We start from the raw sequence: 53,872 nt of genomic DNA, 5'->3' as shown, positions 1-53,872 counted from the left end.
GATGGCGACCGAGCTGCTGTTCTTCCTGGCCAAGGTGCTGGAAAACACCATCCGCGCCTGGCTCGACCTGCCCGAGTGAGCATCAGCCTCGCGGGCGCGCGCGAGGCCTGGCGCGACTGGCTGCGCAGCGAACGCCGGCTGTCCGGCCATACCCTCACCGCCTACGAGCACGACGTCGCCGAGTTCGTCGCGTTCATGACCAAGTATCTCGGCGCCCCGCCGACGCTCGCCCAGCTCGACAAGCTCAAGCCTGCCGAGTTCCGGGCCTGGCTGGCCGACCGCGCCCATCAAGGCCTGGCCCGCACCTCGACCGCCCGCGCCTTCTCTTCGGTGCGCTCCTTCTTCCGCTTCCTCGGCAAGCGCGGGCTGGCGCACAACGCCAGCATCGCCGCCATCCAGACGCCCAAGCTGCCGCGCTCCGTTCCCAAGGCGCTCTCCGAGCGCGACATGGAGGACCTCCTCGAGCAGTCGGCCGCCCCCGAGCGCGAGACCTGGATCGAGCGGCGCGACGCCGCCGTCCTGCTGCTGCTCTACGGCGCGGGCCTGCGCATCGGCGAGGCGCTCGGCCTCACCAAGGGCACGGTCGGCGGCCTGCTCGACGCGGGCCAGGACACGCTCGCCATCACCGGCAAGGGCAACAAGACCCGGCTGGTGCCGCTGCTGCCCGCGGCGCTCGAGGCGCTGGCGGCCTATCGCGAAGCCTGCCCGTTCATGAAGGCACTAGGCCCGCGCGACGCCTTCTTCCTCGGCGCCCGCGGCGCGCCGCTCGATCCGGCGATCGTGCAGAAGCGGGTGCGCGACCTGCGCCGCGTGCTCGGCCTCACCGACTCGGTGACGCCACATGCGCTCAGGCACTCCTTCGCCACCCATCTGCTGGCGGCCGGCGGCGACCTGCGCACCATCCAGGAGCTGCTGGGCCATGCCAGCCTGTCGACCACCCAGCGCTACACCGACGTCGACGCCGCGCGGCTGAGCGCGGTCTACCGGGCTGCCCATCCCCGGGCGAAGGTCCGCGGCTAGACCAGCCGGACTTCCCACCGGTTTCCACCCGCGTGGAAGCCGAAAACATTGACCCGCCTGCATTTCAAGCGATTCTTCCCACTTTCCCCACGACCCCCAAAGCGGTCCGCTAAGGGCGCTCGTAGACGACGTGCAAGGCGCCGCCGGTCTTGGGCTCGCACCTGGCGAGCCTGAGCGAGAGCTCCCGGATGCCGGCCGGAAAGAGCGGGATGCCGTCGCCCAGCACCAGCGGCACGATCGCCATCTCCAGCACGTCCAACCGGCCGATCTCGACGAGGCCGCGGATGAGCTGGCCGCCGCCTTCGATGCCGATCCGACCGAGGCCGCTGCCGTCGAGCGTGCGCGCCAGCTCTTCGAGCGAGCCCTGCCAGGCCTCCACCAGCGGCGGCGGATCGGCGAGCGGCTTCGATGTCACCACGAAAACCCGGCGACCGGCATGGAGCCAAGGCTCCAGGGCGCGCTCTGTCTCGTAGGTGGCGCGGCCCATCACCAGGCAGCCGATCGCGGCATGATAGGCGTCGATGCCGAAGTCCTGCGGCGGATAGGCGTAGAGCCAGTCGAACGATCCATCGCGGCGCGCGATCTTGCCGTCGAGCGAGATGGCGACATGGCAGTGCCAGAGCGGACGGGTCATGGGCTGGCCGGCAAAGCCTTGGCGAGGAAGGCCTTCACGTCGACCACGAAAGCCTTCCAGGTCGCCTCGTTGGCGCCGTAGTGGGCGCCGCAGCAGCCGCCGGGCTTGCTGCGGTTGCCGACGCCGTCGAGATAGCGGACCGGCAAGCCGAGCGCGTCGAAGCTGTGATGGGCGTTGGGATAGACGTGCGTCTCCAGGAGGTCCCGACCGGCCACGACCCGGTCGAACAGGGCCTTGCACTGCGCGACCGGAGTCCAGTCGTCCAGCGCGCCCATGGCGACCATCGTCGGCTGGCGCACGTCGATCTTCGGGCCGAGCGGTTCGACCAGGGCGCAATCGGGATAGACCAGGATGGCGACGCGGGCCGGCACGCGCGGCGCGAAGGCGCGCAGCGCAGCGACGCCGCCGCCGTAGGAGTAGCCCATGAAGCCGACCAGGCCGGCGCGGACGAACGACTGCGCGTCCAGCCAGCGCAGCGACGCGTCGATGTCGACCGCCCGCTTCTCGGCATCGGCCTGGGTCGGCCAGTTGCGGCCGCAGACGTCCTTCAGGCCGCGCGAGGAGAAGCTGTCGACCACCAGCGCGACGTAGCCCCAGCTCTTGAGCAGCTCGGCCATCCGCGTGTTGTTCTGGCCGACGCCGCCGCAGCCATGGAACAGCGCGATCGCCGGCGCCTTCGCCGTGCCCGGACGATAGAGCTGCGCAGGAATGTCGATGCCGTCGCTCTTCACCCGCACGGCTTGCTGCGCGCCGGCGGGCGGCGCGGCGACGAGCGCCGTCAGAAGAGCGAGCGCGGCAAGGCGCAGGAGCAGCCTTGCCAATGCCGACCGCTACTTGGCGGGTGCCGGCTGCCTGAAGGTCGGCACGCCCTCGACGCGGTCCTCGAGCGCCTCGGCGCCTTCGGTCGGCAGCACCTTGACGTAGTTCAGCGCGCCTTCGATGTCGTCCTGCCAGACCTCGCGCGGCAGGTCGTAGACGAACTCCACGCCGTAGCCGTTGGGATCGTGGATGTAGAGGCTGTGCGTCATGCCGTGCTCGACGCGGCGATCGAACTTCACGCCCTTCTTCTGCAGGTAGGCGAGATGCTCCATCCAGGCCTCGCGGCTGGGCATGGTGATGGCAATATGGTTGACCGCAACAGGCACGCCGAACATCGACCATTCCTTGGGCGGCTCCGGCAGGTTCTTGTTCTCGACCAGCGCCACGTCGTGATGGTGATGGCTGCCGTCGGAGCGCGTGCCCGAATAGAAGCGCATCTTCGGCGGATTGGGTCGCTCCGGCCGCGGCGTCAACTGCCCGACCATCTCGAAGCCCACGATCTCGGTCCAGAACTTGTGCGATTCCTCGATATCGCGGACGTTGAGCACGAGGTGATTGATGCCACGCGGCTTGACCGGCTTGTCCATGGCTTCCTCCGTTTGGAGTCATTCTAACCCGGCCCGGGCGGCCAAAAAAGACCGGAGCGCGGGAATAAAGGCCGTCCGGCGGCGTCTCCCTCCCCGTGCACTTTCGCACGTGTCAGGGAGATTCCATGCTGAAAACGCTCGCTTTCATCGCCGCCGCGACCCTTTTTGCCGGCGCCGCCTTCGCTGCCGAGCCAGCCGGCCCCGCCCCCAAGGCGAGCAACGGCGCATTCGTCACCGCCAAAGGCATGACGCTCTACACCTTCGACAAGGACACTGCCGGCAAGTCGGTCTGCAACGGCCCGTGCGCCACCAACTGGCCGCCGGCGCTGGCCTCCGATGACGCCAAGCCCGCGGGCCCGTGGACCATCGTGGTGCGCGACGACGGCCTCAAGCAGTGGGCCCTCAACGGCAAGCCGGTCTATGCCTTCGCCAAGGACGCCAAGCCCGGCGACAAGACCGGCGACGGCTTCCTCAACGGCGCCTGGCACGTCGCCAAGCCCTGACATGAATCGGAGTCGGCGCCGGGTCTCCGGCGCCGATATTCTTTAGATTGAGCCGATGGCCGATCCCGGGCCCCTGATCGAACCGCACATCCCGGCGCTGCGCCGCTACGCCTTCGCGCTGCTGCGCGACCGCGACCGCGCCGACGACCTGGTGCAGGACACGCTGGAGCGCGCCCTGTCGCGCTGGCTGCTGCGCCGGCCCGACGGCGACGTGCGGGCCTGGCTGTTCGCCATCCTGCGCAACCTGCATGTCAGCCGCTGGCGCCGCGATCGCCGGCACGGCGCCAGCGTCGATATCGACGAGGCAGCGCCCAGCGTCGCCGCGCGGCAGGAGGCGGCGCTCGAGGTGCACGACGTGCTGGCCGCGCTCGACCAGCTGCCAGAGGAGCAGAAGTCGCTGCTGCTGCTGGTCGGGGTCGAGGACTTTTCCTACGACGATGCCGCGCGCATCCTCGGCATGCCGATCGGGACGGTGATGTCGCGCCTGTCCCGGGCGCGGCAGAGGCTTCGCGCGCTGGTGGAGACCGGCAAGGTCACGCTGCTTCGGAGAGTGAAATGACGATCAACGATGGCCCCATCGTTGAGGACGATCTGCAGGCCTATGTCGACGGCCGCCTGCCCGAGGTGCGTCACGCCGCGGTCGAGGCCTACCTGGCGCAGAACCCCGACGTGCGCGAGCGGATCACTCTCGACATCCGCCAGCGCAACGCCTTGCGCGGCCAGCTCGAGGGCAAGTTCGCCGAGCCGGTGCCGCCGCGGCTGTGGCTCGCCAACATCCGTGCCGCGCGGCGCAACACGATGATGTGGCGGCTGAAGGCGGTGGCGGCGAGCCTGCTGGTCTTCACCGTCGGCGCCGGCGCGGGCTGGTTCGCGGCCAATCACGAAGCGCTGGCGCCGCCCGTGACGACCGCCGTCGCCCAGAACGCCAACGCGGCCTATCGCACTTACGTCGTCGAGGTCGCCCATCCGGTGGAAGTCGCCTCGGCGCAGGAGGCGCATCTGATTCAGTGGCTGTCGCGCCGGCTCGGCAAGCCGCTGGCTGCGCCCGATCTCATGCCGTTCGGCTACAGGCTGATGGGCGGGCGGCTGCTGCCGGGCAACGGCTCGGCGGCGGCGCAGCTGATGTACGACGATGCCAGCGGCAAGCGGCTAACGCTCTATGTCCGCGCCGCCGAAGGCAGCGAGACCGCCTTCCGCTTCCAGCGCGACGGCGAGGCCGCGACCTTCGCCTGGATCGACCAGGGCTTCGGCTTCGCCGTGACCGCGCCGGCGACGCGCGAGGAGCTGCTGCCGATCGCCGAAGCGGTCTATCGCCGCTTCAACTGAAGTGTCACCGGCTGGGGTCGGTCAGCTCGTCGAATTCCTGAAGATGGCGCGGTGCCCAGCGATGGCTGCGGGCGGCGGCGATCCAGCGCGACAGGACGGGCCAGCGCCGGCGGGCGCGCTTGACCCAGACGCGCCCGGTGTCGAACTCGGTGGCGAACAGGTAGAGGGCCAGCACGAAGAAGATCCAGCCCTGCAGGATCGGCAGCAGGCCGCCCACCACCGTGAGGACCAGCAGCACCCCGACCAGAACGATCATCAGCGGCTTGCGCATAGGGGCTGGAATGGCGACGACGGCGGCGTTCCGCCAGAGCGATTTCCTATCTGATCGGAAATGCGCGCACAGACGATGCTGGCCCAACAGGGCACATTCCGTCCGGCTGTTTCCAGCCGGACGGAATGTGCTCCAGTGGCCAATCCCCTACTCGGCGGCGGCCAGCTCCTCGCGCTCCTGACGCAGGTGGCGGCGCGGCGGCTTGCCGTAGCGGGCGCGGTAGGCGTGGATGAAGTTGCTGACGTGGTTGTAGCCGACGCGGTGGGCGATCTCCTTGACGCTCGCCGCGCCGTCTTCGAGCGCCTGCCGGCCATGCTCGAGCCGTCGGTTGCGCAGGGTCTCGAACACGCTGGCACCGAACTCCTGGCGGAAGCCGGCGCTCAGCCGCTTCTCGCTGAGGCCGACCGCGTCGGCCAACGCGCCGAGAGTCGGCGGCTCGCGCATGTCGGCGAGCAGCCGGTCGTGCGCATCGTGCACGGCGGCGCGCTCGCGGGTCGAGAGCGCGATGCGCTCGCCCGCCGGCTGCTGGCGCGCGGCGACGCCGGCCTGGATGGCGAAGAGCTGCAGCGCCGCCCCTTCCAGCATGATTCGGCGCAAGGGGCCGTTCAGCCCGGCGGCGAAGGTCCCTGCAGCAATGTTGCGCATCAGCCGGTTGGCGCGGCCCGACAGGTGAACCGGCTGGTCGAGCCGGCGCGCCAGCAGCGGCCGCAGGATCTCCGGCGCCTCGCCCTCGAGCAGGCGCTCGATGCGCGCCACGTCGAGCTTGTAGGCCAGCGAATGGAACGGCGTGTCGGCCCGGAGATTGTAGGTCGGCCAGTCGCCGGACAGTCGGAACAGCAGCGAATGGTTGCCCGAGGCGACAACCCGGCGGCGGCCGCCGAAATCGAGGTCGACGCGGCCCTCGAGCATGACCTGGCCCACGACATACGGCTCGTCGTAGCGGTCGGTCGGCTGGACGCCGAAATCCCGGTGCGCGCGGACGTTGTTCAGCGAGACGCGCAGGGTGGGCGAAACGACGATGCGCTCCAACGTCCCGCTCCATCGATCGTCGTCGACGGAGAAAGAAGAGCCGGCAACTACGGGCTGTTCGACTGCCCGATCATGAAGCAACCACTCGAAATCCGACGTCACATTTGTTTCTCTGTCTTGACGGCGGGACATCCATAAAACCGCATCATAGCATATTTTCGCCGTTTTGGACGACGGCTTGGCCCTGGAGGCTAGAGGTGGATAGGCTTGTCCCACGCTGCGAGGGCCGCTTCCTTGAGCGCCTCGTTGACCGTGGGATGAGCATGGCAAACGCGGCCGATATCCTCGGCCGAGGCGCGGAACTCCATTGCCATTGCCGCCTCGGCGATCATGGTGCCGGCTTCGGCGCCGATGATGTGGACGCCAAGCACCTGGTCGGTCGCCTTGTCGGCCAGCACCTTCGCGAAGCCTTCCGTCGTGCCGTTGGCGCGGCTGCGCGGGTCGGCCATAAAAGGATACTTGCCGACCTTGTAGGCGACGCCCGCCGCCTTGAGCTGCTCCTCGGTCTTGCCGACCCAGGCGACCTCGGGCTGGGTGTAGACGATCGAGGGCACGAGGTCCCAGTCGACGTGGCCCTTCTGGCCGGCGATGGTCTCGACGCAGGCAACGCCGTCCTCGCTCGCCTTGTGGGCGAGCATCGGGCCGTCGATCACGTCGCCGATCGCGTAGATGCCGGGCACCGAGGTCTGGAAGTGCGCATCGACCTCGATGCGGCCGTGCGGCGTCAGCTTCACGCCCGCCTTGTCGAGGCCGAGGCCTTCGACATAGGGACGGCGGCCGATGCAGACCAGCACGACGTCGGCCTCGACGGTCTCGGCGGCGCCGCCTTTCGCTGGTTCGAGCGTCAGCACGACGCCGGCGCCGCCGGCATCGGCCCTGGTGACCTTGGAGCCTAATTTGAACTTCATGCCCTGCTTGGCGAGGGAGCGCTGGAACTGCCGGGTGACCTCGTCGTCGACGCCCGGCGTGATGCGGTCGAGAAACTCGATCACCGTCACATCGGAGCCGAGCCGGCGCCACACCGAGCCGAGCTCGAGGCCGATGATGCCGGCGCCGACCACCACCAGGCGCCTGGGCACCTCGGTGAGCTCGAGCGCGCCGGTCGAGGAGACGATCTTCTTCTCGTCCACCGTCACGCCCGGCAGCGGGATCACCTCGGAGCCCGAGGCGATCAGGATGCTCTTGGCGGCGAGCGTCTCCTTGACCGCGCCATCGTTGCCGAGCACCGCGACCTCACCCGCCTTCTCGATGCGGCCGGTGCCCTGGAACCAGGCGATCTTGTTCTTGCGGAACAGGAAGGCGACGCCCTTGGTCGTCGCCTCGACAACCTCGGCCTTGCGCTTCATGAACTGGGCGAAGTCGAGCGCGGGCGCGCCGACCGTGACGCCGTGTACGCTGAGATCGTGCGCCGCCTGCTCGAACAGGTGCGAGGATTGCAGCAAGGCCTTGGACGGGATGCAGCCGACATTGAGGCAGGTGCCGCCGAGCGTCGTGCGCTTGTCGACCACCGCCACCGTCATGCCGAGCTGGGCCGCGCGGATCGCCGCGACGTAGCCGCCCGGACCGGCGCCGATCACGACCAGATCAAAGGTTTCGTTCGCCATGACACACCGTGATCGCTGCCACTGTCATCCCGAACGAAGCGAGGGATCTTTCCGGACCAGTAAAGATCCCTCGCTTCGCTCGGGATGACAGCGTGCTGGTTGCTACTTCTCGCGTTCTAGACCCCGAGCAGCAGGCGCTCGGGATCCTCGATGCATTCCTTGACCCGCACCAGGAACAGCACCGCCTCGCGCCCGTCGATGATGCGATGGTCATATGACAGGGCGAGGTACATCATCGCCCGTGCCTTGACCTCGCCGCCCACCACCATCGGCCGCTGCTGGATCTTGTGCATGCCGAGGATGCCGGACTGCGGCGGATTGAGGATCGGCGTCGACATCAGCGAGCCGTAGACGCCGCCGTTGGAGATGGTGAAGGTGCCGCCCGTCAGGTCGGCGATCGAGAGCTTGCCGTCGCGCGCCTTGTGGCCGAGCTCGGCGATGCCCTTCTCGACCTCGGCGAAGGAGCGCGCGTCGGCATCGCGCAGCACCGGCACCACCAGGCCCTGCGGCGTGCCGACGGCGACGCCGATGTCGTAGTAGTTCTTGTAGACCAGCTCGTCGCCCTCGATCTCGGCATTGACCGCCGGCAGCTCCCTGAGCCCGGCGATGCATGCCTTGACGAAGAACGACATGAAGCCCAGCCGCGCACCGTGCTTCTTCTCGAAGTCGTCCTTCAGCCGGTCGCGCAGCGCCATGACGTTGGTCATGTCCACCTCGTTGAAGGTGGTCAGCATGGCGGCGGTGTTCTGCGCCTCCTTGAGGCGATTGGCGATGGTGCGGCGCAGCCGCGTCATGCGCACCCGCTCCTCGCGGTCGGCGCGCGGCCGCGGCCCCGCTGGCGCGGCCGGCTTCGCAACCGGCGCCGCCTGGGCCGAGATCGACGACAACGCCGCCATCACGTCGGCCTTGGTCGCGCGGCCGTCCTTGCCCGTGGGCTGGATGGCGGCGGGCGACACGCCCCTCTCGTCGACGAGCTTGCGCACCGCCGGACCGGAGGCCGCAAGATTGGCCGCCGTCGCGACCGCGGCAGCCGTCGCCGGCGCAGCGGCAGGCGCTACCGCCGGAGTTGGCGCCAGAGTTGGCACAGGAGCCGGCGCGGGCTTGGGCGGCGGCGGGGCGGCCGGAACCGCGGCCGGCTTCGGCGCGGCGGCCGCGCCGCCGACGGCCTCGATGTGGCAGAGCACGCCGCCCACCGGCACCGTGGCGCCCTCGGCGACGGCGATGTCGGCGATCGTGCCGGCAGTGGTCGCCGGCACCTCGACGGTGACCTTGTCGGTCTCGAGCTCGCACAACGGCTGGTCGACAGCGACGCCGTCGCCCACCTTCACCATCCACTTGGACACGGTCGCCTCGGTGACCGATTCGCCCAATGCCGGAACCTTGATCTCGACGGCCATTACCCTCTCCTCAGCCGATCGTGAGCGCGCGGTCGACCAGGTCCGCCTGCTCCTTGAGATGATTGCGCGCCGAGCCGGTGGCCGGCGACGCCGATTCGGGGCGGCCGATATAGACCGCCCGCTTCGCCTTCACGTCGATGTTCGACAGCGCGCGCTCGATGCGCCGGTCGATGAAGTGCCAGGCGCCCATGTTCTCCGGCTCCTCCTGGCACCACACGACCTCGGCGTTGGGATAGGCCGAGAGGCGCACGCCGAGCCGGGTGAACGGCAGCGGATAGAGCTGCTCGATGCGGAGGATCGCGATGTCGTCGATCTTGCGCTTGCGGCGCTCGGCGACGAGGTCGAAGTAGACCTTGCCGCTGCACAGCAGCACGCGCCGCACCTTGTCGCCCGGCACGAGCTGGTCGGTCTCGGGCAGCAGGCGGCGGAACGACGAGCTCGGCCCGAAGTCGGCCAGGGTCGACACCGCATCCTTGTGGCGCAGCAGCGACTTCGGCGTCATCACCACCAGCGGCTTGCGGAAGGTGCGGCGCACCTGGCGGCGCAGCGCGTGGAAGTAGTTGGCCGGCGTCGTCGGCACGACGACCTGCCAGTTGTCCTCGGCGCTGAGCTGCAGGTAGCGCTCGAGGCGCGCCGAGCTGTGCTCGGGGCCCTGCCCCTCGTAGCCGTGCGGCAGCAGCAGCACGAGGCCGTTCATGCGCAGCCACTTGCTCTCGCCCGAGCAGATGAACTGGTCGATGATGACCTGCGCGCCGTTGGCGAAGTCGCCGAACTGCGCCTCCCACATCACCAGCGCGTTGGGCTCGGCCGACGAGTAGCCGTACTCGAAGCCCAGCACCGCCGCCTCGTTGAGCGGGCTGTCGATCACCTCGAAATGCGCCTGGCCTTCGGCGACGTGGTTCAGCGGGATGTATTGCTTCTCGTTGGCCTGGTCGACCAGCACCGAATGGCGCTGCGAGAAGGTGCCGCGGCCGGAATCCTGGCCGCTCAACCGCACCGGCGTGCCTTCCACCAGCAGCGCGCCGAACGCCAGCGCCTCGCCGGTCGACCAGTCGATGTCGCGGCCGGTGTCGATCGACTTGCGCTTCTCCTGCAGCAGCCGCATCAGCTTGCGGTTGAGATCGAAGTCCTTGGGCGGCTCCGAGAGCGCGCGGCCGATCGCGATCAGCTTGTCGGTGTCGACGGCGGTCTGGCCCTTGCGGTCCTCCTCCTCCGGCGCGACGGTCATGCCCGACCACTTGCCTTCCAGCCAGTCGGCCTTGTTGGGCTTGTAGTTGGTCGCCGCCTCCAGCGCCTTGTCGAGCTTGGCGCGCAGCTCGGCGTCCATCGCCGTTACGTCGGCCGCGCTCACAACGCCCTCGCCCTCGAGCTGCGCGGCATAGACTTCCTTCACCGTCCTATGGCCGCCGATCTCCTTGTACATCAGCGGCTGGGTGAACATCGGCTCGTCCGATTCGTTGTGCCCGTAGCGGCGGTAGCAGAACATGTCGACGACGATGTCGCGCTTGAAGTGCTGCCGGTACTCGGTGGCGATGCGGGAGCAGTGCACGACGGCCTCGGGATCGTCGCCGTTCACGTGCAGGATCGGCGCCTGCACGATCTTGGCGATCTCGGTGCAGTACGGGCCCGGGCGCGACGCGGTCGGCAAGGTCGTGAAGCCGATCTGGTTGTTGACCACGAAATGGATGGTGCCGCCGATGCGGTAGCCGGCGAGATCGGAGAGATCGAGGCTCTCGGCCACCAGGCCCTGGCCCGCGAACGCCGCGTCGCCGTGCATCAGGATCGCCATCACCTGGCTGCGGTCGTCGTCGCCGCGCTGGTCCTGCTTGGCGCGCGCCTTGCCGAGCACCACGGGATTCACCGCCTCGAGATGCGAGGGGTTGGGCGCCAGCGAGAGATGGATGGTGTTGCCGTCGAACTCGCGATCGGCCGAGGCGCCGAGGTGGTACTTCACGTCGCCCGAGCCGCGCATCTCCTCGGGCTGCGAGGAGCGGCCCTGGAACTCGGAGAACAACGCCGTGTAGCTCTTCTGCAGCGCGTGCACGAGCGTGTTGAGACGGCCGCGATGGGGCATGCCGATCACGACGTCCTTGACGCCGAGCTGGCCGCCGCGCTTGAAGATCTGCTCGAGGCCCGGGATCAGCGATTCGCCGCCGTCGAGGCCGAAGCGCTTGGTGCCGACGAACTTCAGGCCGAGATATTTCTCCAGCCCTTCCGCCTCGACCACGCGCTGCATGATCATGCGGCGACCTTCGAGCGTAAAGTCGGTGCGGTTCTCGACGTGCTCGATGCGCTCCTGGATCCACACCCTCTGGTCGGGATCGGCGATGTGCATGTACTCGACGCCGATCTTGCCGCAGTAGGTCTTGCGCAGCCGCTCCCAGATCTGGCGCAGGGTGGCGGCGTCGCCGAGGCCGAGCGTGCCGAAGATCAGGATCGGGCGGTCCCAGTCGGCGTCGGTGAAGCCGTAGGTCCTGGGATCGAGGTCGGCATGCAGCGCCTGGTGGATCAGGCGGAGCGGGTCGAGGTCGGCCTCGAGGTGGCCGCGGATGCGGTAGCTGCGGATCAGCAGGAAGGCGCGGCTGGTGTCGTAGGCGGCGGCGCGGATCGCCTCCTCGCCCCTCCCCTCAATCATGGCACCGGCGAGCGGCATCGCGCCGCCGTTGGCCTTGACGTTGCGGTTGGCGGCCGCGCGCGGCATCTCGGTGTCGGGCACGTCGATGACGCGCGCCTGGTTGGGCGCCCACGACGCGCCGCGCACCTCGGCCAGCACGTCGCCGCGCTCCTCGGCCAGCGCCTCGAAGAAGATGCGCCAGTCGGGATCGACCTTGTTCGGGTCCTCGAGGAAGCGCGCGTAGAGCTCCTCGATGAACGGCGCATTGGCGCCGAAGAGAAACGATGTTTGCTCGGCCTGCATAGCCAGTCAGCTCCTCTCACGCCCACTTCCCCATTCATATGGGGAAGTGCCCCGTCTTACGGGGCGATGGGGTCATGACCCCTCCGGCCCTTCGGGCCACCTCCCCATCTGAATGGGGAGGGTTTACTTGGTCATTGCCTTGAGCATTTCGTCGCCCAATGCAGCGGGCGAATCGGCAACATGGATGCCTGCGGAACGCAGGGCTTCGACCTTGTATTCGGCGGTATCGTGACCGCCGGAGATGACCGCGCCCGCATGGCCCATGCGGCGGCCCGGCGGCGCGGTGCGGCCGGCGATGAAGCCGACCACCGGCTTCCTGGTCTTCGACGCCTTGATGTACTCGGCGGCCTTGACCTCGGCGTCGCCGCCGATCTCGCCGATCATGACGATGCCCTCGGTCTCCGGATCGGGCAGCAGCATCTCCAGGCACTCGACGAAGTTGGTGCCGTTCACCGGATCGCCGCCGATGCCGATGCAGGTGGTCTGGCCGAGGCCGGCCGCCGTGGTCTGCGCCACCGCCTCGTAGGTGAGCGTGCCGGAGCGCGAGATGATGCCGATCTTGCCGCGCTTGTGGATGTGGCCCGGCATGATGCCGATCTTGCACTCGCCGGCGGTGATCACGCCCGGGCAGTTCGGCCCGATCAGCCGCGACCCGGAGCCGGCGAGCGTGCGCTTCACCTTCACCATGTCGAGCACGGGAATGCCCTCGGTGATGCAGACGATCAGCGGGATCTCGGCGTCGACCGCCTCGAGGATCGAATCGGCCGCGAACGCCGCCGGCACGTAGATCACCGTGGCATCGGCGCCGGTCTTGGCGACGGCTTCCGCCACGGTGTCGAATACCGGCAGGTCGAGATGGATGGTGCCGCCTTTGCCCGGCGTCACACCGCCCACCATCTTGGTGCCGTAGGCGATCGCCTGCTCGGAATGGAAGGTGCCCTGGCTGCCGGTGAAACCCTGGCAGATCACCTTGGTGTTCTTGTCGACGAGGACGGCCATTTAAGCGGCCTCCTTCACGGCCTGGACGATCTTTTGCGCGGCGTCGGCGAGGTTCTCCGCCGAGGTGATCTTCAATCCCGATTCCTTCAGGATCTTCTTGCCCAATTCGACATTGGTGCCTTCGAGCCGGACGACCAGCGGGACGTGCAGGTTCACTTCGCGCGCCGCGGCCACGACACCCTCGGCGATCACGTCGCAGCGCATGATGCCGCCGAAGATGTTCACCAGGATGCCTTCGACGTTGGGATCCTTGAGGATGATCTTGAACGCTGCGGTCACGCGCTCCTTGGTGGCGCCGCCGCCGACATCGAGGAAGTTCGCCGGCGAGGAGCCGTAGAGCTTGATGATGTCCATGGTCGCCATGGCAAGGCCGGCGCCGTTCACCATGCAGCCGATCTGGCCGTCGAGCTTGACGTAGTTCAGCGCGTACCGGGCGGCCTCTGTCTCCGAAGGGTCTTCCTCGTCCTGGTCGCGCAGCGCCTCGAGCTCGGAATGCCGTTCGAGCGCGTTGTCGTCGAAGTTCATCTTGGCATCGAGGGCGATCACCTCGCCCGCGCCGGTCACGACCAGCGGGTTGATCTCGATCAGCGAGCAGTCGAGCTCGGTGAAGGCCTTGTAGAGCGCGCCGAGCATCGCGACGAACTTGGCGACCTGCTTGCCGCTGAGGCCGAGCGCGAAGGCGATCTTGCGGCCGTCGAAGGCCTGGTAGCCCGAGGCCGGGTCGATCGGCTGCTTGACGATCTTCTCCGGCGTGTCGTGCGCCACCGTCTCGATGTCCATGCCGCCTTCGGTGGAAGCGACGATCGAGATGCGGCCGACCGCGCGGTCGACCAGGATCGAGAGGTACAGCTCGCGTTTGATGTCGGAGCCTTCCTCGATGTAGAGGCGCTTCACCGTCTTGCCGGCCGGGCCAGTCTGCTTGGTGACCAGCTCGTGACCCAGCATCGCCTGGGCATTGATGCCGACCTCGTCGACCGATTTCGAAATGCGGACGCCACCCTTGCCGTTGGGGTCGTCCTTGAAGCGGCCCTTGCCGCGGCCGCCGGCATGGATCTGCGCCTTCACGACGACGACGGGCGTGCCGAGCTTGCGCGCGACGTCCATCGCCTCGTCCCTGGTATACGCGACTCCGCCCTTGAGGAGCGGAACGGCGAATTTCGCCAGCAAGGCCTTGGCCTGATACTCGTGGATGTTCATGCGATCCTGTGCCCTGGCCGGTCAGCAAAAAACGTGCGAGCCGTCAGTTGCGAATCGCAACTCGCTCGCAGTTGCGGCACTTTATGAGTGCCGCAACGCCTTGGCAACGACGGACTGGTGACGCTTTTAAGTCCCCGCAGAGATCGTGCGCAATCGTGCAGATCAGCCCGCGGCGACGATCTTCTTGGTCGCCTCGACCAGCGACTTCACGGCGCCGACCGACTTGTCGAACATCGCCTTTTCCTCCGCATTGAAGGAAACCTCGACGATCTTCTCGATGCCGCCCTTGCCGATCACCACCGGCACGCCGATGTACAGGCCCTTCACGCCGTACTCGCCGTTGAGCAGCGCGGCGCAGGGGATCACCCGCTTCTTGTCCTTGAGATAGCTCTCGGCCATGGCGATCGCCGAGGCGGCCGGGGCGTAGAAGGCCGAGCCGTTGCCCAGCAGGCCGACGATCTCGGCGCCGCCGTCGCGGGTGCGCTGGACGATCTTGTCGAGCTTATCCTGGGTGGTCCAACCCATCTTCACCAGATCGGGCAGCGGAATGCCGGCGACCGTCGAGTAGCGGATCAGCGGCACCATGGTGTCGCCGTGGCCGCCCAGCACGAAGGCGGTGACGTCCTCGACCGAGCAGCCGAACTCCTGCGCAAGAAACAGGCGGAAGCGCGCGGAATCGAGCACGCCGGCCATGCCGACCACGCGGTTGGCCGGGAAGCCGGTGACTTCGTGCATCAGGCCGACCATCGCATCGAGCGGATTGGTGATGACGATGACGAAGGCGTTGGGGGCGTTCTCCTTGATGCCCTTGCCGACGGCATTGATGACCTTGGCGTTGATCCCGACCAGGTCGTCACGGCTCATGCCGGGCTTGCGCGGCACCCCGGCGGTGACGATCACCACGTCGGCGCCGGCGATGTCCTTGTAGTTGGACGATCCGGAGTAGTTGGCATCGAAACCCGCGACCGGCGAGAGCTGGGCGATGTCCAGCGCCTTGCCCTTGGCGGTGCCCTCGGCCTGCGGGATGTCGAACAGGATGATGTCGCCCAGGTCTTTCTGGCCCGCCAGCAGGGCGAGGGTGCCGCCGATCTGTCCGGCGCCGATCAACGCGATCTTCTTGCGAGCCATGCGAAATCTCCAAATTCTTGAGCGCGGCGCGTGGTAGCGCGATTCCGGCAGGGCGGCAAGAACGCCAGTTTTTACCCTCCCCATTCATATGGGGAGGTGTCGCGGTGATCCGCGACGGAGGGGTCATGAGTCACGTACTGCGGCCCATGACCCCTCCGTCGGCGTAAGACGCCGACTCCTCCCCATCAGAATGGGGAGGAGTGTTTCTTGATATGGGCCAGGATCAGCTCGGTCGCCTTCGCTGGCGCCTGGTCCATGACGAAGTGGCCGACGCCCGGCAGCACTTCCATCGCATAAGCCGCGATCACGAAATCCCCGGTGCCTTTCGCGGCGTCGGGGCCGACCGTAGCGTCGGCGTCGCCCCAGATGTAGAGCGTCGGCACCTTGATCGAGCCGAAGTCGCCCGACAGGCCCTTGTTCGAGCGGTACCAGGCCAAGGCCGCTTCGATCGCATCGCGATTGCCGAGCACCGACATGTGCTCCTCGATCGCCGCCTGCTCGACGTTCTGGCCGAACAAGCCCTCGCGCAGACGCCGCGCGTTGTCCTCGATCAGCATCGGCCCGGTCTCGGGCTCGAGGAACCGGAAGTGATGGCGGGAGCGGTGCTTCTGGTCGCCATTGGGATCGGCCAGCGCACGGCGGAACGACAAGGGATGCGGCCGCGACAGTACGCTGAGCGAGGCGAGCCGCTCGGGATACGCGTTGGCCACGCCCCAGGAAACCTGCCCGCCCCAATCGTGGCCGACCAGGTGGAAGCGCTTGCCATCGTCGCCCGAGGCCGCCGCGATCTCGAGCGCATCGTTCACCAGCTTGTCGAAGGCGTAGTTGGAAAGATCGGCCGGATCGGGCCGCGCGCCCGGCGAGTAGCCTCGCTGGTCCGGCGCGACGCAGCGATAGCCCGCCGCGGCGAGCACCGGCAGCGCCTCGCGCCAGCTGTGCCGCGATTCGAGGAAGCCGTGCAGCAGCAGGACCAGCGGTCCACCGGCCGGGCCCGCGACGTCCGCGGTGAAGGTCCCGCCCGACCGCGTCGTGAGGCCGATCGTTTCGGCCATGTCTGCTTCAGCCGACGCCGTTCGCCTTGAACCAGGCGACGGCGAGTTTCCAGCCGTCTTCCGCCTGCTCCTTGCGATAGGACGGGCGGTAGTCGGCGTTGAAGCCGTGCGGCGTGTCGGGATAGGTCTTGATGGTCGACTTCTTGGCTGCGGTGTTGCTCGAGGCCTTGAGCGCGTCGCGCATCTTGTCGACGCTGTCGTTGGGGATGCCGCTGTCGGCGCCGCCATAGAGGCCCTGCACCGGCCCGTGCAGCTGGTTGACGACGTCAAGAGGATGCTTGGGCGTCGTCGGCGAGGCGTCGCCGACGACGCGACCGTACCAGGCGACGCCCGCCTTCACCGCAGGGTTGTGCGCGTCGTACAGCCAGACGATGCGGCCGCCCCAGCAGAAACCGGTGATGCCGAGCTTGCTCGCGTCGCCCTTGCCCTCGCTCTTCACGAACGCGACCGTGGAATCGAGGTCGCCCATGACCTGCTCGTCCGACACCTTGGAGACGATGTCCTTCAGCAGCGTCGGGATGTCGGAAATCTTGGTCGCGTCGCCCTGGCGGAAGTAGAGATCGGGCGCGATCGCGTAGAAGCCCGCCTTGGCGAAGCGGCGCGTCACGTCCCGGATGTGCTCGTGCAGGCCGAAGATCTCCTGCACCACCAGCACGGTGCCGAAGCCGGCGCCCGACGCCGGCATGGCGCGATACGCGGTCATGTCCTTGCCGTCCTTTGTCTTCACCTTGACGGTGCCGGCCGCGAGGCCATCGGCTGGCGTGGCGATGACGGTCTGGGCGCAAATCGGTTGTGCGGCGAGCGCGAAGCCCGCGCCGAGGGTGGTGCTGGCCGCCAGCGCAGAGCGGCGCGACAGGGCGCGGTCGTTGAGGGGAACGCGATCGCCGTCCATGGTCCGTCCTCCGGGTATTCGTATGACGCAAAGCCTAGGCTGGCGTCCGGCAGGCCCACAATCACATTAAAGCGAGATCGCCCTCGATGTGCGGCAGCGCGAGATATTCCGGGCTCTGCATCTCCATCAGGCGCGACACGGTGCGCTGGAACTCGAACGCGCCGTCGCCTTCGGTGTAGAGCTTGTCCGGCGATGCGGCGGCCGAGCAGATGAACTTCACCTTCCGCTCGTAGAAGCTGTCGATCATGGTGACGAAGCGCGCCGCCTTGTCCTGGCTGTCCGGCCCCATCTTCGGGATGTCGGCGAGGATCACGGTGTGGAAGTGGTCGGCGATGCACAGGAAGTCGGCCGCGCCCATCGGCCGCGCGCACCAGTCCATGTAGTCCGCCATCGCGACGCCAGGCGCTGCGCGCGGGATCGGCACGTCGCGGCCCTGGGTGCGCAGCACGCGCGGCTCGCCGTCGAGGCCACCCGACAGCGCGCGGAAGGCTTCGTCGAGCTTCTTGTCCGCCCACGAGCCGGGCGGTGTTAGGTAGACGTCGAGCTCGCGCATGCGGTCCATGCGGTAGTCGTGGCCGCCGCCGAGCTCGAGGATCTCCAGCCGCCGCTTCAGCAGCTCGATGAACGGCAGGAAGCGGTCGCGCTGCAGGCCGTTCTTGTAGAGGTCGTCGGGCGCGCGGTTGGAGGTGGCGATGACGGTGATGCCCTCGTCGAACAGCACCTCGAACAGGCGGCCGAGGATCATGGCGTCGGCGATGTTGGTGACCTGGAACTCGTCGAAGCAGAGCAGCCGCGTCTCTGCTGCGATCTCCCGGGCGATCGGCACGATGGTGTCGGCTTCGGGCGGCGCGCCCTTGGCGGCCAGCTCCTCGCGCCGCTTGTGCAGGCGCGCCTGGACCTCGAGCATGAACTCGTGGAAATGGACGCGGCGCTTCTTCGCGACCGGCGCGTCGGCGAAGAACAGGTCCATCAGCATCGACTTGCCGCGGCCGACCGGTCCCCAGATGTAGAGGCCGTGCGGGCCGGCCGGCGGCTTCTCGGAGGCGCCGAGCCCGAGCCGCGCCCAGAAGCCCTTCTTGACCGGCTGCTCGTGCACCAGGGCGACGAGCTGGTCGTGGACCGCCTGCAGGCGCCGCACGATCTTTTCCTGCACGGGATCGGCGCGCACCTGGCCTGCAGCGCGCCGCGCGGCAAGGTTGGCGGCGGGGCCCTTGCCGGTCGTCGGAGTATCGGCATCCATTGCGAGCCATACCTAGCTCAGCCCGACGCCTCTGCCTATAAGTGGCCGCGATGAGAATTGCGTTCCTCGGTACATCGGAATTCGCCGTGCCCGCCTTGCAGGCGCTGGCCGACGCGGGCCACGACGTGATCGCGGTCTACACGCGCGCGCCCAAGCCCGCCGGCCGCGGCCAGCAGGAGCGCAAGACACCGCTGCATCAACTGGCGGAACGGCTCGGCCTGCCGGTGCGCACGCCGAAGACCTTGAAGACCGACGAAGAAGCCGCCGCCTTCAAGGCGCTCGATCTCGACGCGGCGGTGGTCGTCGCCTACGGGCACATCCTGACTAAGCCGTTCCTCGATGCGCCGGTGCTGGGCTGCATCAACATCCACGGCTCGTTGCTGCCGCGCTGGCGCGGCGCCGCGCCGATCCATCGCGCGATCCTGGCAGGCGACGCCGAGACCGGCGTCACCACCATGCGCATGGACGAGGGCCTCGACACCGGCCCGATGCTGCTGGCCGAGCGCACGCCGATCTCCGCCGCCGACACCGCCGAGACCGTGCACGACCGCCTGGCGGCGATGGGCGCGACGCTGATCGTGTCGACGCTCGACGGATTGGTCCGCCGCTCCATCGATCCGACGCCTCAGCCCAACGAAGGCGTCACCCACGCCCACAAGCTCGGCAAGGAAGAGGGCGTGCTCGACTGGCGCCGGCCGGCGGCCGAGCTCGAGCGCAAGGTGCGGGCGTTCCATCCCTGGCCCGGCACGTCGTTCACCTTCAACGGCGAGTCGATCAAGGTGCTGGGTGCTGCATTGACGCTCGCCGGCGGCGCGCCGGGCACGGTGACGATCGCGCGCGACGGCTTCCCGGTCGTGGCCTGCGGCACCGGCGGGTTGCGGCTGCTGAAGCTGCAGCGGCCCGGCAAGTCGGCGCAGGCGGCGGACGCTTTCCTGCGCGGCTTCGCGCTGCCGGCCGGCACCGTGCTGCCCTCGCCGGCCGTGCGGTCCCTGCCGGCCTGAGCCCGTGCCGCGCTACAGGATCAAGGTCGAGTACGACGGCGGGCCCTTCATCGGCTGGCAACGGCAGGACAGCGGCCCGTCGATCCAGGCCGCGCTCGAGGACGCGGTGTTCGCGCTGAGCGGCGAGCGCGTCGTGGTCCACGGCGCCGGCCGCACCGATGCCGGCGTGCATGCGCTGGGCCAGGTCGCGCATTTCGAGATCGCGGCCGAGAAGCGGCTGGAAGAGGTGCGCGGCGCCCTCTCCTTCCATCTCAAGCCGCAGCCGATCGTCGTCGTCTCGGCCGAGATCGCGCCGGAGGGATTCCATGCGCGCTTCTCGGCGACCTGGCGGCGCTACCGCTATCGCATCCTCAATCGGCGCACGCCGGCGGCAATGGAGCGCGGGCATGTCTGGCACGTGCCGGTGCCGCTCGATGTCGATGCGATGCAGGCGTCGGCCTCCGTGCTGATCGGAAAGCACGACTTCAACAGCTTCCGCTCGATCAACTGCCAGGCGAAGTCGTCGATCAAGACGCTCGATGCGCTGGCCGTCAGCCGGGCGGACGAGGAGATCCGCATCGATGTCGGCGCGCGCTCGTTCCTGCACAACCAGGTGCGCATCCTGGTCGGCACCCTGCAGCTCGTGGGTCGCGGCCAGTGGCGCAAGGCCGATGTCGAAGAGGCCTTGGCCGCCAAGGACCGCACGCGCGCCGGGCCGACGGCGCCGCCACAGGGCCTCTGCCTGATGGAAGTGCGCTACGACTCAGCCGGTGGGGAAGCTGACCTCGAGGAATCGATTGACGAGAATTGACAGCAAGTAGGACGGCACCCAGTTCACGGCCATCAGGACGGCGGCATGAGGCCAGCTCACGCCGAGCCCCAGCCGCGTCACCGTCATGAACCAGTAGAAGAAGAACACCTGCAGCCCGAGCAGCAGGGGTGCCGCGACCGGCGGCACCATCGAGGCGGCCGCTTCGGCGACCAGCAGCAGGACGATCTGCGGCAGGTTCATCCAGTTGAGCGCCGCAATGTAGCGCGGATAGCGGTCGAGCCAGCCGCGCCGCCGCGCGATCTCCCAGAAGATCACCGGATAGAGCAGCCATTCGATGACATAGCGCAGCGCCTCGGCGAGCACGACCAGCTCGACGCCGGCGGCGACGTCGACCTGCATGTACTCGATGACGCGCACGAAGGCGTAGATCGGCGCCACCAGGATCATCACCTGGAAGGAGCGCAGACAGCCCTCGATGGTGTTGTCGAAATGGAACGGCGCGTTGACGTCCAGCGACAGGAACTTGACCGCGCCCTGGCTGCCCCGCGCGATTTCCGCCGAGCTCAGCATCGTTCAGGCGAAGTAGCGGTCGAGCACCGTCTCGTAGACGCGTGACAACGCCTTGAGATCGGCCACCGCACTCTTCTCGTCGACCTTGTGCATGGTCTCGCCGACCAGGCCGAACTCCAGCACCGGGCAGTATTTCGCGATGAAGCGCGCATCCGAGGTGCCGCCGGTGGTCGACAGCTCGCACTCGACACCCGTGACCTCGCGCACCGCGCCGCCCACCACTTCGACCAGCGCGCCGGGCGGCGTGTAGAAGGATTCGCCCGACACCTCGACCTTGGCGTACTCGACGATACCGTTGCCGGCGATCGAGGCGCTGGCGCGCTCGATCCGCTCCTTGAGGTGCGCCAGCAGCGTGGCGGAAGTCCACAGGTCGTTGAAGCGGGTGTTGAAGCGGGCATGCGCCACGCCCGGCGCGATGTTGGTCGCCTTGTTGCCGACGTCGATGGTGGTGAACTGCAGCGAGGTCGGCTGGAAATGCGTGCTGCCCTTGTCGATCGGCTCGCGCACCAGCGCCTCGACGATCGCCGACAGGCGGTGGATCGCATTGTCGAGCCGCTCGGGATAGGCGACGTGGCCCTGAACGCCGCGGATCACGAGGTCGACGGTCATGCTGCCGCGCCGGCCGATCTTCATCATGTCGCCGAAGCGCCTGGAACTGGTCGGCTCGCCGACTACGCAGGCATCGATGGTCTCGCCGCGCTCGGCGAGCTTCTTCAGCATCTTGACCGTGCCGTTGACCGCAGGGCCTTCCTCGTCGCCGGTGATCAGCAGGCTGATCGAGCCGCCGAAGTCGCGGCCGCGCCGCGCGATGAAGCGCGCCGACGCCTCGGTGAAGGCCGCGATCGCGCCCTTCATGTCGGCGGCGCCGCGGCCGAACAGGTAACCGGCCGACAGCTCGGCGGCGAACGGCCCGATGGTCCAGGACGACAGATCGCCCACCGGCACCACGTCGGAATGGCCGGCGAAGCAGAAGTGCTTCCCGCCATTTCCGATGCGGGCATAGAGGTTGGCGACGTCGTCGGTGCCCGCTTGTGTGAAATCCATGCGCTCGCAGCGGAACCCGATCGACGACAGCGTGCGCTCGAGCAGCCGCAGGGCGCCTGCCTCGACCGGGGTGACGCTCTCGCAGCGCACCAGCGCGCGCGTCAGTTCGACCACGTCGGTGACGGAAGGAGCGAGGGTGTCGGGCATGGCCGGACACTACAACCGGGAGGGCCCAAAGAGAAGGGCGCCGGCCCGCGTTCTGACCGACGCCCAAGTCATTCGAGAGGAAGAATACAGTCTTGTTGGTTGTCGAACTCGTCAGGCCGCTCGGTCAGGCCACCAGGCGGTCGGCCTCCTGCAGGTTCACTGAGACGAGCTGGCTGACGCCCTGCTCGGCCATGGTGACGCCGTAGAGGCGGTCCATGCGCGCCATGGTGACGCGATGGTGGGTGATGATCAGGAAGCGCGTGTCGGTGCGGCCGGCGATCTCGTTGACCAGGCCGCAGAAGCGCTCGACGTTGAGGTCGTCGAGCGGCGCGTCCACCTCGTCCAGCACGCAGATCGGCGCCGGGTTGGTCATGAACACCGCGAACAGCAGCGACAGCGCGGTCAGCGCCTGCTCGCCGCCCGAGAGCAGTGACATCACCTGCAGCTTCTTGCCCGGCGGCGAGGCATGGATCTCGAGGCCGGCCTCGAGCGGATCCTCCGACTCGGTGAGCCTGAGCTCCGCCTTGCCGCCGCCGAACAGCTTGGTGAAGAGCTGCTGGAAGTGGGTGCTGACCTGCTCGAAGGCGGCGACGAAGCGCTCGCGGCCCTCGCGGTTGAGGCTCGAGATGCCCTGGCGCAGGCGGCCGATGGCGGCGATCAGGTCGTCGCGCTCGGTCGTCATGCCGGTGATCTGCTGCTCGAGCTCGTTGGCTTCCTCCTCGGCGCGCAGGTTCACCGCACCCATGGTCTCGCGCTCGTGCACCAGCCGCTCGAGCTTGTGCTCGGCCTTCTCGATCTCCGGCAGCTCCTCGACCGACTGCACTTCGGCCAGCGCCAGCACGCCGTCGATCTCGCAGCGCAGCCGCTCCTGGATGCGATCGACCACCGCCTCGCGATCCTTGGTCGCCTGCTCGACCAGGCCCTCGCGGCGCACGCGGTTCTCGCGGGCATTGGCGAGCTCGGCCTCGACGCTGCGCATGATCTTGTCGGCTTCGGCGAGACGCGTCTCGCCGATCGCGAGAGCATCGGCCGCCTCCTGGCGCCTGGCCTCGGCCTTGGCGATCTCCTCGCCGAGCGCCGCCTTCTTCTCCTCGATCTCGGCCGGCTTGGCGGCGAGCTCGGCGATGGTCGTTGCGATCTGCTCGCGGCGCGCGTCGAGCTCGGCGAGCTGGCTGTCGGCGTCGCTGAGCCGGCTGCTCCAGCTCGCGTGGTCGTGGGCGATGCGGCCCAGCCGCTCGACCCGCATCTCCGATTCGCGCGCGAGGCGGGTGCAGGTCGCCTCGGCCTCGACCAGCGCGCCGCGCAGCTCGGCGATGCCGGCGCGCAGCGTATTCGCGGTCTCGCGGTCGGCCTGGGTGTCGGAGATCGACGACAGCCGCGCCTGGCGGAAGGTGCGGCGCATCTCGCCCTCGGCAACGTCGCCCGCGATCTCGGCCATCGCCGTCTCGGTGGCGGCAAAGCGGGCGCGCAGCTGGTCGGTGCGGCGCGCCACCTCGGCATGACGGTCGCGCGCCGCCAATGCCGCGCGCTCGGCCTGGCCGATCGCCTGCTGCGCCGCGCGCTCGGCGGCGCGCGTCGCCTCGCCCGCCTCCTGGGTCTTGCGGCGCGAGGCTTCGGCGACCTGCTTCTCGTGCTGGCGCGCCCGCTCGACGGCGAGCTTCTCCGACTCGCGGGCGGCATCCAGCCAGCGCTTCTTGTCGTCGACCTTCTTCTGGATATCGGTCTGCTCGGTCACCAGCGCATCGATCTGTTCGCGGATCTCGGCCAACCGGTTGCGCTGGCTCAAGCGCACCGCCGCGGTCGACGGCGCGCCGGCGCGCATGACGTAGCCGTCCCAGCGCCACACCGCGCCCTCGACGGTGACGAGCTGCTGGCCGGCCTTGAGACTGGGCTGCAGCGCCGCCCCCGTGGCATCGTCCGGCACGATGCCGATGAAAGCCATGCGGCGCTCCAGCTCCGGCAGCGCCTTCACATGCGCGCCGAGCGGCGTCGCGCCCTCGGGCAGCGCCGGCGCCCCGGCGAGCGAGCCCAGCGGCAGCCAGTGGGTCGGCGCCCCGCGATCGGACGAGGCTTCGAGATCCTCGCCGAACGCCGCGCCCAGCGCCTTCTCGTAACCCGGCGCGACATTGACCGCGTCGAGCAGCGGCGGCCACAGCGACCCGGCCGCCGACTTCAGCGCCGCGGCGACACCCGCCTCCTCGGCGCGCAGCTTGGTCAGCTTCGCATTGGCCTTCTGCAGCAACTCGTTGGCGGCGGCGAAGCTCGCCTCGGCAGCGACGCGCTCGACGGCGCGCGCCTGCTCCATCTCGACGCGATCGGCCTCGGCGCGGGCGACGGCCTGGCGGGCCGCCTCCGATTCGTAGCGCTCGGCCTCGCGCGCCTGCTCGATCGCTTCGGCACCGGTGCGCTTGGCCTCGTCCCAAGCCAGACGCGCGGCTTCGAGCGCGCCCTCGACCTCGGCCATCGCCGGCAGGTTCGCCAGCTCCGCTTCGATAGAGCGCTGCTGGCCCGCCACTTCCCCGCGGCGCGTCTCCAGCCGGCGCAGGCGCTCCTGCAGCTCGGCGATCTCGCGGCTGACGCTGTCGCGCAGCGCCTGGTCGTCGGCGATCTGGCGGGTCAGGCGGTCGTGCTCGCCTTCGGCCGCGACGGTCGCGGCCTGCGCCTCGTCGCGCGCGGCCGCGGCCGAGCCGGCGCGGTCGTCCTCGCCCACCCGCTCCTCTTCGAGGCGGGTGCGCTGGGCATCGAGATCGGCGATCGCGGTCTCGGCGTCGCCCTTGCGGCCGCGCTCGCGCCCGAGGTCGCCTTCGGTCTGCTGCAGCCGGGTCTCGGCCTCCTGCTGCGCCGAGGCGACACGCTCGGCTTCGGCGGTCAGGGCATCGTGCGCCACGCGCAGGCGCTGCAGCGCGGCAGCCGCCGCGGCTTCGTCGTTGCGCAGCGGCGGCAGCGACGTCGCGGCGTCGGCCTGCGCCGTCGTGGCGAGGCCGACCAGGCGCGTCAGGTCGGCGACCTGCGCCTCGGCCTCCTTCAGCCGCTCGCCGGCTTCGCCGAGCTCGCTATCGGTCTTGGCCAGACGCAGCGCCAGCACGGCGGCTTCGGCGCGGCGGATATGGTCCGACAGGTTGCGGTAGCGGCTGGCCTGGCGCGCCTGGCGCTTCAGGCCCTTGTGCTGCTCCTCCAGCGCCACCAGCACGTCCTGCACGCGCGCGAGGTTCTGCTCGGCGGCGCGCAGCCTGAGCTCGGCCTCGTGGCGGCGGGCATAGAGGCCGGTGATGCCGGCGGCCTCGTCGATGATGGTGCGGCGGTCGGCCGGCTTGGCGGCGATCAGGGCGCCGATGCGGCCCTGGCTGACCAGCGCGGTCGAGCGCGAGCCGGTGGCGGCGTCGGCGAACAGCGTCTGCACGTCACGCGCACGGATCTCGCGGCCGTTCACCGAGTAGGCCGAGCCGTGGCCGCGCTCGATGCGGCGCACGACGTCGAGCTGGTCGGAATCGTTGACCATCGCCGGCGCGGTGCGGGTCTTGTTGTCGAGGCTCAGCATCACCTCGGCGATGTTGCGCGCCGGGCGGGTGCCGGCGCCGGCGAAGATCACGTCCTCCATCTCCGAGCCGCGCATCTGCTTGGCCGAGGTCTCGCCCATCACCCACTTCAGCGCCTCGACCAGGTTCGATTTGCCGCAGCCGTTGGGGCCGACGATTCCGGTCATGCCGGACTCGATCATGAGCTCCGTCGGATCGACGAAGGACTTGAAACCGGAGAGCCGGAGCTTGTCGAACTGGACCATTTACACCACGCCTGTTGTCTTCAGGGCCTACTTGGCGAGCTTCGAGAACGCGGCGTCGAGTTCCTCGACGGTGCGCGCGCCCTTGAACTGCTCGCCGTTGATGAAGAGTGTCGGAGTCGAATTGACGCCCAGCGTCTCGCCGCCGCGATAGTCGGCGACGACGCCGTTGGCGACCGCCTCGTTGGCCAGGCAGGCCTTGACCGCGGCATCGTCCATGCCGGCGAGGCGCAGCGACTTGGCCAGCTCGCCGATCGGGTCGGAGGCCGTCGCCCACTTCTGCTGGGTGCCGAAGATCATCTCGACCACGCCGAAATACTTGTCGTTGCCCGCGCACTCGGCGAGCTGGGCGGCCTTGAGCGCCGTCTGGTCGAGCGGGAAATCGCGGTAGATCAGCTTCACCTTGCCGGTATCGACCCACTTCTTCTTCACCTGCGGCAGGATGGCGTCGCTGAAATGGGCACAGTGCGGGCAGGTGAAGGAGGCGTACTCGATCATGGTGATCGGCGCCTTGGGGTCGCCCAGGACATGGTCGGTCGGCTGGACATTGAGCAGCGAGGCCTTGTCCGGCGCCTGGGCAACCGCCTGCGGCACCGGCCCCGGGGAAGACGGGCGGGTTCCGTAAATCACGCCAGCCGCAATCGCGGCCACGGCCACGACGCCGCCGGCGACGATCAAGATATTACGCATCTAACGCCTTCCTCTCCACTACATCTTGGGAATTCAGCCTGTGGGGAGTCAAAGCGATTCAGCGCCCGACCTGGCGTAAAATCGCATCGATCCCCAGGATCCCGCCTTCGGGGTTGCCGTATTTCTGCTCGTTGATGAACAGGGTCGGCGTGAACTTGACGCCCAGGGCCTGGCCCGACTGCACGTCGCCCACGACCTTGTCGAAAAGGCGGCCGTCGGCCAGGCACTGCGGGCCGCCCAGGCCCTCCCGCTCCATCACCTTGACCACCTCGTCCTCGGGGTTCGCCGCGGTCATCCATTCGACCTGGGTCTTGAACAGCACGTCGATGGTCTCGAAGAACTTCGCCCCGCCGCACTCGGCCAGCAGGCTGGCGCGGGTCGCCGTCGAATCGGACGGGTAATGGCGATAGACGAAGCGGACCTTGCCGTTGTCGATCCAGGTGCCCTTCAGGAGCGGCAGCACCGCGGCGTGGAAGTTGGCGCAGTGCGGGCAGGTCAGCGAGAAGTAGTCGATGATGACGTTCGGCGCGTCGGCCTTGCCCATCGCATGGTCGGTCGGCAGCACCGTCAGCAGCTTGTCGACATCCTCCTGCGCGCGCAGGGCCTTCGGGGCTGCGAGCCCGCCCAGCGCACCGATCATCACCCCGCGGCGGGTGGCGACGCGGGCGCCCAGCCGCACCAGGGCGGCGCGCAGTTCGGGATCCTGCACCTCGGCGGCGCGGCTCTCGATCTGCTGCAGGGTGCGCGGATCGGGCTTGGGCAGGACCGGCGGCACCGGCTTGTGCGCCAGCGTGCCCTGCACGAGGCGAATCTCGTCGACCATGCGATGGCCGAAGTAGGCGTTCACGCGCTCGACGATCTGCTCGCCGCGATGCTGGATCTCGAGGGCCATCGCGCTCTCGACCTTGAGCCGCAGCAGCTTCGCCGCCCCGCGACCGGCGAGGAGGGCGTCGGGTTGCGTGACGCGCGCAAGTTCGTCGCCGACGATCGCCCGCCAGTCGACACGTAGGCGCATCACCGACGAACGTCCCTTGCCGCCCTTGCCGGTGAGGCCCGACGTCAACCGCTGCGCGAGACCGCCGATGGCGCGGAAGCCGTTTTCCCGCATGGACCCTTTCAACCGCTGTTCCTTATGGTAGGGGACGGCTCCTTACATGGCCATTACCCACGCTGCCAAAACCCACGCCACGCTTCTGCTCGATTGGTACGACCGACATCACCGCACCCTGCCCTGGCGCGCGCCGGCCGGGCAGCGCACGCCGCCCTACCTGGTGTGGCTGTCGGAGATCATGCTGCAGCAGACGACGGTGGCCACCGTCGGCGACTACTTTCACCGCTTTGTGAAGCGCTGGCCGACCGTCGAGGCGCTGGCCGCCGCCCCGCTCGACGACGTGCTCTCGGCCTGGGCGGGGCTCGGCTACTACGCTCGCGCCCGCAACCTGCATGCCTGCGCCCAGGCCGTGGTCGAGACGCACGATGGCAAATTCCCCGAGGATGAAGCGGGCCTGCTCGCCCTGCCCGGCATCGGCCGCTACACGGCCGCGGCCATCCAGGCGATCGCCTTCGACAAGCGGGCCTCGGCCGTCGACGGCAATGTCGAGCGGGTGATCGCCCGGCTGTACGCGATCGAGACGCCGCTGCCCGACGCCAAGATCGAGATCGCGGCGCGCGCCGCCGAGCTGGTGCCCGACCGGCGCGCCGGCGACTACGCCCAGGCGATGATGGATCTCGGCGCCACGGTCTGTGCGCCGCGGGGCGCGCGCTGCGTGATCTGCCCGCTGATGCTGGGCTGCCGCGGCCGCCTGCAGGGCATCGCCGACGAGCTGCCGCGGCGCGCGCCGAAAGCCGAGAAGCCGACGCGCCGCGGCCTCGCCTTCGTGCTGATGCGCAAGGACGGCGCCGTCCTGCTGCGCAAGCGGCCGGCCAAGGGCCTGCTGGGCGGCATGGACGAGGTGCCGTCGAGCGCCTGGCGCGAAGGCAAGCTGTCGCTCGCCGAGGCGCTCAAGGAGGCGCCGGTGCCGGCCAACTGGAAGGTGCTGGACGGCGGCGTGCGCCACACCTTCACGCATTTCCATCTCGAGCTGGCCGTGGCGCGCGCCATCGCCACGACCTCGGGGCTGGCCAAGCTCGCGCCGGGGGCCGCCTGGGTGACGGTCGACAAGATGACCGAGCGGGCGCTGCCCACGGTCATGCGCAAGATCATCGCGCATGCGGTTCGAGCGTAGCGCTGCCCAGTCCACGAGAGTCCACGAGAATCCACTCCCCCGTGGACTCCCAACCCTTTGGCGCATCGGCATTTTCGCCGAAAGTCCACGAGTCCACCGACTCCCGAGGGGCCCCTGAAAAACACACCCTTTCCGGTGTCCCACAAGTCCCACAGAATCCCATGAGGCTGGGACGCCCAAAGTGCCGATGCCGGCATCGGAGGCCCGGAGTCCCAGAATCCCGGGGGACACCCTCCCCCTCTTTGTTTTCTGGAGAATGATCGTAATCATGCGCGCGACTCTGCATCATCGCGCGTCGAACACCTATTATGGGCAATGGACTGCGGAAAAGACCGCGATTTGCGGGCCGCAAATCGCGGTCCATTGCCCATAATGGAGTCGTCGGGAGGGCGAAATTCGCCGCCGTTGATGCTCGCTGCCGCGATTCCCCAGCAAATCGAGGCTCAGCCCGCGGGAAATTTTTGCTGGCGGGAAAAGAAAATACGCCGGCGGGTCTACGGCCCGGCGCGCACCTGCTGGCGGAGATGGTCGATCGGCCGGCGGGCGCCTTCGACCTCGATGTGCCAGAAGGTCCAGCCGTTGCAGGCCGGGGCGCCCTGCACCGCCGCGCCGACCTGGTGGATCGAGCCGCGATGCTCGCCCAGCGCATTCGAGGACGACAGCGTGCCGTCGGCGCGGACGCGGGCGAGATGGCGGCCGGTGTGATCGCTCAGCATCGTGCCGGGCCGCAGCAGGCCCGCCTCGATCAGGACGCCGAACGGAATGCGCGGCTCGCTGCGCTTGCACTCAAACCCTTTGAATCAGCCTGACCGCTTGAAGAAAGAGTCTCCTGCATTGTCATTAGATGACGACGACGACGCTGATGTAGATGCTGCTGTAGTTTGCGAGCTCGAGGCGCGGCTGGGTGGTCTTTGGCCATGGTCCCGAGGCGATGACCATTTAAGCCGATTAGCTGAGCCAAGAGCTTGCTGGTTTCTTCGTCGGTGTTGGACTTCCTCTCAAGTCGTCGAAGGCCATCACGGATTTTCAGGTTAATAGCATTCGTCGGCCCGGGGCCGCGGGAATCGATCCGCACGCCGGTAATGCTGAAACCGCGCCGACGCGATTGGAATTTCACTTTGTGACCCATATAGCCGAGCTTGCCCAACTCGTAGCTCACAACATCGGCGATCTCGCGAGGTACGTGCCTCCCCGAAATCGAGAGATCGTCTACCCAGAGGGTTGGCTTGAGGCCCCGGCTCTGAACCGCGCTAGCGATTTTGTCGAACGCCGGCTTAGAGGCCCAAAATGCCAAGATCGGGCTTGCCGGGGAACCAATCGGCACTCGCCCGTTGACAGTCAGCAACTTGGTAAGCAGGCCCGCAATATCGCCTGGAATGCCGAAGCGATGGTGGAAAAGCCGGAACACAAGTTCGTCGGTCGTAGACGGGTAGTAACTCTTGACGTCGACCTTCAGAAGCTCTGCGGCATGTCGATGAGCAGTCGCATTGGTGGCTATTGTTTTCCCTCGCCGCGGAGACATGACGTACTCGGGCAAACTAATGCGGCCAAGTAGAATCTTCATGCGCTCGTGAATCTTGCGCATCTGCCCGACCGGTACCGAAAAAGTGCGTAGTTTTTCTCCGACTTGCCGATCCTCGATCTTGTAGCAATTCGATGGATCGCTTTCGACGGCAGCCACCAGCTTGTGCAGCCTCGATTTCGACGAGCCAAGAAGCTGCGCGAGTTTCCGCTGGGTGGAGAGTCCGACCAGTGGAGATTCAGAGAACGCGTATCGCTCCGAAATTGTCTTATCTGTCGGCTTTGCCATTGGTCTCAGGTGCAATCTTGGAGAGGAATCGCAACACTTTTGAGGCTATAGCGATCTTTGCCTTTCCCGATTTTGTAAGTGGGTCTACTTCCTCTGCGAAGAACATAAGCGACGATAGCGGTACCTTTAGTTGTTCACTGTAGCGCTGTAGCAGTTCCAACGTTGGCTGCTTTTTGCCGTTCTCCACTTCGGAAAGGAAGGATTGCGATACACATAGGTCTTCGGCCATGTCTTTCTGCGTCTTGTCACTGAATACGCGGAGCAGCCGCAGAGCTTCACCCATCAATGGCTTGTCCTCATTCGGTAAAACAGTGAGAGGGGACGATTCATTCGAACCAACGCACCACGTCGACCAACAGTTTCGCGATCTGCACCGCAAAGAGCCAAAAGGCCTTCGTCTGGTACCACCGCTTCTTTGATCGCCGAGGGGGCCGCTGAGCCGACTGGCTCGCCCGCAGTTCGTCGTGATCTTTGATCATGACACTACTCCTCGGGCCTCCCCGTCCGAGAGTGGACGGGTCTCGCCTAGGCCCGAAGCGAGGCAGAACTACGTTTATCCCTCTTCACCTTCCGCCCGCGGACACTCGCACCGCGGGCGAGGCCCGGGCACGAGGCTCGAGAGCTGGTGGGGAGATGGTCTCCCCTCAGGGCACCGAATGCCCCTGCTTCCTTTGCGAGTTACTCCTGTGTCATCGATCACGACGGACTAACCTTACAAATCGTCGCTTCGCCCGGCAAGATAAAAAATCGCTAATAGCGATATTTTATCCCCAAGTGAATTTTCGAGAGAAGATTGTAGGCGTCCCCTCGCCGAGGCCAAATGAGTGCGTGGGGTTGGCTAAACTTCCGGGTTGCTGCCCGGGGAGAGGGATGCCGGTTTCCACAGCCTGCACAGCAATGCAGGGCCCGTACGCGTCGAACGTGGATGTGTGCGCGGACCGATACGCCGGTAGCGAGCGGTCAACCTCGTATTCCGGCCGCGATTTCCGTCACCCGTAAGGGTCTCGGCGCCGCGACCCCGAGGGAAGAACATGGTTCGCCTCAGGGTACAGATGGTTGTGAGAATCGACTTTGCACAGATCGTTTTGTCGATCGGCGCGGTCGTAGCTCTTTTCCAATAGCAGGGCAGGCCGGCGAGAGCCGGCCTGCTTCTATTTGGCCAATGCCCTGACGTCGGCAACGTTCCTCTACAAACGCAGCTATGCGCGTGACGAGGTTCGTAAACTCAGAGACCCGCGCGAACCTGCTGGCGGAGATGGTCGATCGGCCGGCGGGCGCCTTCGACCTCGATGTGCCAGAAGGTCCAGCCGTTGCAGGCCGGGGCGCCCTGCACCGCCGCGCCGACCTGGTGGATCGAGCCGCGATGCTCGCCGAGCGCGTTCGACGACGACAGCGTGCCGTCGGCGCGGACGCGGGCGAGATGGCGGCCGCTGGGATCGCTCAGCATCGTGCCGGGTTGCAGCAGGCCCGCCTCGATCAGCACGCCGAACGGAATGCGCGGCTCGCTGCGCTTGTTGGGCTTGGGCGTGATGTCCTCGCGCGCCAGCGGCTCGATCTCCGCGATGCGCTTGCGGGCGATCGCGGCATAGGTCTGGTCGCGCTCGAGGCCGATGAAATGGCGGCCGAGCCGGCGCGCCACCGCGCCGGTCGTGCCGGTGCCGAAGAAGGGATCGAGCACCACGTCGCCCGGATTCGACGCGGCCATCAGGCAGCGGAACAGCAGCGATTCGGGCTTCTGCGTCGGATGGGCCTTCTTGCCGTCCTCGCCCTTCAGGCGCTCAGCCCCGGTGCACAGCGGCAACAGCCAGTCGGAGCGCATCTGGAGGCCCTCGTTCAGCTCCTTCAGCGAGTCGTAATTGAAGGTGTACTTCTTGGCCTTGCGATCGCGCGCCGCCCAGATCAGCGTCTCGTGCGCGTTGGTGAAGCGCTTGCCCTTGAAGTTCGGCATCGGGTTGGACTTGCGCCAGACGACATCGTTCAGCAGCCAGTAGCCCTCGTCCTGCAGCGCCGTGCCGATGCGGAAGATGTTGTGATAGCTGCCGATCACCCACAGCGTGCCCTCGGGCTTGAGCAGCCGGCGCGCCGCCTTCAGCCAGGCGCGGGTGAAGGAATCGTAGCGGGCGAAGTCGGCGAACTTGTCCCAGTCGTCGTCGACCGCGTCGACCCGGCTGTTGTCCGGCCGCAGCAGCTCGCCGCCCAACTGCAGGTTATAGGGCGGGTCGGCGAACACCATGTCGACGGAAGAAGCCGGCAGGCCCCGCATCAATTCGATGCAATCCCCCACCAGCACGCGATCCAGATTATCCCCCAGCATCGGTGGAAGATGAGTCATCCACCGAGTCGCGGTCAAGAAATTACAATGGATTCAATTGCTTATGGAATCGATCCACAAGATCGAGTCTGTTCCGCGGCTGTGAGCTACCAGCCCTAGAAAGGCCGTTCCGTACGCTAGGGCGATTTCCGAGCAGATGGAACCGCTCGCGGCTCCATCTGCTCGGAAATGCGCGCACGGGGGTTGTTGTTGCAGCAGGCATATTCCGTTCGGCTGCTTCCAGCCGAACGGAATATGCTCTAGGGAATTTTCGGCCACTGCCTTGGGGCTTCAGGCCGCCTACCTGATCGTGGCCATCTGAGGCGCGAGCGTCCGGCGCGACCAGCGCTCGCCGGGCACCTCGATCAGGTAGTGCAGCAGGGCGGCCGCCGCCAGCGACACCGCCATCGCCGCGACCACGCCTTCGGTGGTGCTCCAGCCGCGGTCGACCCCGAGGCGGATCACCTGGTAGCCGATCACGACATGCACGAGATAGAGCGGGTAGGAAATGCGGCCGAGGAAGACCAGCGGCGGCAGCGCCATCCGCCGGCCGAGGTCGGTGGTGGCCGCCCACACCGCTGTTGCGAACGCGACGGTCAGCGACAGGTACAGCACACCCGAGGCGTAGAACGCCTGCTCGCCGCCGCCGCGCGCGCTCATGGCGACGGCAGCCGCCAGGGCGAGCCAGGTCACCGCTCGGGCGCGGCCGACATGGATGAGATAGAGGCACATGCCGATCACGAAGAAATTGCTGTGGTAGGCCATCAGGATGATGGTCACCCGGTAGTGCGAAGCGGAGTCGAGCAGCAGCGGATACGCCACACCGACCGCCATCCAGCCGAGCGCGATCCACTCGACCGAGCGCAGGCGGCCGAGCGCCAGCAGCACGCCCATCGCGATGTAGAAGACCATCTCGTAGGTCAGCGTCCAGTACGGCAGGTCGACGACCCGCTCGCCGAGCAGCAGCGGCGCCATGGTCAGGTTGGCGATGAAGCGCCGCACCGTCGGCGTGTCGAGCGGCGGCATCGGCGCCACGCAGAGGATGAGCGTGGCCAGCACGAGCGCGGCCAGGAAGCAGGGCAGCAAGCGGGTGGCGCGGGCCGCCGCAAAGGCCCGCACCGTGCCCTTGCGCTCGATCGTCATCAGGATCACGAAGCCGCTGATGATGAAGAACAGCTCGACGCCGAAATGGCCGGCCTCGAGGTTCACCGGCAGCACCTGACGGCCCGGGTAGAGCACGTCGTAGTACTGCGCGTGATGATGGATCATGACGGCGCTGGCGGCGATGCCGCGCAGCACGTCGAGTCCAGCCAGGCGCCCGGCGCCGGATTTGTCCCCCGCGAGCATGTGCCGTCGATAGCACGATTGCTCTCACGGACTGGTGATCAACCTGTGATGGTTTGGGGGCGAAGCGATCTCCGCCGCAGGAAGTCGATCATCAGCCGCCAACCCTGCTCGCAGCCCGCGTCGCCGAAATGCTGCAGCAGGCCGTGCGGCGCGCCCTCGACGATCTGCAGCTCATGCTCGGCATTTGCTCGTCCGAGGCGGTCGACGAGGGCGGCGGCTTCGCCGCCGACGAACGGATCGGCGCCGCCTTCCAGCACGAAGCAGGGAGGCAGCGCCGGAAACGTCGCGAACATCGGGCTGACCAGCGGGTCGTCGATCGATACCGAGCCGATGTAGTTGCGCACCTGCAGGACCAGTCCGGGATGGTCGTTGGCGCGGGCGAGCGCGCCCGCCAGATCGTAGACGCCGTACAGCAACAGCAACGTGGACAAGCGCGCGCGGAAGGCGTCGGGTCCGCGAAGGGCCGCCGCCAGCGCGAGGTTGGCGCCGGCCGAATCGCCGCCGATCGCGACCGTGTCGCCTGCGCCGCCGTAGCGTGCGGCATTGGCGCCGATCCAGTCGAACGCCGCCGCCACGTCGTCGAGCGCGGCCGGGAACGGATGCTCGGGCGCCAGCCGGTAGTCGAGCATCACCGCCAGGAAGCCGTTTGCGGCAAGGGTCATGCCGACCTTGCGGAAGCTCAGCGCGCTGCCGAAGGCCCAGCCGCCGCCATGAAGATAGAGCACGGCCGGAAACGGCGGCATCCCGGCCGGCACCATGATGTCGGCCCGGAGGGCGGGCCCGAGCGCGACGCCCTCGTGCAACGCGCCGATCGTCGGCAGGTCGGTATTGAGATGGCGGGCGGCGAAATCTTCCCACGACCGCCGCGCCTCGTGGACGTCGGCCGGCGGGTCCCAGTTCGGGATGCCCGGCGGACCGGGCACGGTCACGCCAGTTCCTGCGCGATCGCCTTCTTCACCGTCGCCCGCTCCGCCATGCGCTGGCGGTGCCCGATCACGCGCGGGATCGTCTTCGGGTCGACGCCGTCGGCCTCCAGCCACTGCGCCAGGGTGAAGAGGTACGGGTCGCAGACCGTGTAGCGCTCGCCCATCACCCACGGACCCTTCAGCATCTCGCGCTCGATCATGGCGAAGGATTCGCCGACCGATTGCGGCACCTTGCGCTGCATGGCGGCGATCGAGTGCTTGTCGTCGGCGTCGACCCAGCGATAGCCGCGCATGCGATGGGCGTGCGCGACGTGCAGGTGCGAGCACAAGTAGTTGTTGAACGACTGGATCTCGGCGAACAGGAACGGGTCGTCGAGCGGCGCCAGCGCCGCCCCCAGGTGAGGATGGGGGAAGCTCTGCGCGACATAGACCAGCATCGCCGGCGTCTCGGTCAGGATGCCGCGATCGGTGACCAGCGCCGGCATGCGGCCCTTGGGGTTGATCTTCAGGTACTCGGGCGAGCGCTGCTGGGCGCTCGCGAAGTCGATGCGCTTCACCGCGTAGTCGGCGCCGACCTCCTCCAGCACGATGTGGGTCGCGAGCGAAATGGTGTGCGGGGCGAAGTAGAGCGTCAGCACGGCAGGTCCTCCTGCCGGGAGCCTAGCGGCCAACCCTCGCCATTCAAATGGGGAGGTGCCCCGCCCTCCGCGCGCGGTTACGCGGGCACCGCCCCGTCTGAACGGGGAGGGATTCGTCCCTCAGGGCAGCAGGCTGCTAAGCCGCGACATGAAGGGGGCGATCAGGGAGGCGTCGACCTCGGCCTCCTCGATCAGCGCCTTGACGTGGTCGCCGAACGACTCGGTGCCGTGGCTCTGCTCGAGCCGGTGCAGGATTGCGAGCAGGCGCTCGCGGCGCTCACCGTTCGGCGACGTCTCGATGGCCGCCCGCAGCTCGGCAATCAGCCTTTTGTGTCCGTGCTCAGTCATTCATCTCTTCCGCGACCGCAACTGCCTCCGCCGAGGCCGGCTCGCCGAGGCAGGCCCGGACCGGCGCGAAGCTTCGGCGATGATGTGGGGTGGGGCCGAGCGCCTTCAATGCCCGCAGATGCGCCGGGGACTTGTAGCCGACGTTGGTTTCCCAGCCGTAGCCAGGGAAGGTCTCGGCCAGCCGGCACATGTAGCGGTCGCGCGTGACCTTGGCGAAGATCGAGGCGGCGGCGATGGAATAGGAGCGCGCGTCGCCGCCGACGATGGTCTCGGCGCGGCAGCCCAGCTCGGGCGGCACCTGGTTGCCGTCGATCAGGACGACGTCGGGGACCGCCGCCATCCCGGCGAGGGCGCGGCGCATGGCGAGGAAGGTCGCCTGCAGGATGTTGATGCTGTCGATCTCCTCGACGCTCGCCTCGCCGACGGCGAAGCGCACGCAGCCCGAGGCGATCATCGCCTCGTAGGCGGTCTCGCGGTCCTCGCGCACCAGCTTCTTGGAATCGTCGATCAGCCGCAGCAGCTTGCGCTTGGCGACGCTGCGGTCGATCACCGCCACGGCGGCGACCACCGGGCCGGCGAGCGGCCCGCGGCCGACCTCGTCGATGCCGGCGATGCACAGCGTGCTCCCCTCTTGCTGGAGCTGGCCGGCATGCTGGTCGTGGACCCGCAATTCGTAGCGGAAGCTCGGCATATCCCCTGACGCGATTGCTAGACTGGAGGCATGAGCCTGATCGCCGCCATCATTGCGCAGGACCCTGTGGGCATGAAACAGCTTCGTGCAGCCCGCTCGCTCCGCCTGCCCGACTGGTGCATCGCCGCAGGCTTCGTGCGCAATCGGGTCTGGGACCATCTGCACGGCATCACGCCGCCGACGCCACTGGCCGACATCGACATGCTTTACTACGACGCCTCGGACCTCTCGAAAGCGCCGGAGGAAGCCTGCGAGGCCCAGTTGAACGCGCTCGAGCCGGCGCCCTGGCAGGTCCGCAACCAGGCGCGCATGCATGTCTGGAAGGGCCTGCCGCAGCACAAGAGCACCGCCGATTCGATGACCTATTGGCTGGAGACGGTGACGGCGATCGGCGTCCGCCTGGAACCCGACGATTCCCTCACCGTCGTCGCCCCGCTCGGCACCGACGACCTGCTCGGCCTCCAGTGCCGGCCGACCGCCTTCGGCCGCACGCAGCTCGCCGAGTACAACGCGCGCATTTCCGCCAAGCGCTGGCGCGAGCTGTGGCCGAAGGTTCGGTTCGTCGACTAAGCCGCCGCGTCCAGCGCCACGAGCGCGACCGGCTGGCCCTTGCCGCGCAGCGTTACTGCGCCCAATGGACGCGCGTGGACGGCAACGCCAGACGGTCCAGCAGCGCCTTCGAGGCGATCACGGTCTCGCCGCTCGAGCGGCAGGCATCAATGATGCGCGCGGCGGTGTTCAGCGTGTCGCCCAGGAGGACGATCTCCTTCTTGACCGAGCCCATTTCTCCCGCGACCACCGGCCCGCAATGCAGGGCGGCCCGCAACCCGACCCGCTGGCCGAACTCCCGCTCGTAGTCGGGCGCGAGCCCCTTCAGCCGCTCGATGGCCTTGAAGCAAGCCCTGAGGCAACGCGCGTTCTTCATACCGTCGGCCAGCAGCCAGGTCGCGATCAGCTCGTCGCCGGCATACTTGTGGATCCGGCCGCCTTCCAGGACGATCGCCGTCGAGAGATCGGTGACCAGCCGGTTGAGCAGGCGATGGAAATCCACCTCGCCCAGCCGCTCGGCAGCGGCGGTCGAGCCCTTCATGTCGAAGATCAGGAAGACGCGTTCCTCGACATGCGGCCGGTGATAGCGGCCGGTGACGAAGGCCAGCAGCACGTTCTGGCCGATCAGGCCGTTCACCTCGAACAGGAAGGTCACCACGAACGTGGCGGCGAAGCAGAACAGGATATCGGCGCGGCTGATGTCCACCACGCGATGAGACGGGCGGTTGGGCAGCAGGAGCTGGCCGACGGCGATGCTGGCGAGAAAGATGGCGAGATAGATCAGCGTGCGCGCCCCGACATTCAGCAGGAACGGCGCGCGCGAAAGCCGCGAGCCCGGCGTCATCAGGACGAACGCGTCCAACGAGGAGATCGGCAGGGCGATCAGCAGACCGCTCAGCGCGCCGCGGACCAGCCCGATCCCTCCTGCATGATCAGCGCGCGAGGAGACATAGCCATAGGCCGCGCCGACCACCACGCCGATCAGCGTGAGGCGTGCAACCCGCGGCAGGGCGATGCGTGTCCGGTCGTCGAAGGCCATGGCGTCCGCCCCCTCTCACAGGGGCGGAGCGCAGGCTACTTCAGATCGCGTTTCGTCCGAAATCGCGATCAGCCGGCCATCCCCGACTGCTTCATCACCTTTTGCCATGCCGGCCGCTCGACATGCGGCTTCACATAGGTTGCGAAGGCCGGCCGCTTCTCGATGATGTTGAACATCATGCCGAAGTTCAGGAACGAGGAGACGAAGAGATCGGCCGCCGTGAAATGGTCAGCTGCGATATGGCGCTTGCCGGCAACGGCTTTCTCCAACGTGTCCATGGTGAGCTGGTAGGTGCCGTAGCCGAAGCGGCGCTGCAGCTCCTCGTTCGGATCCCAGCCAGCGGATTTGTTGCTCATCGCAGGCTCGGCGCAGCCCGCGATGAAGTACAGCCAGCGGTAATAGGCGCCGCGCTCGCCCGCCGGCGGCGCGAGCTTCGCCGCGGGAAAAGCGTCCGCGAGATAGCACAGGATGGCACCGGTCTCGGTCACGACCGTGTCGCCGTGCTTGATTGCCGGAACCTTGCCCATGGGATTGATCGCGAGATAGTCGGGCGCCTTCATCTCGGGCCCGTAGGCCTTCACTTCCATGCGATACGGACAGCCGATCTCCTCCAGCATCCAGTGCGTCGTGAGCCCGCGCGACTGCGGGTTGGTGTAGAAGACGATCTCATCGGCCATTTGGACCCTCCGTCAAAGAAGCTTCATCTGCCGCGCGTCGCGCTTTGCATCGACCAACGCCGTGCGCGCCGGTTCGGGAACGGCGAAGCGCAGCGTGTCGAGCCGGTAGCGGATCTTGTTGAGCCCGAGCCGCTTCACCGCCGCCTGGAAGCGCGCGCCGAGCAGTTGCGCGATCGGGCCCTCGCCCTTCATGCGCAGGCCGAACTCGGCCTGGTAGAGCGCGCCGCCGCGCATCTGGCGGATCAGCGACAGCACTTTTTCGGCGCGGTCGGGCCGGTTGGCGCGCAGCCATTCGTCGAACAGATCCTTGATCTCGAGCGGCAGGCGCAGGACGGTGAAGCCCGCGCGCGTCGCACCGGCTTCCGTCGCCTTCTCGAGGATCGCTTCCATCTCGTGGTCGTTGAGGCCCGGGATCATCGGCGCGGTCATCACGCCCACCGGCACGCCGGCATCGGCCAGCGCCTTGATCGCGTCGAGCCGGCGATGCGGCGCCGAGGCGCGCGGTTCCATGTCCCGCGCCAGCGCCTTGTCGAGCGTGGTCACCGACAGGAAGACCTCGGCGAGATTGCGCTTGGCCATGTCGCCCAGGATATCGATGTCGCGCGTCACCAGGTGATTCTTGGTGACGATGCCGACAGGATTATTGAAGTCGGAGAGCACGCGCAGGATCGAACGCGTGATCTTGAGGTCGCGCTCGACCGGCTGGTAGGGATCGGTGTTGGTGCCCATCGCCACCACGTCGGGCCGGTACTTGGGCGAGGCGAGCTCGGCGGTCAGCAGCGTCGCGGCGTCGGGCTTGAACAGGATCTTGGTCTCGAAATCGAGGCCGGGCGACAGGCCGAGATAGGCATGCGTCGGCCGCGCGAAGCAGTAGATGCAGCCGTGCTCGCAGCCGCGATAGGGATTGATCGAGCGGTCGAACGGCACGTCGGGCGAGGTGTTGCGCGCCAGAATCGTGCGCGTGGCGTCCTTGGTGAGCGTGGTGCGCGGCGGCGGCAGCTCGTCCTCGAGGTCCCAGCCGTCGGTGGTGCGGATCTTCTTCTCGTCGTCGTAGCGGCTCGACGCATTGGAGAGCGCCCCCCGGCCGTTGTGCTGCGGCTGGGGAATCTCGTCGTCTGGGTAGAGAGGCTCGCCCGGTTTCTTCATCGCGGCGACTCTTAGAACAAAAAGGGAACGAGTCAAGCCACTGAGTCTGGTGTTAAAGGAGGCTCATGACCACCATCATCTTGCGCCGCGCAGCGGCCGACGATCGGAGCTTCATCGACGGTCTCTCGCCCCGCCTGTCCGGCGTGCCGCGGCCGCCCTGGCACGATCTCGCCGCCATGGAGGGCTTCCAGGACCGGCACATGGTGGCGTCGTTTGCACCGGTGGACGGTGCGGAGACGCTGATCGCCTGCGCCGAGGACGGGCGGCGGCTGGGCTACATCCACCTGCGGCCGGCCAGGGATGGCGTCACCGACGAGCCCTGCGGCTACGTCTCGCTGCTCGCGACGACGCCGGAGGCGGAGGGCATGGGCGTCGCCCATCGCCTGATGGGCGCGGCCGAGGACTGGGCACGCAGCCGCGGCTATCGGCTGCTGAGCCTCGACGTGTTCGCCGACAACAGGCGCGCGGTCGAGTTCTACGAGCGGCGCGGCTTCCGGTCGGAGACCTTCCGGATGGTCAAGCCGTTATAGCCACTCGCTGCGGATGCTGCGGACGACATCGCGCGTAAAACACTGGTCGATGCGCGCATCGATGTGCGCCTTCATGCGTGGATCGAGTCCGGCATCGCTCCATTGCGAAGAATTCGACGGATCGCGCGGGCTACGCGTCTCGACCCGCCAACGCGCCATGAACAGGGTCGTGCGCAGCCAAGTCAGGCGGCGCATCGGCAGCAGCCAGGGCTGCAACGCGTCGGCCGCCGTCTTGCCGATGCGCGCGAGGTAATCGTCGTAGAAGGCTTGCACCTCGGTCCGAGTCAGCAGCGTGCCGACATCGGGATGCCACAGGGTCGAGGTCGGCAGCGTCGCGTGCGCGAGATCGATCGCCGGCGAGCCGACATGTACCTTCTCGAGATCGACGAACCAGGCGATGTGCGAGGCATCGACGAGGAAGTTGCCGGGATGGGTGTCGGCCAGCGCCACCGCGAGCGGCTGGGTGTAGCAGCCAAGCGCCGGCACCAGGGCACGCATGGCCCGCAGCTCCTCGGCGATCGCGGCGCGCGCGTTCGGATCGGGCACGGCCTCGTCGAGGAAGCGCATCGCGTTGAGCTCGATGGCTTCGAGGGTCGCGAGGAAAGGATCGCTCTGCCGCGGAATCGGCGAGCTCGCCGCCGGCAGCGGCAGCGCATGAATGCGCGCAAGCGTATCGGCCATCAGCGATAGCTCGTCCGGCAGCCGCGGCGCGCGGCCGTCGATGAAGTCGACGATCAGCGCGCCGCCCGGCAGGCCGGGGCGCTGATCGATCACCTCGTGCAGGCGCGGTGTGCGGCCGGCGGGTTCGAGATGACGGAAGGCAGCGGCCTGCGCATGCAGGCGGCCGGTGGCCGAAGCATCGCCTTCATGGGCATAGGCGACACGCGCGAGCCGGCCGTTCCTGAGGCGGACATGGCCATGCGCCGTCCCAGTTGCGGGCAGCGCCTCGCCATCGAACGGATCAGCCACTTCGCGGGATCTTGCCTTCGTTCAGCCGCGGCATCAGCTCGGCGAAATTGCAGGGGCGGAAGCGGATGTCGAGCTGCTGGCGCAGGATGTCGTCCCAGCCGTCCTTGCAGGCGCCGGTCGAGCCCGGCAGCGCGAAGATGTAGGTGCCGTTGGCAACGCCGGCGGTGGCGCGGCTCTGCATCGTCGAGGTGCCGATCTTCTGGAAGCTGATCCAGCGGAAGGTCTCGCCGAAGCCCTCGATTTTCTTCTCGAACAGCGCCTCGAGCGCCTCGGGGGTGACGTCGCGGCCGGTGACGCCGGTGCCGCCGGTCGAGATCACGACCTCGACCCTGGGATCGTCGATCCACTTCCTCACCTGGGCGCGGATCTTGTCGACGTCGTCGGTGACGATGGCGCGGTCGGCCAGGATGTGGCCGTCGCGGGCGACGCGCTCGACCAGGGTGTCGCCCGACTTGTCGGTCTCGAGCGTGCGGGTGTCGGAAACCGTCAGCACGGCGATGTTGACCGCCTTGAAGGGCTTGGTTTCGTCAATTTTGTTCATGCGAGCATACTAACGATCCTCGCTTGCCGAGGCGAGACGGCGGGCCTAGATCAGGGGCCATGACCGACTGGAAGCATGACGGCGTGCGGGTGATCCCCGCCGGATCGCTCGACACCAACACCGCCCAGACCCCCGGCATGAACCGCGCCGCGGCGATCAACTTCGCCCGCGTCGGCGCACAGAAGCTGTGGGCCGGCACCGTGACCATCCATGCCCATGCCAAGACCGGCGCGCATCATCACGGCCATCTCGAGAGCGTGATCTACGTCGTCAAGGGCAAGGCGCGCATGCGTTGGGGCGACCAGCTCCAGTTCACCGCCGAGGCCGGCCCGGGCGACTTCATCTACGTGCCGCCCTACGTGCCCCATCAGGAGATCAACGCGTCCGACACCGAGCCGCTGGAGTGCGTGCTGGTCCGCTCCGACAACGAGGCGGTCGCGATCAACATCGACATCGAGCCGGCCGAGAAGCCGGAGACGGTGTACTGGGTCGATCCCACGCACCCGCATCCGCATAAGCATTAGCTAGCGGCTGGCGTCCTGCCGGCGCAGTTGGCCGGGCCAGTTGAGAATCAACCGGTCAGCCGTCACGAGGACCGCATCTTCAATCAATGCCGTCGACACGATGATCCGATCGACGGGATCACCGTGCAGATCGTCCAATTCGGAGGCCCTTAAGGCGATCTCTGCGGACAAGCCGATCTCCCGAACTCCCATGGAGAGCAGCCGACGATGCCAATCGCGCATGCTGGCCAGCTCTTCGATGCGGCCGCGCTTCAGGGCCCAGCCGAGTTCGAAATAGACGATCGTTGAAATCGCCAGGTCATCGGCGGCGAGGGCTGCGTCGCACCTTTGCCTTGCCGCCCTTCCGAGCTTTGGCACCTGCTCGGTCAGCCACAGGATCGTGTGCGTATCGAGCAGTAGGGTCATCGAACCGCCCTTTGATGTTCCGGACTTCGCGTTCTTCGTCCCATTCGTCGACGATCGGCCCGACGATGTCCCCGACGATCTTGAAGGTTCCCTTGGTCGCGCCCCATAGCGTCTTCGGCTTCTCGCGCACGGCGACGATCTGGACCTTGGCCTTGCCGCGCTTGGTCACGGTGATGGGCTGGCCGGTCTCGGCAACCTCGTCGATCAGGGCGAGACAGCGCGCCTTGAAGGCGGCGGCGTTGATCTTGCGGTCCATGGCGGAACCTCGATGTGACCATATTATATGGTCACATCGGACGGGGCTTCAACGGCCGGCGACGTCCTGCTGGCTGTAGCGCGGCCATTCATGGGCCGCGATCTGGTCGAGCGACGGCGTCGGCTGGCCAAGGCGGATCTGGTACATCCAGTAGTTGGCCAGCACCTTGTGCACGAAGTCGCGCGTCTCGTTGAGCGGGATGGTCGCGATGTAGAGCAGCGGGTCGGCCGAGGCGTTCAGCGTGTTGTCCCAGCGCTGGACGTTGCCCGGCCCGCCGTTATAGGCCGCCACCGTGCGCACCAGGTTGTCGTCGACGTCGTTCAGCAGCGAGCCGATATAAGCCTGCCCCAGCGACATGTTGACCGACGGATCCCACGGATCGCCGCCCGCGGTCTCGGGCGCGAACCGGTTGGAGACGAGGCGCGCCGTCGCCGGCATCAGCTGCATCAAGCCCATTGCGCCGACATAGGAGCGCGCCTTGGCATTGAACGCCGATTCCTGGCGCATGAAGCCGAAGACCAGCGCCTTGTCGACCGAGAAGCCCTGCATCGGCTGCCACGGCGGCACCGGATACATCGCGCTGTCGTAGCCCGCGATCTTGTCGCGCTGGTCCCAGGCGGCGTTGCCGATGCGCACCGACAGGCTGGGCAGGTTTGCCTTCTGCGCCACCGCGAGGATGGTCTCGATGTATTTCGGATCGGCGTCGAGCGAGGCGGCGAACAGCTCGCGCTCGGCGGCGGTCGAGGCGCCGAGCTGGAACAGCGCCAGCGCGCGGCGGCCGGCGCGGTCAGCCTTCAGCATGTCGGCGCGCCGGCGATCGAGCTGCGGCAGGCCGAGATCGGGCACGATCTGCATGCCCAGCATCTTCTGCGCGACCAGGCCATGGAAGGTGCGGCCGTGCAGCGCCGCGCGCTTGAGATAGGGCGCGAACTTCTGCGGGTTGCCGGCGAGCAGGTTGGTGCGTGCCGCCCAGAAGGCGCCGGCCGCGAGCGTCCACGACGAGACCTGGTCGGGCGGGGCGTCGGCGACCAGCTCGAAGCGCCGCGCCGCCTCGGCCATGTTGCCGCTCTGGAAGGCCTGGAGGCCGGCCGCCCAGTTGGCATCGGGCGGCGCCGTGACATCGACCGGCACCTGCACGCCGCGCTGCGAATCGGCCTCGAGCGCGCGGGTCCGAATGCGGCCGCGCCACAATTCGACTTCCGGCGCGCCCAGCACCTCGACCGTCGACTTCTGGTCGAGCAGCGCGAAGGCTGAGTTGAACCCGCCGTCGTCGGACATCCGCTGCAGTTGCGCGCGCAGCTCGGCGGCGCGGCCCGCATCGGAGCCATTCACCGTGCGCGCGGCGGCGAAGGTCGGCGACGGCTGGGCCGTGCCGACGAAACTCGACGGTGTGAGGTCGCCCGACGCCCCCTTGGGCCGCCGCACCAGCGCGAGCCGATAGACCGCCGGCGCATCGGGATGGTCGTTGTAGTCCTGCAGCCACTGCGCGAGCTGGTCGTACGCGGCCTGGTGGTTGGGCGCGAGCAGCCGCTGCGCGCCGACATAGCCCATCAACACCTTGTCCTTGACCTGGGCGATCTCGGCGTCGGCCGTTCCCCACTGGCCGCTCGCCTGCGCCTGGAAGATGCGGCGATAGCGGTCGCGGTCCTCGTCGCTCAGGGCCGTCGGCAGGTCGGGCGGCCGGACCTCGTCGAGCTCGATCACCGGCGGCGGCGGCACGAACACCGGACGGCGGGCCACCGGCTGGGCCGCGACATGACGCGCCGGCGCATGGGCCGCCGGCTTCGCGGCGGACGATGTCGCCGCGACCGGCTTGGCTGCCGACGCGGGCTTGGGCGGCGGCTTGGACACGGTCTGGGCGACGGTATGGAAAGGGGACGAAGCAGCAATCGTGGCCAGCGCCCCCGCCAGCACCATAGGCACGAACTGTTTCATGGGCGCCAACCTAGGCGGCGAGCCGCTATACTGCAACAAACGGAGGATGCCATGGTGTCGGTGCAGCAGGTCAAGACGATGCTGAAGTCGGGCGAGGTGTTCGGCTTCTTCGACGTTCGCGAGGAAGGCGAGTTCTCGACCAAGGGCCATCCGCTGTTCGCCACGCCGCTCCCCCTGTCGCGGCTCGAGCCGCGGGTGTTTGCGCTCTTGCCCGATCCCGGGACCCGCATCGTGCTGATGGACAGCGGCGAGGAAGGCAGTAACGGCCGTGCCGCGCGGGCAGCCGCCAGGCTCGGGCAGCTCGGCTACGGCAATGTCGCCGTGATGGATGGCGGATTGAAGGCGTGGCGCGACGCGGGCTACGAGGTCTTCACCGGCGTCAACGTGCCCTCCAAGGCGTTCGGCGAGGTGGTCGAGCACGACAACGACACGCCTCGCATCGACGCCGCCGACGTCCAGAAGCTGATCGATTCGAAGGCCGACATGGTGATCCTCGATTCGCGGCCGATGCCGGAGTTCAACAACATGTCGATCCCGGGCGGCGTCGACTGCCCCGGCGCCGAGCTGGTCTATCGCGTCAAGGACTTCGCGCCCAACCCCGACACGCTGGTCGTCGTGAATTGCGCCGGCCGCACCCGCTCGATCATCGGCGCGCAGTCGCTGATCAATGCCGGCCTGCCCAACAAGGTGATGGCGCTGAAGAACGGCACCATGGGCTGGCATCTCGCCGGCCTGAAGGTGGCGCGCGGCGAGACCAGGTCGTTCGGCCCGCAGAGCGCCGAAGCGGCGAGTTTTGCGCAAGGCGCCGCGTCGACGATCGCCCGGCGCATGAACATCAAGAAGATCGACATGACCGGCCTCGAGGCGCTCGAAGCCAAAGGCGGCCCGCTCTATCGCCTCGATGTGCGCGATCCCGCCGAGTACGCGCAAGGCCATCTCAAGGGCTTCCGCCATGCCGCGGGCGGGCAGCTGGTGCAGGCGACCGATCAATATGTCGGCGCGCGCAACGCCATCATCGTGCTGCACGACAATGACGGCGTGCGCGCCACCATGACCGCGCACTGGCTGATGCAGATGAGCTGGGCCGAGACCTACGTGCTCGACCACAAGCCCGCGGCGGGCGAGCTCACCACCGCGGCCGAACCGCGCTTCCCGGTAGGCTTCGCGATGCCGACGCCTCCGACCGTGTCACCGCAGGAGATGGACGGCGCGCTGGCGATCGATCTCGACACCAGCCTGCGCTATCGCGACGGCCACGTGCCGGGCGCGTGGTTCGCGGTGCGCGCCAACCTCGGCAAGACGATTCCCGAGATGCTCCGGAAGCAGCCGGCCCAGCGCGTCGTGCTGGTCTCGCCCGACGGCGAGATCGCCGCCCTCGCGGCGGCCGAGGCGCAGGCGGCGGCAGGCAGCGTGCCGGTCACGATCCTGGACGGCGGCATGAAGGCCTGGCGCGATGCCGGAAGGCCAGTCGAGACCGGCCACACCCGGATGGCCGATCCGCCCACCGACGTCTGGTACCGTCCTTATGACTTCAAGGAGGATGTCGAGGCGGCGATGCGCCAGTATCTCGACTGGGAGGTCGACCTCGTGCCGCAGGTGAAGCGCGACGGCGACGCAACCTTCGCCGTCTTCAAGCGCTGATCAAGAGCCTAACTACCTGATAGGTAAAGGGAATCGGTTCCTTGACACCGTCCGACCCAACCCCTAGACATCCGGCCGCCGATCCCGAGGCTGATCGCCGGCGGATCGACGAGCTCCAGGCGCAGCTAAAAAAGGCGCGCGGGACCGTCGAAAAACCCCGTGCACCAGCCCTGGTGTCGCACCGCCAGACCGCCGTTGCGTATCGGGTGTTGGTGGATATGATCGCGGGCCTTTTGGTCGGGGGGTTCCTCGGCTATTGGCTCGGCCGCTGGTTGGGTTGGGCGCCGTATGCCTTGATTGGCGGCCTGATCGTGGGGTTCGCCGCCGGCGTCAACAATGCGTGGCGCGCCATCCGGGTTTTCTCGGAAGACGCGAACAAAGGGGAGGATCGCCTCCCCTGAGAGTGGAGTGGGGACGACATGCACAGCCCGATGGAGCAGTTCGAGATCAAGCGGCTGCTCAATTTCCATCTCGGATCGCTGGACGCCTCCTACACCAATTCCGCTCTCTGGATGACCATTGCGGTCATCTGCGCCTTCCTTCTCTTCGTCGTCGGCACCCAGAAGCGGGCGCTGGTCCCGGGCCGCATCCAGGCGATGGCCGAGATGGGCTACGAGTTCGTGGCCGGCATGGTGCGCGACAATGTCGGCGACGCCGGCAAGAAGTACTTCCCGTTCGTCCTGACGCTCTTCGTCTTCATCCTGTTCTGCAATGTCCTGGGCCTGATCCCCTACTCGTTCACCGCGACCAGCCACATCGTCGTGACCTTCGCGATGGCTGCGGTGGTGTTCGTCGGCGTCACGGTGATCGGCTTCGCCCGGCACGGAGCCCACTTCCTGTCGCTGTTCGTGCCGAAGGGCGTGCCCTTCGTGCTGCTGCTGCTGCTGGTGCCGATCGAGATCATCTCCTACTTCGTGCGCCCCTTCAGCCTCTCGATCCGACTGTTCGCCAACATGCTGGCGGGCCACACCATGCTGAAGGTGTTCGGCGGCTTCGTCGTCATGCTCGGCATCATCGGCGGCTGGGCGCCTCTGGCGTTCATCGTGGTCTTCACCGGCCTCGAGCTGCTGATCGCTTTCCTGCAGGCCTATGTCTTCGCGATCCTGACCTGCCTCTATCTCAACGACGCCATCCATCTGCATCACTAAGGAAGGACTAAGTACTATGGACGCTTCTGCAGCCAAGCTCATCGGCGCCGGCCTCGCCACGATCGCCCTCGCCGGCGTCGGCGTCGGCATCGGCAACATCTTCGGCAGCTTCGTCTCGGGTGCGCTGCGCAACCCGGAAGCCGCTCCCCGCGTGTTCGGCAACGTGCTCCTGGGCTTCGCGCTCACCGAGGCGGTCGCGCTGTTCGCGCTGGTCATCGCCTTCATGATCCTGTTCGTGTTCTAAGCCCGAAAGGCTTCGGACCCAGAATCATGCGCAAGCAGGTCTACAGCGCGCTGGCGGCGGCTCTCGTCGCCGGCGCAAGCGGTACGGCGGTGGCAGCCGAAGGCGGCATGCCTCAGCTCAACCCCCACGACTTCGCCCCCCAGATCGTCTGGTTGGTGATCACCTTCGTGGTGCTGTACCTGATCATGTCGAAGCTCGCGATTCCCGCGATATCCGACACGCTCGAGAAGCGCCAGGGCAAGATCCAGAGCGATCTGGACGCGGCCGAGAAGGCGAGCGAGGACACCCGTGCCCTCGTTGCCGCCTACGAGAAGCGCCTCGCTGACGCCCGCGAGGAGGCCCGCAAGCTTCACCGCGAGCAGGCCGAGGCCGACAGCGCCGCCGCCGCGGCCCGCCTCGCCGAGCTCGGCGACAAGCTGAACGCCCGCATCGACGAGGCCGAGAAGCGCATCGCCGGGCAGCGCCAGACGGTGCTGGAAGGCATCGAGGACATGGCGCACGACATCGCCGCCGACGTCTACGGCAAGCTCGCCGGCCAGCCGGCCGATGCGGGTGCGCTGAAGGCCAAGGTCGCCGCCGTGAAGGGAGGCCGCTGATGTTCGGCACCGCATGGGCCGCCGACAAGGCCGCGCAAGCCGCCGTCGAAGGCCAGGACCACGGCTTCTTCGGCAATCCCGAGACCTGGGTTGCCATCGCCTTCCTGCTGTTCGTCGTCCTGCTGGGCAAGCTCCTGTGGACCAAGGTCGGCGAGCTGCTCGACAAGCGCTCGGACACCATCGCCAGGGCACTGGCCGACGCCGACCGCCTGCGCAACGAGGCCGCCGCGGCCAAGGCCCAGGCCGAGAAGACTCTCGCCCAGGCGACCGCCGAGGCCGAGGGCATCCTCGCCCAGGCGCGCGACGACGTGGGCCGCATGCAGGCCCGCGCCGCGACCAGCTTGCAGCACCAGATCGCGCTGCGCGAGCAGCAGGCCCTCGACCGCATCGCGCAGTCGGAAGCCGCCGCCGCCAAGCAGGTGCGCGACACCACCGTCGACGTGGCGCTCAGCGCCACCCGCTCGCTGCTGCGCGAGCAGGTCGGCTCGGGCAAGTCGCAGGACCTGGTCGACCAGGCGATCGCCGAGCTGCCGCGCCGCCTGCACTGAGATTTCAATCGAGATTGCCCGCACATAACAATCGCGGGCTACCTATGGCCCCCGCCCTCCAGGCGGGGGCTTTTCTTTTGCCGCCGCCGTGTCACGCTGGGTCCACGCAACAATCTCGGGAGGATCCATGGCCGACATCACCGTTGCCCGGTTCCGCGACGTCGCCGGCGGCCTGCAGCCGGGCCAGTTCGGCATCGGCGACCGGGTGAAGATCAAGGGCCTCAGCAAGCTCGATCCGATCTACAAGGCGCTGCTCGACCGGCCGATCACCGTGACGCTCGGCCTGATCGGGCCGGACGGCACGGTCGGCCTGACGCCGATGTGGTTCGACTACGAGGGCGACCAGGTGCTGGTCAACACCGCCTCGCACCGCCGCAAGTGCGACTGGATCCGCAAGAGCCCGAAATTCACGATCCTCATCGTCAATCCCGAGAACGCCTATCACTGGGTCCAGCTCAAGTGCTCGGTCGACCACGAGGAGCGCGAAGGGCAGCCGGGCGGCGAGCGGGTGACGCGCCAGCTCGACAAGATCTGGACCAAGTACACCGGCAACCCGCCGCCCTACGGCCTGCGCGATCCGGCGATCGACGAGAAGCGCGTGCTGTTCGTCTGCAACGTCGACCGCATCGCGACCTTCGGCAAGCCGTAGGCCGCGTCTTGGAATCGTAACAGTCGCGTGCGGTCATAGCCGCATGACGACTCTCATCGATCTCAATGCCGAGCTGGCCAAGCTCAAGATGTTCCGCGGCCGCACGCCGACCTCGACGCGCGCGGAGCGCGCGGGATCATCCACCAGGCTGGCGGCATACCGCGACGCCACCCTCTTCGCGAGCAAGTCGGCCGGCAAAGGCGCCTGGGAGCGGCATGCCGACGGCGACGAACTGGTGCACATCCTCGACGGCTCGGCGACCCTGCAGATGGCGACCGAAAGCGGCTCCCAATTCGTCGAGGTGAGCGCCGGCACGATCACCATCGTGCCCCAAGGCGTCTGGCACCGCTTTCATTATCCCAATGGCGTGACCTTGATGACGGTCACGCCCGGACAAAGCGACTACGTCCGAGTCGACACCGACGATCCGTTCTCGGTCGAACCGCAGCGCGACTAGGGCGTGTACTCATTTCCGCGGTACTACGCCTTCGGTTCGTATCGCAAGCCCAGCTTGAGCGTGACTTGGTAGTTCGAGACTTTGTTGTCGCGAATGCTCCCTCGTACGTCCACCACCTCGAACCAGTCGAGATTGCGCAGAGAGCGTGATGCCGTCGCGATCGCGGACTCGATGGCGTCGGAGACGGATTTGGTCGAGCTGCCGACCACTTCAGTCTTCACATACGTTTGGTTGGTCGTCATCGGACTCTCCCTTCTGCGTGTGATCCGCTCTGTTTGCCTGTAGCGAAGAGTGATCCTTTGCGAGGAGGCAGGGCCTGTTTATGAGTACAGGCCCTAGCCCGGCCGGCGCTCGAAGGTCTTCATCCCCTCGGGAATCTGGTGGAAGGGCTGCTTGTCGATCGTGAAGATCGCCATCTGCGGCGTGTACTGCTTGGGATCGTCGAGCGTGCCGACCTTGACCACCACGACCGGCCGGCCCGGCGGCTTGGTGGCGAGATGGGTGCCACAGTCGGGGCAGAACTCTCGCGTCACCGCGCGCTCGAGGTCGCTGCGGGTGAAGCCCTTGGGCGTGCCCTTGGTGTACTTGTGGCCGGCGAGCGGCATGACGATGAACGTGTTGGGCGCGCCGCCGGTGATGTACTGGCATTCGCGGCAATGGCACTGTGCCTGGAGCATCGGATCGCCCTCGGCAACGTAGCGGATGTTGCCGCAATAGCATCTACCTTCCAGCTTCATGTCGTCCTCCTGTAGCGAGTGGGAATCCGGGCGATGTCCTGGATCAGGCCAGGCGGCAGGTCCGAGGGCTTCGCCGAGTTGGCGCTGGCGCTGACCGAATCGACCAGCCCGCCGAAGCGCGCCTCGATCGCCTGGGCGATCTGGTCGTGCCGTCCGACCGCGGAAAAGAGGTGCACGACGTCGTCGCCGACCTCGCCCGCGATCTGGTTCCACTGCCCGGCCTTGGTCATGGCGTTGAGCTTGCGGCCGAGGTCGCCCAGGCCGTGCTCCTCGAACACCGGCCAGTAGGCCGGGGTCGAGCCGTAGAACGCCACGCGGTAGCGCACCCAGTCGAACAGCTTCTGGACCGCCTCGTCGTCCTTGCCGGTGACCAGGAAGCCCGAGCCCGAGATCTCGAAATCCTCGCGCTTGCGGCCGGTCTTGGCGAGGCCGTCATTGATGATCGGCAGGATGCGGTTCTCGAGATACTTGCGCGTGCAGAAGACATGGAGCTTGGCCGCGTCGCTCTCCTCCGCCGCGACCTTGAGCATCGCCGGGCCGACCGCGGCGAGGCCGATGCGCGGCACCGGCGCGTCGTAGGCCTCCGGCACGAAGTTCGGCGTCATCAGGGTGAAGCGGTAATGGTTGCCCTCGTAGGCGAGCTTGCCGTCGCCCTTCCACGCCGCCCAGATCGCGCGCACCGCCTGGATGTACTCGCGCATGCGCGGCGCCGGCGCCGACCATGGCACGGAGAATCGCTTCTCGTTGTGCGGCCGGATCTGCGAGCCCAGCCCCAAGGTGAATCGACCGCCGGTGCTGGCCGCGAGATCCCAGCCGATGTTGGCCGCGATCATCGGCGAGCGCGGGAAGGAGATCGCCACGCCGGTATGCAGCTCGATCTTTTCCGTCGCGACGCCCGCAACGGCCAATGCGAGGAACGGATCGTGCCGGTTCTCCTGCGTGCTGACGCCGGTATAGCCGTCGGCCTCGATCTTCTGCGCTGCCGGACCGACCTTGCGCAGATCCTCCTGGGGAAGTGTGGTGAAGATTCGCATGCGCGAGCGATAACACGCGACACGAGCGGCGCCAAACGGCGCGGCATGGCGGCGGGTTGCAGGGCAATGTCAGGGCAATTGGTGCTTTGGCCACGGCACAGCCACGGCACCACTCCCACGAAGCCGCGTTCTTCCCGGACAGGTTGACAAAACCCAGGAGCTAGCAATGCCGCTTTTCTTCATCATCGCGATCGGTGCCGGCGCCTTCACGCTGGGTGCGACGGCGGTCGACGTGACCAGCGACGTCAACGCCCAGAAGCGCGATGAGTCCGCGCAGATGCAGCAGGTCCAGCCGCAGCAGCAGGCCTACAAGTCTCTGGCCGAGTGCCAGCAGGCTGCCGCGGCCCAGGGCCTGTCGGCCAACGTCTGCCAGCAGGCGAAGTCGTAATCTTCGAAGCGCGAAAGGATTGGGGGGGCCCCGGTCGGGGCCCTCTTTCCATTTCCTAGATCTGGCGCAGCGACACCCGCTCGATCGCATGGTCGGCGCCCTTGGACAGTACGATGTGCGCGCGCTCGCGGGTCGGCAGGATGTTCTCGCGCAGGTTCAGGCCGTTGATCTCGGTCCAGATGCGCCGCCCGGCAGCGCGCGCCTCCTCTGGGTCAAGATCCTTGAAGTGATGGAAGTAGGAGGTCGGCTGCTGGAACACCGTCCGCTGCAACAGCAGGAAGCGTTCCAAGTACCAGGCTTCGATGTCCGACGTGCGGGCATCGAGGTAGATCGAGAAGTCGAAGAAGTCCGATAGGATCACCGACGCCGGCCGGCCGCCGGTGCCGCCCGACAGGCCTGGCTGCAGCACGTTCAGGCCTTCGAAGATCAGCACGTCGGGACGGCGCACCGTCTGCCATTGGTCCGGCAGGATGTCGTAGGCCTGGTGGGAGTAGATCGGCACCCGGACCTCGGCGTGGCCGGCCTTCACATCGGCCAGGAACTGCACCATGCGCCTTGTATCGTAGCTTTCGGGGAAGCCCTTGCGCGACATCAGCTGCTTCTCCTGCAGCTCGCGCAACGGATAGAGGAAGCCGTCGGTCGTCACGAGATCGACCGCCGGGTGATCGGGCCACCGCGCCATCAGCGTCCGCAGCACGCGCGCGAAGGTGCTCTTGCCGACCGCGACGCTGCCGGCGATCGCGATCACATAGGTGCGGCCGCCGATTGGCTGCCCAAGGAAGGTGTCGGCGACGCCGTTGAGATTGCGCGCCGCCCGGACATGCAGGTTGAGCAGCCGCGACAACGGCAGGTAGACGTCCGCGATCTCCTCGAGAGAGACCTTGTCGTTGGCGCCGCGCAGGTCGGCGAGCTCGGCCTCAGTCAGGGTGAGCGGCGTGCTGGCCCGTAGCTTCGCCCATTCGGCTCT

General features: G+C 67.6%; 60 protein-coding genes and 1 pseudogene (2 of these 61 only partly in view). 20 read left to right on the top strand and 41 right to left on the bottom strand.

From position 1 onward, the window contains the following. Together J0J01_RS07220 and J0J01_RS07215 are read left to right on the top strand one after the other, a co-directional pair. Positions 1-79, top strand: the end of a protein-coding gene (locus J0J01_RS07220; protein ID WP_296379578.1) for a DUF484 family protein. The gene continues 647 nt to the left of window position 1, outside the view; the window shows 79 of its 726 coding nt (coding positions 648-726); the start codon falls outside the window, past its left edge; its stop codon occupies positions 77-79. Continuing rightward, on the top strand, positions 76-1,020 hold the full coding sequence (locus J0J01_RS07215) for a tyrosine recombinase XerC (RefSeq protein ID WP_296379577.1): 945 nt from the start codon (positions 76-78) through the stop codon (positions 1,018-1,020). The genes J0J01_RS07220 and J0J01_RS07215 overlap by 4 nt, the downstream gene beginning before the upstream one ends. A gap of 109 nt (positions 1,021-1,129) precedes the next feature. Here J0J01_RS07215 and J0J01_RS07210 read toward each other — a convergent pair whose 3' ends face one another. The 3 genes from J0J01_RS07210 to J0J01_RS07200 are packed head-to-tail and all read right to left on the bottom strand — an operon-like array spanning position 1,130 to position 3,060. Then, complete coding sequence (locus tag J0J01_RS07210; protein WP_296379576.1) at positions 1,130-1,654, bottom strand: dihydrofolate reductase family protein; 525 nt, start codon at positions 1,652-1,654, stop codon at positions 1,130-1,132. After that, the gene (locus J0J01_RS07205; RefSeq protein WP_296379575.1) at positions 1,651-2,475 is read right to left on the bottom strand and encodes a dienelactone hydrolase family protein; all 825 of its coding nucleotides are present in this window, start codon (positions 2,473-2,475) and stop codon (positions 1,651-1,653) included. Before J0J01_RS07205 ends, J0J01_RS07210 begins: the two co-directional genes overlap by 4 nt. 9 nt (positions 2,476-2,484) lie before the next feature. Further along, positions 2,485-3,060 (bottom strand): VOC family protein, encoded by a 576-nt coding sequence (locus tag J0J01_RS07200; protein WP_296379574.1) that lies wholly within the window; start codon positions 3,058-3,060, stop codon positions 2,485-2,487. A 125-nt stretch (positions 3,061-3,185) separates the two neighbouring features. On the opposite strand from J0J01_RS07200, the gene J0J01_RS07195 reads away from it, so the two are divergent. Genes J0J01_RS07195 through J0J01_RS07185 form a run of 3 tightly spaced genes read left to right on the top strand, consistent with a single transcriptional unit; the run spans position 3,186 to position 4,889 of the window. Next, on the top strand, positions 3,186-3,563 hold the full coding sequence (locus J0J01_RS07195; protein ID WP_296379573.1) for a hypothetical protein: 378 nt from the start codon (positions 3,186-3,188) through the stop codon (positions 3,561-3,563). 55 nt (positions 3,564-3,618) lie between these two features. Further along, the gene (locus J0J01_RS07190; RefSeq protein WP_296379572.1) at positions 3,619-4,122 is read left to right on the top strand and encodes a sigma-70 family RNA polymerase sigma factor; all 504 of its coding nucleotides are present in this window, start codon (positions 3,619-3,621) and stop codon (positions 4,120-4,122) included. Then, entirely contained in the window at positions 4,119-4,889 is a 771-nt protein-coding gene (locus tag J0J01_RS07185; RefSeq protein WP_296379571.1) for an anti-sigma factor, read from the top strand. The genes J0J01_RS07190 and J0J01_RS07185 overlap by 4 nt, the downstream gene beginning before the upstream one ends. Before the next feature lie 4 nt (positions 4,890-4,893). Here J0J01_RS07185 and J0J01_RS07180 read toward each other — a convergent pair whose 3' ends face one another. From J0J01_RS07180 to zapE, 11 genes and pseudogenes are all read right to left on the bottom strand, one after another. Continuing rightward, positions 4,894-5,160 (bottom strand): hypothetical protein, encoded by a 267-nt coding sequence (locus tag J0J01_RS07180; protein WP_296379570.1) that lies wholly within the window; start codon positions 5,158-5,160, stop codon positions 4,894-4,896. 147 nt (positions 5,161-5,307) lie between these two features. Continuing rightward, entirely contained in the window at positions 5,308-6,189 is an 882-nt protein-coding gene (locus J0J01_RS07175) for an AraC family transcriptional regulator (protein ID WP_296379569.1), read from the bottom strand. 191 nt (positions 6,190-6,380) lie between these two features. After that, positions 6,381-7,793 carry a dihydrolipoyl dehydrogenase gene (lpdA, locus tag J0J01_RS07170; RefSeq protein WP_296379568.1) on the bottom strand — a complete coding sequence of 471 codons (1,413 nt, stop codon included), beginning with the start codon at positions 7,791-7,793 and terminating at the stop codon, positions 6,381-6,383. 116 nt (positions 7,794-7,909) lie between these two features. Then, positions 7,910-9,190 carry a 2-oxoglutarate dehydrogenase complex dihydrolipoyllysine-residue succinyltransferase gene (gene odhB, locus J0J01_RS07165; protein WP_296379567.1) on the bottom strand — a complete coding sequence of 427 codons (1,281 nt, stop codon included), beginning with the start codon at positions 9,188-9,190 and terminating at the stop codon, positions 7,910-7,912. A gap of 10 nt (positions 9,191-9,200) precedes the next feature. Further along, a complete protein-coding gene (locus J0J01_RS07160) occupies positions 9,201-12,107 on the bottom strand; it encodes a 2-oxoglutarate dehydrogenase E1 component (protein ID WP_296379566.1) in 2,907 nt (968 codons plus the stop codon). A gap of 123 nt (positions 12,108-12,230) precedes the next feature. Then, on the bottom strand, positions 12,231-13,106 hold the full coding sequence (gene sucD / locus J0J01_RS07155) for a succinate--CoA ligase subunit alpha (RefSeq protein WP_296379565.1): 876 nt from the start codon (positions 13,104-13,106) through the stop codon (positions 12,231-12,233). Beyond that, positions 13,107-14,324: pseudogene (gene sucC / locus J0J01_RS07150) on the bottom strand (ADP-forming succinate--CoA ligase subunit beta); the annotation flags it as partial. Between the two features lie 141 nt (positions 14,325-14,465). Next, the gene (mdh, locus tag J0J01_RS07145; protein ID WP_296379563.1) at positions 14,466-15,431 is read right to left on the bottom strand and encodes a malate dehydrogenase; all 966 of its coding nucleotides are present in this window, start codon (positions 15,429-15,431) and stop codon (positions 14,466-14,468) included. A gap of 185 nt (positions 15,432-15,616) precedes the next feature. After that, the gene (locus J0J01_RS07140; RefSeq protein ID WP_296379562.1) at positions 15,617-16,483 is read right to left on the bottom strand and encodes an alpha/beta hydrolase; all 867 of its coding nucleotides are present in this window, start codon (positions 16,481-16,483) and stop codon (positions 15,617-15,619) included. Positions 16,484-16,490: 7 nt separating this feature from the next. Further along, the gene (locus tag J0J01_RS07135) at positions 16,491-17,375 is read right to left on the bottom strand and encodes a dienelactone hydrolase family protein (RefSeq protein ID WP_296379561.1); all 885 of its coding nucleotides are present in this window, start codon (positions 17,373-17,375) and stop codon (positions 16,491-16,493) included. A 61-nt stretch (positions 17,376-17,436) separates the two neighbouring features. Beyond that, on the bottom strand, positions 17,437-18,615 hold the full coding sequence (zapE, locus tag J0J01_RS07130; RefSeq protein ID WP_296379559.1) for a cell division protein ZapE: 1,179 nt from the start codon (positions 18,613-18,615) through the stop codon (positions 17,437-17,439). Between the two features lie 50 nt (positions 18,616-18,665). On the opposite strand from zapE, the gene fmt reads away from it, so the two are divergent. Next, the gene (fmt, locus tag J0J01_RS07125; RefSeq protein ID WP_296379558.1) at positions 18,666-19,616 is read left to right on the top strand and encodes a methionyl-tRNA formyltransferase; all 951 of its coding nucleotides are present in this window, start codon (positions 18,666-18,668) and stop codon (positions 19,614-19,616) included. A 4-nt stretch (positions 19,617-19,620) separates the two neighbouring features. Continuing rightward, a complete protein-coding gene (gene truA / locus J0J01_RS07120; RefSeq protein WP_296379557.1) occupies positions 19,621-20,406 on the top strand; it encodes a tRNA pseudouridine(38-40) synthase TruA in 786 nt (261 codons plus the stop codon). Here truA and J0J01_RS07115 read toward each other — a convergent pair. From J0J01_RS07115 to J0J01_RS07095, 5 genes are all read right to left on the bottom strand, one after another. Then, the gene (locus J0J01_RS07115) at positions 20,359-20,937 is read right to left on the bottom strand and encodes a hypothetical protein (protein WP_296379555.1); all 579 of its coding nucleotides are present in this window, start codon (positions 20,935-20,937) and stop codon (positions 20,359-20,361) included. The two genes, truA and J0J01_RS07115, sit on opposite strands and share 48 nt — an antisense overlap. Positions 20,938-20,940: 3 nt before the next feature. Then, entirely contained in the window at positions 20,941-22,128 is a 1,188-nt protein-coding gene (gene dapE / locus J0J01_RS07110) for a succinyl-diaminopimelate desuccinylase (protein WP_296379554.1), read from the bottom strand. A 124-nt stretch (positions 22,129-22,252) separates the two neighbouring features. Further along, positions 22,253-25,909, bottom strand: a complete 3,657-nt coding sequence (locus J0J01_RS07105; RefSeq protein WP_296379553.1) for an AAA family ATPase — start codon at positions 25,907-25,909, stop codon at positions 22,253-22,255. 27 nt (positions 25,910-25,936) lie between these two features. Continuing rightward, on the bottom strand, positions 25,937-26,596 hold the full coding sequence (locus tag J0J01_RS07100; protein ID WP_296379552.1) for a DsbA family protein: 660 nt from the start codon (positions 26,594-26,596) through the stop codon (positions 25,937-25,939). A gap of 58 nt (positions 26,597-26,654) precedes the next feature. Beyond that, positions 26,655-27,704 carry a DciA family protein gene (locus tag J0J01_RS07095; RefSeq protein WP_296379550.1) on the bottom strand — a complete coding sequence of 350 codons (1,050 nt, stop codon included), beginning with the start codon at positions 27,702-27,704 and terminating at the stop codon, positions 26,655-26,657. A gap of 46 nt (positions 27,705-27,750) precedes the next feature. Here J0J01_RS07095 and mutY point away from each other — a divergent pair, with 46 nt between their 5' ends. After that, positions 27,751-28,821, top strand: coding sequence for an A/G-specific adenine glycosylase (gene mutY / locus J0J01_RS07090; RefSeq protein WP_296379549.1), 1,071 nt, complete (start codon positions 27,751-27,753; stop codon positions 28,819-28,821). A 494-nt stretch (positions 28,822-29,315) separates the two neighbouring features. Here the strand turns inward: mutY and J0J01_RS07085 are convergent, their stop codons facing one another. The 10 genes from J0J01_RS07085 to J0J01_RS07040 all read right to left on the bottom strand — a co-directional run bounded on the left by J0J01_RS07085 (position 29,316) and on the right by J0J01_RS07040 (position 36,892). Further along, on the bottom strand, positions 29,316-29,552 hold the full coding sequence (locus J0J01_RS07085) for a hypothetical protein (RefSeq protein WP_365736270.1): 237 nt from the start codon (positions 29,550-29,552) through the stop codon (positions 29,316-29,318). 14 nt (positions 29,553-29,566) lie between these two features. After that, complete coding sequence (locus J0J01_RS07080; protein ID WP_296379548.1) at positions 29,567-30,631, bottom strand: reverse transcriptase family protein; 1,065 nt, start codon at positions 30,629-30,631, stop codon at positions 29,567-29,569. Next, positions 30,612-30,914, bottom strand: coding sequence for a helix-turn-helix transcriptional regulator (locus J0J01_RS07075; RefSeq protein WP_296379547.1), 303 nt, complete (start codon positions 30,912-30,914; stop codon positions 30,612-30,614). Before J0J01_RS07075 ends, J0J01_RS07080 begins: the two co-directional genes overlap by 20 nt. Positions 30,915-30,957: 43 nt before the next feature. Next, on the bottom strand, positions 30,958-31,110 hold the full coding sequence (locus J0J01_RS07070; RefSeq protein ID WP_296379546.1) for a hypothetical protein: 153 nt from the start codon (positions 31,108-31,110) through the stop codon (positions 30,958-30,960). A gap of 746 nt (positions 31,111-31,856) precedes the next feature. Beyond that, positions 31,857-32,945, bottom strand: coding sequence for a site-specific DNA-methyltransferase (locus tag J0J01_RS07065; RefSeq protein WP_296379545.1), 1,089 nt, complete (start codon positions 32,943-32,945; stop codon positions 31,857-31,859). Between the two features lie 297 nt (positions 32,946-33,242). Further along, positions 33,243-34,289, bottom strand: a complete 1,047-nt coding sequence (locus J0J01_RS07060; protein ID WP_296379544.1) for an acyltransferase — start codon at positions 34,287-34,289, stop codon at positions 33,243-33,245. Positions 34,290-34,327: 38 nt separating this feature from the next. Further along, positions 34,328-35,218: an alpha/beta hydrolase gene (locus J0J01_RS07055; RefSeq protein WP_296379543.1), complete on the bottom strand. Its 891-nt coding sequence runs from the start codon at positions 35,216-35,218 to the stop codon at positions 34,328-34,330. After that, a complete protein-coding gene (locus J0J01_RS07050) occupies positions 35,215-35,853 on the bottom strand; it encodes a glutathione S-transferase family protein (protein ID WP_296379542.1) in 639 nt (212 codons plus the stop codon). Before J0J01_RS07050 ends, J0J01_RS07055 begins: the two co-directional genes overlap by 4 nt. Positions 35,854-35,973: 120 nt before the next feature. After that, positions 35,974-36,201, bottom strand: coding sequence for a hypothetical protein (locus J0J01_RS07045; RefSeq protein ID WP_296379541.1), 228 nt, complete (start codon positions 36,199-36,201; stop codon positions 35,974-35,976). Next, the gene (locus J0J01_RS07040; protein WP_296379540.1) at positions 36,194-36,892 is read right to left on the bottom strand and encodes a ribonuclease HII; all 699 of its coding nucleotides are present in this window, start codon (positions 36,890-36,892) and stop codon (positions 36,194-36,196) included. Before J0J01_RS07040 ends, J0J01_RS07045 begins: the two co-directional genes overlap by 8 nt. A gap of 30 nt (positions 36,893-36,922) precedes the next feature. Between J0J01_RS07040 and J0J01_RS07035 the strand changes: the two genes are divergently transcribed. After that, a complete protein-coding gene (locus J0J01_RS07035) occupies positions 36,923-37,462 on the top strand; it encodes a nucleotidyltransferase family protein (protein WP_296379539.1) in 540 nt (179 codons plus the stop codon). Between the two features lie 52 nt (positions 37,463-37,514). Here the strand turns inward: J0J01_RS07035 and J0J01_RS07030 are convergent, their stop codons facing one another. From J0J01_RS07030 to J0J01_RS07020, 3 genes are all read right to left on the bottom strand, one after another. Next, the gene (locus J0J01_RS07030) at positions 37,515-38,480 is read right to left on the bottom strand and encodes an adenylate/guanylate cyclase domain-containing protein (RefSeq protein WP_296379538.1); all 966 of its coding nucleotides are present in this window, start codon (positions 38,478-38,480) and stop codon (positions 37,515-37,517) included. A gap of 68 nt (positions 38,481-38,548) precedes the next feature. Further along, the gene (locus J0J01_RS07025; RefSeq protein ID WP_296379537.1) at positions 38,549-39,157 is read right to left on the bottom strand and encodes a glutathione S-transferase family protein; all 609 of its coding nucleotides are present in this window, start codon (positions 39,155-39,157) and stop codon (positions 38,549-38,551) included. Between the two features lie 12 nt (positions 39,158-39,169). Continuing rightward, the gene (locus J0J01_RS07020) at positions 39,170-40,303 is read right to left on the bottom strand and encodes a PA0069 family radical SAM protein (protein ID WP_296379536.1); all 1,134 of its coding nucleotides are present in this window, start codon (positions 40,301-40,303) and stop codon (positions 39,170-39,172) included. Between the two features lie 65 nt (positions 40,304-40,368). Between J0J01_RS07020 and J0J01_RS07015 the strand changes: the two genes are divergently transcribed. Continuing rightward, positions 40,369-40,833: a GNAT family N-acetyltransferase gene (locus J0J01_RS07015; protein ID WP_296379535.1), complete on the top strand. Its 465-nt coding sequence runs from the start codon at positions 40,369-40,371 to the stop codon at positions 40,831-40,833. Here the strand turns inward: J0J01_RS07015 and J0J01_RS07010 are convergent. Together J0J01_RS07010 and moaB are read right to left on the bottom strand one after the other, a co-directional pair. Further along, positions 40,828-41,802: an aminoglycoside phosphotransferase family protein gene (locus J0J01_RS07010; protein WP_296379533.1), complete on the bottom strand. Its 975-nt coding sequence runs from the start codon at positions 41,800-41,802 to the stop codon at positions 40,828-40,830. The two genes, J0J01_RS07015 and J0J01_RS07010, sit on opposite strands and share 6 nt — an antisense overlap. Further along, positions 41,795-42,343 carry a molybdenum cofactor biosynthesis protein B gene (moaB, locus tag J0J01_RS07005; RefSeq protein WP_296379532.1) on the bottom strand — a complete coding sequence of 183 codons (549 nt, stop codon included), beginning with the start codon at positions 42,341-42,343 and terminating at the stop codon, positions 41,795-41,797. The genes J0J01_RS07010 and moaB overlap by 8 nt, the downstream gene beginning before the upstream one ends. Before the next feature lie 59 nt (positions 42,344-42,402). On the opposite strand from moaB, the gene J0J01_RS07000 reads away from it, so the two are divergent. Then, entirely contained in the window at positions 42,403-42,867 is a 465-nt protein-coding gene (locus J0J01_RS07000; RefSeq protein ID WP_296379531.1) for a cupin domain-containing protein, read from the top strand. On the opposite strand, the gene J0J01_RS06995 is transcribed toward J0J01_RS07000, so the two are convergent. The 3 genes from J0J01_RS06995 to J0J01_RS06985 are packed head-to-tail and all read right to left on the bottom strand — an operon-like array spanning position 42,868 to position 45,463. Then, positions 42,868-43,272 carry a type II toxin-antitoxin system VapC family toxin gene (locus J0J01_RS06995; RefSeq protein WP_296379529.1) on the bottom strand — a complete coding sequence of 135 codons (405 nt, stop codon included), beginning with the start codon at positions 43,270-43,272 and terminating at the stop codon, positions 42,868-42,870. Next, complete coding sequence (locus J0J01_RS06990) at positions 43,166-43,528, bottom strand: type II toxin-antitoxin system prevent-host-death family antitoxin (protein WP_296379528.1); 363 nt, start codon at positions 43,526-43,528, stop codon at positions 43,166-43,168. The genes J0J01_RS06995 and J0J01_RS06990 overlap by 107 nt, the downstream gene beginning before the upstream one ends. 48 nt (positions 43,529-43,576) lie before the next feature. Then, the gene (locus J0J01_RS06985; protein WP_296379527.1) at positions 43,577-45,463 is read right to left on the bottom strand and encodes a lytic transglycosylase domain-containing protein; all 1,887 of its coding nucleotides are present in this window, start codon (positions 45,461-45,463) and stop codon (positions 43,577-43,579) included. A 51-nt stretch (positions 45,464-45,514) separates the two neighbouring features. Here J0J01_RS06985 and J0J01_RS06980 point away from each other — a divergent pair, with 51 nt between their 5' ends. From J0J01_RS06980 to J0J01_RS06945, 8 genes are all read left to right on the top strand, one after another. Then, positions 45,515-47,104, top strand: coding sequence for a rhodanese-like domain-containing protein (locus J0J01_RS06980; RefSeq protein WP_296379526.1), 1,590 nt, complete (start codon positions 45,515-45,517; stop codon positions 47,102-47,104). Between the two features lie 41 nt (positions 47,105-47,145). Beyond that, complete coding sequence (locus J0J01_RS06975) at positions 47,146-47,505, top strand: AtpZ/AtpI family protein (protein WP_296379525.1); 360 nt, start codon at positions 47,146-47,148, stop codon at positions 47,503-47,505. A gap of 18 nt (positions 47,506-47,523) precedes the next feature. Further along, positions 47,524-48,252, top strand: coding sequence for a F0F1 ATP synthase subunit A (locus J0J01_RS06970; RefSeq protein ID WP_296379524.1), 729 nt, complete (start codon positions 47,524-47,526; stop codon positions 48,250-48,252). A 16-nt stretch (positions 48,253-48,268) separates the two neighbouring features. Beyond that, entirely contained in the window at positions 48,269-48,496 is a 228-nt protein-coding gene (locus tag J0J01_RS06965; protein ID WP_147156091.1) for a F0F1 ATP synthase subunit C, read from the top strand. 26 nt (positions 48,497-48,522) lie between these two features. Next, positions 48,523-49,092 carry an ATP F0F1 synthase subunit B gene (locus J0J01_RS06960; protein ID WP_296379523.1) on the top strand — a complete coding sequence of 190 codons (570 nt, stop codon included), beginning with the start codon at positions 48,523-48,525 and terminating at the stop codon, positions 49,090-49,092. Continuing rightward, positions 49,092-49,640 carry an ATP synthase F0 subunit B gene (locus tag J0J01_RS06955; protein WP_296379522.1) on the top strand — a complete coding sequence of 183 codons (549 nt, stop codon included), beginning with the start codon at positions 49,092-49,094 and terminating at the stop codon, positions 49,638-49,640. Before J0J01_RS06960 ends, J0J01_RS06955 begins: the two co-directional genes overlap by 1 nt. 127 nt (positions 49,641-49,767) lie before the next feature. Further along, positions 49,768-50,289, top strand: a complete 522-nt coding sequence (locus J0J01_RS06950) for a pyridoxamine 5'-phosphate oxidase family protein (RefSeq protein ID WP_296379521.1) — start codon at positions 49,768-49,770, stop codon at positions 50,287-50,289. A 43-nt stretch (positions 50,290-50,332) separates the two neighbouring features. Further along, a complete protein-coding gene (locus tag J0J01_RS06945; RefSeq protein ID WP_296379520.1) occupies positions 50,333-50,746 on the top strand; it encodes a cupin domain-containing protein in 414 nt (137 codons plus the stop codon). A 23-nt stretch (positions 50,747-50,769) separates the two neighbouring features. On the opposite strand, the gene J0J01_RS06940 is transcribed toward J0J01_RS06945, so the two are convergent. The 3 genes from J0J01_RS06940 to J0J01_RS06930 all read right to left on the bottom strand — a co-directional run bounded on the left by J0J01_RS06940 (position 50,770) and on the right by J0J01_RS06930 (position 52,517). Beyond that, positions 50,770-50,988 (bottom strand): dodecin, encoded by a 219-nt coding sequence (locus tag J0J01_RS06940; RefSeq protein WP_296379519.1) that lies wholly within the window; start codon positions 50,986-50,988, stop codon positions 50,770-50,772. 93 nt (positions 50,989-51,081) lie between these two features. Continuing rightward, positions 51,082-51,483: a GFA family protein gene (locus J0J01_RS06935; protein ID WP_296379518.1), complete on the bottom strand. Its 402-nt coding sequence runs from the start codon at positions 51,481-51,483 to the stop codon at positions 51,082-51,084. Continuing rightward, positions 51,480-52,517 carry a TIGR03617 family F420-dependent LLM class oxidoreductase gene (locus tag J0J01_RS06930; RefSeq protein ID WP_296379517.1) on the bottom strand — a complete coding sequence of 346 codons (1,038 nt, stop codon included), beginning with the start codon at positions 52,515-52,517 and terminating at the stop codon, positions 51,480-51,482. The genes J0J01_RS06935 and J0J01_RS06930 overlap by 4 nt, the downstream gene beginning before the upstream one ends. A 166-nt stretch (positions 52,518-52,683) precedes the next feature. On the opposite strand from J0J01_RS06930, the gene J0J01_RS06925 reads away from it, so the two are divergent. Next, a complete protein-coding gene (locus J0J01_RS06925; RefSeq protein ID WP_296379516.1) occupies positions 52,684-52,905 on the top strand; it encodes a hypothetical protein in 222 nt (73 codons plus the stop codon). Positions 52,906-52,960: 55 nt separating this feature from the next. Here the strand turns inward: J0J01_RS06925 and coaA are convergent, their stop codons facing one another. After that, positions 52,961-53,872: the 3' portion of a type I pantothenate kinase gene (coaA, locus tag J0J01_RS06920; protein ID WP_296379515.1), read on the bottom strand. Its footprint extends 30 nt past the window's final position; 912 of the gene's 942 nt are visible here — the last part of the coding sequence; its start codon lies off the right edge, out of view — the gene reads right to left on this strand; its stop codon occupies positions 52,961-52,963.

It is taken from the genome of Reyranella sp. (assembly GCF_017305915.1).
Lineage (GTDB): Bacteria > Pseudomonadota > Alphaproteobacteria > Reyranellales > Reyranellaceae > Reyranella.
This window is presented reverse-complemented; position numbering and strand designations above follow the sequence as displayed.

What these genes read in the sequence shown, in the direction of transcription:
- J0J01_RS07095 (WP_296379550.1), bottom strand. Translation starts at nt 27,704, where the DNA reads ATGCGGGAAAACGGCTTCCGCGCCATCGGCGGTCTCGCGCAGCGGTTG.
- zapE (WP_296379559.1), bottom strand. Translation starts at nt 18,615, where the DNA reads ATGGATGCCGATACTCCGACGACCGGCAAGGGCCCCGCCGCCAACCTT.
- J0J01_RS06965 (WP_147156091.1), top strand. Translation starts at nt 48,269, where the DNA reads ATGGACGCTTCTGCAGCCAAGCTCATCGGCGCCGGCCTCGCCACGATC.
- J0J01_RS07075 (WP_296379547.1), bottom strand. Translation starts at nt 30,914, where the DNA reads ATGGGTGAAGCTCTGCGGCTGCTCCGCGTATTCAGTGACAAGACGCAG.
- J0J01_RS07025 (WP_296379537.1), bottom strand. Translation starts at nt 39,157, where the DNA reads ATGGCCGATGAGATCGTCTTCTACACCAACCCGCAGTCGCGCGGGCTC.
- moaB (WP_296379532.1), bottom strand. Translation starts at nt 42,343, where the DNA reads ATGAACAAAATTGACGAAACCAAGCCCTTCAAGGCGGTCAACATCGCC.
- J0J01_RS07020 (WP_296379536.1), bottom strand. Translation starts at nt 40,303, where the DNA reads ATGAAGAAACCGGGCGAGCCTCTCTACCCAGACGACGAGATTCCCCAG.
- odhB (WP_296379567.1), bottom strand. Translation starts at nt 9,190, where the DNA reads ATGGCCGTCGAGATCAAGGTTCCGGCATTGGGCGAATCGGTCACCGAG.
- J0J01_RS06950 (WP_296379521.1), top strand. Translation starts at nt 49,768, where the DNA reads ATGGCCGACATCACCGTTGCCCGGTTCCGCGACGTCGCCGGCGGCCTG.
- J0J01_RS06990 (WP_296379528.1), bottom strand. Translation starts at nt 43,528, where the DNA reads ATGGACCGCAAGATCAACGCCGCCGCCTTCAAGGCGCGCTGTCTCGCC.
- J0J01_RS07160 (WP_296379566.1), bottom strand. Translation starts at nt 12,107, where the DNA reads ATGCAGGCCGAGCAAACATCGTTTCTCTTCGGCGCCAATGCGCCGTTC.
- J0J01_RS07210 (WP_296379576.1), bottom strand. Translation starts at nt 1,654, where the DNA reads ATGACCCGTCCGCTCTGGCACTGCCATGTCGCCATCTCGCTCGACGGC.
- J0J01_RS07115 (WP_296379555.1), bottom strand. Translation starts at nt 20,937, where the DNA reads ATGCTGAGCTCGGCGGAAATCGCGCGGGGCAGCCAGGGCGCGGTCAAG.
- J0J01_RS07070 (WP_296379546.1), bottom strand. Translation starts at nt 31,110, where the DNA reads ATGATCAAAGATCACGACGAACTGCGGGCGAGCCAGTCGGCTCAGCGG.
- J0J01_RS07105 (WP_296379553.1), bottom strand. Translation starts at nt 25,909, where the DNA reads ATGGTCCAGTTCGACAAGCTCCGGCTCTCCGGTTTCAAGTCCTTCGTC.
- J0J01_RS06995 (WP_296379529.1), bottom strand. Translation starts at nt 43,272, where the DNA reads ATGACCCTACTGCTCGATACGCACACGATCCTGTGGCTGACCGAGCAG.
- dapE (WP_296379554.1), bottom strand. Translation starts at nt 22,128, where the DNA reads ATGCCCGACACCCTCGCTCCTTCCGTCACCGACGTGGTCGAACTGACG.
- J0J01_RS06960 (WP_296379523.1), top strand. Translation starts at nt 48,523, where the DNA reads ATGCGCAAGCAGGTCTACAGCGCGCTGGCGGCGGCTCTCGTCGCCGGC.
- J0J01_RS07100 (WP_296379552.1), bottom strand. Translation starts at nt 26,596, where the DNA reads ATGCGTAATATCTTGATCGTCGCCGGCGGCGTCGTGGCCGTGGCCGCG.
- J0J01_RS06925 (WP_296379516.1), top strand. Translation starts at nt 52,684, where the DNA reads ATGCCGCTTTTCTTCATCATCGCGATCGGTGCCGGCGCCTTCACGCTG.
- J0J01_RS06940 (WP_296379519.1), bottom strand. Translation starts at nt 50,988, where the DNA reads ATGACGACCAACCAAACGTATGTGAAGACTGAAGTGGTCGGCAGCTCG.
- J0J01_RS07180 (WP_296379570.1), bottom strand. Translation starts at nt 5,160, where the DNA reads ATGCGCAAGCCGCTGATGATCGTTCTGGTCGGGGTGCTGCTGGTCCTC.
- J0J01_RS07030 (WP_296379538.1), bottom strand. Translation starts at nt 38,480, where the DNA reads ATGGCCTTCGACGACCGGACACGCATCGCCCTGCCGCGGGTTGCACGC.
- J0J01_RS07200 (WP_296379574.1), bottom strand. Translation starts at nt 3,060, where the DNA reads ATGGACAAGCCGGTCAAGCCGCGTGGCATCAATCACCTCGTGCTCAAC.
- J0J01_RS06930 (WP_296379517.1), bottom strand. Translation starts at nt 52,517, where the DNA reads ATGCGAATCTTCACCACACTTCCCCAGGAGGATCTGCGCAAGGTCGGT.
- mutY (WP_296379549.1), top strand. Translation starts at nt 27,751, where the DNA reads ATGGCCATTACCCACGCTGCCAAAACCCACGCCACGCTTCTGCTCGAT.
- J0J01_RS07060 (WP_296379544.1), bottom strand. Translation starts at nt 34,289, where the DNA reads ATGCTCGCGGGGGACAAATCCGGCGCCGGGCGCCTGGCTGGACTCGAC.
- J0J01_RS06935 (WP_296379518.1), bottom strand. Translation starts at nt 51,483, where the DNA reads ATGAAGCTGGAAGGTAGATGCTATTGCGGCAACATCCGCTACGTTGCC.
- J0J01_RS07000 (WP_296379531.1), top strand. Translation starts at nt 42,403, where the DNA reads ATGACCGACTGGAAGCATGACGGCGTGCGGGTGATCCCCGCCGGATCG.
- J0J01_RS06945 (WP_296379520.1), top strand. Translation starts at nt 50,333, where the DNA reads ATGACGACTCTCATCGATCTCAATGCCGAGCTGGCCAAGCTCAAGATG.
- sucD (WP_296379565.1), bottom strand. Translation starts at nt 13,106, where the DNA reads ATGGCCGTCCTCGTCGACAAGAACACCAAGGTGATCTGCCAGGGTTTC.
- J0J01_RS07035 (WP_296379539.1), top strand. Translation starts at nt 36,923, where the DNA reads ATGAGCCTGATCGCCGCCATCATTGCGCAGGACCCTGTGGGCATGAAA.
- J0J01_RS07015 (WP_296379535.1), top strand. Translation starts at nt 40,369, where the DNA reads ATGACCACCATCATCTTGCGCCGCGCAGCGGCCGACGATCGGAGCTTC.
- mdh (WP_296379563.1), bottom strand. Translation starts at nt 15,431, where the DNA reads ATGGCTCGCAAGAAGATCGCGTTGATCGGCGCCGGACAGATCGGCGGC.
- J0J01_RS06985 (WP_296379527.1), bottom strand. Translation starts at nt 45,463, where the DNA reads ATGAAACAGTTCGTGCCTATGGTGCTGGCGGGGGCGCTGGCCACGATT.
- J0J01_RS07135 (WP_296379561.1), bottom strand. Translation starts at nt 17,375, where the DNA reads ATGGACGGCGATCGCGTTCCCCTCAACGACCGCGCCCTGTCGCGCCGC.
- J0J01_RS07065 (WP_296379545.1), bottom strand. Translation starts at nt 32,945, where the DNA reads ATGCTGGGGGATAATCTGGATCGCGTGCTGGTGGGGGATTGCATCGAA.
- J0J01_RS06980 (WP_296379526.1), top strand. Translation starts at nt 45,515, where the DNA reads ATGGTGTCGGTGCAGCAGGTCAAGACGATGCTGAAGTCGGGCGAGGTG.
- J0J01_RS07140 (WP_296379562.1), bottom strand. Translation starts at nt 16,483, where the DNA reads ATGGCCGAAACGATCGGCCTCACGACGCGGTCGGGCGGGACCTTCACC.
- J0J01_RS06970 (WP_296379524.1), top strand. Translation starts at nt 47,524, where the DNA reads ATGCACAGCCCGATGGAGCAGTTCGAGATCAAGCGGCTGCTCAATTTC.
- J0J01_RS07195 (WP_296379573.1), top strand. Translation starts at nt 3,186, where the DNA reads ATGCTGAAAACGCTCGCTTTCATCGCCGCCGCGACCCTTTTTGCCGGC.
- J0J01_RS07040 (WP_296379540.1), bottom strand. Translation starts at nt 36,892, where the DNA reads ATGCCGAGCTTCCGCTACGAATTGCGGGTCCACGACCAGCATGCCGGC.
- J0J01_RS07185 (WP_296379571.1), top strand. Translation starts at nt 4,119, where the DNA reads ATGACGATCAACGATGGCCCCATCGTTGAGGACGATCTGCAGGCCTAT.
- J0J01_RS07080 (WP_296379548.1), bottom strand. Translation starts at nt 30,631, where the DNA reads ATGGCAAAGCCGACAGATAAGACAATTTCGGAGCGATACGCGTTCTCT.
- fmt (WP_296379558.1), top strand. Translation starts at nt 18,666, where the DNA reads ATGAGAATTGCGTTCCTCGGTACATCGGAATTCGCCGTGCCCGCCTTG.
- J0J01_RS06955 (WP_296379522.1), top strand. Translation starts at nt 49,092, where the DNA reads ATGTTCGGCACCGCATGGGCCGCCGACAAGGCCGCGCAAGCCGCCGTC.
- lpdA (WP_296379568.1), bottom strand. Translation starts at nt 7,793, where the DNA reads ATGGCGAACGAAACCTTTGATCTGGTCGTGATCGGCGCCGGTCCGGGC.
- J0J01_RS07190 (WP_296379572.1), top strand. Translation starts at nt 3,619, where the DNA reads ATGGCCGATCCCGGGCCCCTGATCGAACCGCACATCCCGGCGCTGCGC.
- J0J01_RS07045 (WP_296379541.1), bottom strand. Translation starts at nt 36,201, where the DNA reads ATGACTGAGCACGGACACAAAAGGCTGATTGCCGAGCTGCGGGCGGCC.